This is a genomic window from Agromyces selenitireducens (assembly GCF_052748465.2).
In genome coordinates, this window is record NZ_CM188259.1 from 3898409 (window position 1) to 3954933 (window position 56525).

At 71.3% G+C, this 56525-nt stretch carries 55 protein-coding genes (2 of these 55 running past the window's edge); 18 read left to right on the top strand and 37 right to left on the bottom strand.

Annotation, left to right across the window (positions count from 1 at the left end):
* Positions 1-968, bottom strand: the 5' portion of a protein-coding gene (locus tag ACULK4_RS18285; protein ID WP_445963817.1) for an ATP-dependent DNA helicase. It extends 349 nt beyond the left edge of the window; 968 of the gene's 1317 nt are visible here — the first part of the coding sequence; the start codon lies at positions 966-968; its stop codon lies beyond the left edge, outside the window.
* Between the two features lie 178 nt (positions 969-1146).
* On the opposite strand from ACULK4_RS18285, the gene ACULK4_RS18290 reads away from it, so the two are divergent.
* A complete protein-coding gene (locus ACULK4_RS18290; RefSeq protein ID WP_445963818.1) occupies positions 1147-2199 on the top strand; it encodes a hypothetical protein in 1053 nt (350 codons plus the stop codon).
* 12 nt (positions 2200-2211) lie between these two features.
* On the opposite strand, the gene ACULK4_RS18295 is transcribed toward ACULK4_RS18290, so the two are convergent.
* From ACULK4_RS18295 to gad, 8 genes are all read right to left on the bottom strand, one after another.
* A complete protein-coding gene (locus tag ACULK4_RS18295; protein ID WP_445963819.1) occupies positions 2212-2757 on the bottom strand; it encodes a gluconokinase in 546 nt (181 codons plus the stop codon).
* 3 nt (positions 2758-2760) lie between these two features.
* The gene (locus ACULK4_RS18300; RefSeq protein ID WP_445964146.1) at positions 2761-4701 is read right to left on the bottom strand and encodes a bifunctional copper resistance protein CopD/cytochrome c oxidase assembly protein; all 1941 of its coding nucleotides are present in this window, start codon (positions 4699-4701) and stop codon (positions 2761-2763) included.
* Between the two features lie 305 nt (positions 4702-5006).
* Positions 5007-5294, bottom strand: coding sequence for an HU family DNA-binding protein (locus ACULK4_RS18305; protein WP_445963820.1), 288 nt, complete (start codon positions 5292-5294; stop codon positions 5007-5009).
* Between the two features lie 254 nt (positions 5295-5548).
* Positions 5549-5854 carry a 30S ribosomal protein S14 gene (rpsN, locus tag ACULK4_RS18310; RefSeq protein WP_445963821.1) on the bottom strand — a complete coding sequence of 102 codons (306 nt, stop codon included), beginning with the start codon at positions 5852-5854 and terminating at the stop codon, positions 5549-5551.
* 3 nt (positions 5855-5857) lie between these two features.
* Positions 5858-6025, bottom strand: a complete 168-nt coding sequence (gene rpmG / locus ACULK4_RS18315) for a 50S ribosomal protein L33 (RefSeq protein ID WP_022892462.1) — start codon at positions 6023-6025, stop codon at positions 5858-5860.
* Entirely contained in the window at positions 6025-6261 is a 237-nt protein-coding gene (gene rpmB / locus ACULK4_RS18320; protein WP_056727420.1) for a 50S ribosomal protein L28, read from the bottom strand. Before rpmB ends, rpmG begins: the two co-directional genes overlap by 1 nt.
* A gap of 215 nt (positions 6262-6476) precedes the next feature.
* A complete protein-coding gene (locus ACULK4_RS18325) occupies positions 6477-7124 on the bottom strand; it encodes a hypothetical protein (protein WP_445963822.1) in 648 nt (215 codons plus the stop codon).
* Between the two features lie 13 nt (positions 7125-7137).
* Positions 7138-8505, bottom strand: coding sequence for a glutamate decarboxylase (gene gad, locus ACULK4_RS18330; RefSeq protein WP_445963823.1), 1368 nt, complete (start codon positions 8503-8505; stop codon positions 7138-7140).
* Between the two features lie 295 nt (positions 8506-8800).
* Between gad and ACULK4_RS18335 the strand changes: the two genes are divergently transcribed.
* A complete protein-coding gene (locus ACULK4_RS18335) occupies positions 8801-9208 on the top strand; it encodes a DUF7144 family membrane protein (RefSeq protein ID WP_445963824.1) in 408 nt (135 codons plus the stop codon).
* Positions 9209-9328: 120 nt separating this feature from the next.
* Complete coding sequence (locus tag ACULK4_RS18340; RefSeq protein ID WP_445963825.1) at positions 9329-11563, top strand: winged helix-turn-helix domain-containing protein; 2235 nt, start codon at positions 9329-9331, stop codon at positions 11561-11563.
* A 24-nt stretch (positions 11564-11587) separates the two neighbouring features.
* Here ACULK4_RS18340 and ACULK4_RS18345 read toward each other — a convergent pair whose 3' ends face one another.
* Positions 11588-11908 carry a carboxymuconolactone decarboxylase family protein gene (locus ACULK4_RS18345; RefSeq protein WP_445963826.1) on the bottom strand — a complete coding sequence of 107 codons (321 nt, stop codon included), beginning with the start codon at positions 11906-11908 and terminating at the stop codon, positions 11588-11590.
* A 253-nt stretch (positions 11909-12161) separates the two neighbouring features.
* Between ACULK4_RS18345 and ACULK4_RS18350 the strand changes: the two genes are divergently transcribed.
* From ACULK4_RS18350 to ACULK4_RS18360, 3 genes are read left to right on the top strand one after another with little or no spacing between them, the layout of a single operon-like run.
* Positions 12162-14519: an arylsulfatase gene (locus ACULK4_RS18350; protein WP_445963827.1), complete on the top strand. Its 2358-nt coding sequence runs from the start codon at positions 12162-12164 to the stop codon at positions 14517-14519.
* Entirely contained in the window at positions 14516-15733 is a 1218-nt protein-coding gene (locus tag ACULK4_RS18355; RefSeq protein WP_445963828.1) for an AI-2E family transporter, read from the top strand. Before ACULK4_RS18350 ends, ACULK4_RS18355 begins: the two co-directional genes overlap by 4 nt.
* A 15-nt stretch (positions 15734-15748) precedes the next feature.
* Positions 15749-16417 (top strand): GAP family protein, encoded by a 669-nt coding sequence (locus ACULK4_RS18360; RefSeq protein ID WP_445963829.1) that lies wholly within the window; start codon positions 15749-15751, stop codon positions 16415-16417.
* A 98-nt stretch (positions 16418-16515) separates the two neighbouring features.
* Here ACULK4_RS18360 and ACULK4_RS18365 read toward each other — a convergent pair whose 3' ends face one another.
* From ACULK4_RS18365 to ACULK4_RS18375, 3 genes are all read right to left on the bottom strand, one after another.
* Positions 16516-17412 (bottom strand): glycine betaine ABC transporter substrate-binding protein, encoded by an 897-nt coding sequence (locus ACULK4_RS18365; protein WP_445963830.1) that lies wholly within the window; start codon positions 17410-17412, stop codon positions 16516-16518.
* 121 nt (positions 17413-17533) lie between these two features.
* Positions 17534-18472: an ABC transporter permease gene (locus ACULK4_RS18370; protein ID WP_445963831.1), complete on the bottom strand. Its 939-nt coding sequence runs from the start codon at positions 18470-18472 to the stop codon at positions 17534-17536.
* Positions 18469-20049 carry a quaternary amine ABC transporter ATP-binding protein gene (locus tag ACULK4_RS18375; RefSeq protein ID WP_445963832.1) on the bottom strand — a complete coding sequence of 527 codons (1581 nt, stop codon included), beginning with the start codon at positions 20047-20049 and terminating at the stop codon, positions 18469-18471. Before ACULK4_RS18375 ends, ACULK4_RS18370 begins: the two co-directional genes overlap by 4 nt.
* A 486-nt stretch (positions 20050-20535) precedes the next feature.
* On the opposite strand from ACULK4_RS18375, the gene ACULK4_RS18380 reads away from it, so the two are divergent.
* A complete protein-coding gene (locus ACULK4_RS18380; RefSeq protein ID WP_445963833.1) occupies positions 20536-21171 on the top strand; it encodes a DUF2202 domain-containing protein in 636 nt (211 codons plus the stop codon).
* 38 nt (positions 21172-21209) lie between these two features.
* On the opposite strand, the gene ACULK4_RS18385 is transcribed toward ACULK4_RS18380, so the two are convergent.
* Genes ACULK4_RS18385 through ACULK4_RS18405 form a run of 5 tightly spaced genes read right to left on the bottom strand, consistent with a single transcriptional unit; the run spans position 21210 to position 25244 of the window.
* The gene (locus tag ACULK4_RS18385; RefSeq protein ID WP_445963834.1) at positions 21210-21608 is read right to left on the bottom strand and encodes a Fur family transcriptional regulator; all 399 of its coding nucleotides are present in this window, start codon (positions 21606-21608) and stop codon (positions 21210-21212) included.
* A complete protein-coding gene (locus ACULK4_RS18390; RefSeq protein ID WP_445963835.1) occupies positions 21605-22447 on the bottom strand; it encodes a metal ABC transporter permease in 843 nt (280 codons plus the stop codon). The genes ACULK4_RS18385 and ACULK4_RS18390 overlap by 4 nt, the downstream gene beginning before the upstream one ends.
* Positions 22447-23367 (bottom strand): metal ABC transporter permease, encoded by a 921-nt coding sequence (locus tag ACULK4_RS18395; RefSeq protein ID WP_445963836.1) that lies wholly within the window; start codon positions 23365-23367, stop codon positions 22447-22449. Before ACULK4_RS18395 ends, ACULK4_RS18390 begins: the two co-directional genes overlap by 1 nt.
* A gap of 37 nt (positions 23368-23404) precedes the next feature.
* Positions 23405-24178, bottom strand: a complete 774-nt coding sequence (locus ACULK4_RS18400) for a metal ABC transporter ATP-binding protein (RefSeq protein WP_445963837.1) — start codon at positions 24176-24178, stop codon at positions 23405-23407.
* 4 nt (positions 24179-24182) lie between these two features.
* Entirely contained in the window at positions 24183-25244 is a 1062-nt protein-coding gene (locus ACULK4_RS18405; protein WP_445963838.1) for a metal ABC transporter substrate-binding protein, read from the bottom strand.
* 128 nt (positions 25245-25372) lie between these two features.
* Here ACULK4_RS18405 and ACULK4_RS18410 point away from each other — a divergent pair, with 128 nt between their 5' ends.
* Positions 25373-25870 (top strand): GNAT family N-acetyltransferase, encoded by a 498-nt coding sequence (locus ACULK4_RS18410; protein WP_445963839.1) that lies wholly within the window; start codon positions 25373-25375, stop codon positions 25868-25870.
* A 5-nt stretch (positions 25871-25875) separates the two neighbouring features.
* Here the strand turns inward: ACULK4_RS18410 and ACULK4_RS18415 are convergent, their stop codons facing one another.
* The 4 genes from ACULK4_RS18415 to ACULK4_RS18430 form a co-directional block, all read right to left on the bottom strand.
* Entirely contained in the window at positions 25876-27279 is a 1404-nt protein-coding gene (locus ACULK4_RS18415) for a dihydrolipoamide acetyltransferase family protein (protein ID WP_445963840.1), read from the bottom strand.
* A gap of 30 nt (positions 27280-27309) precedes the next feature.
* Positions 27310-28269, bottom strand: a complete 960-nt coding sequence (locus ACULK4_RS18420; RefSeq protein ID WP_445964147.1) for an alpha-ketoacid dehydrogenase subunit beta — start codon at positions 28267-28269, stop codon at positions 27310-27312.
* Positions 28270-28370: 101 nt separating this feature from the next.
* The gene (locus ACULK4_RS18425; protein WP_445963841.1) at positions 28371-29504 is read right to left on the bottom strand and encodes a thiamine pyrophosphate-dependent dehydrogenase E1 component subunit alpha; all 1134 of its coding nucleotides are present in this window, start codon (positions 29502-29504) and stop codon (positions 28371-28373) included.
* A gap of 16 nt (positions 29505-29520) precedes the next feature.
* A complete protein-coding gene (locus ACULK4_RS18430; RefSeq protein ID WP_445963842.1) occupies positions 29521-30630 on the bottom strand; it encodes a histidinol-phosphate transaminase in 1110 nt (369 codons plus the stop codon).
* Between the two features lie 52 nt (positions 30631-30682).
* On the opposite strand from ACULK4_RS18430, the gene ACULK4_RS18435 reads away from it, so the two are divergent.
* Positions 30683-31063: a phage holin family protein gene (locus tag ACULK4_RS18435; RefSeq protein ID WP_445963843.1), complete on the top strand. Its 381-nt coding sequence runs from the start codon at positions 30683-30685 to the stop codon at positions 31061-31063.
* Between the two features lies 1 nt (position 31064).
* On the opposite strand, the gene ACULK4_RS18440 is transcribed toward ACULK4_RS18435, so the two are convergent.
* The 3 genes from ACULK4_RS18440 to ACULK4_RS18450 form a co-directional block, all read right to left on the bottom strand.
* Positions 31065-32537, bottom strand: a complete 1473-nt coding sequence (locus ACULK4_RS18440) for a lipase family protein (protein WP_445963844.1) — start codon at positions 32535-32537, stop codon at positions 31065-31067.
* On the bottom strand, positions 32534-32833 hold the full coding sequence (locus ACULK4_RS18445; protein WP_445963845.1) for a hypothetical protein: 300 nt from the start codon (positions 32831-32833) through the stop codon (positions 32534-32536). The genes ACULK4_RS18440 and ACULK4_RS18445 overlap by 4 nt, the downstream gene beginning before the upstream one ends.
* Positions 32834-32924: 91 nt before the next feature.
* Entirely contained in the window at positions 32925-33839 is a 915-nt protein-coding gene (locus tag ACULK4_RS18450; protein ID WP_445963846.1) for an aminoglycoside phosphotransferase family protein, read from the bottom strand.
* A 69-nt stretch (positions 33840-33908) separates the two neighbouring features.
* Between ACULK4_RS18450 and ACULK4_RS18455 the strand changes: the two genes are divergently transcribed.
* Together ACULK4_RS18455 and purB are read left to right on the top strand one after the other, a co-directional pair.
* Complete coding sequence (locus ACULK4_RS18455) at positions 33909-34448, top strand: low molecular weight protein-tyrosine-phosphatase (protein ID WP_445963847.1); 540 nt, start codon at positions 33909-33911, stop codon at positions 34446-34448.
* The gene (gene purB, locus ACULK4_RS18460) at positions 34445-35830 is read left to right on the top strand and encodes an adenylosuccinate lyase (RefSeq protein WP_445963848.1); all 1386 of its coding nucleotides are present in this window, start codon (positions 34445-34447) and stop codon (positions 35828-35830) included. Before ACULK4_RS18455 ends, purB begins: the two co-directional genes overlap by 4 nt.
* A gap of 102 nt (positions 35831-35932) precedes the next feature.
* Here the strand turns inward: purB and ACULK4_RS18465 are convergent, their stop codons facing one another.
* From ACULK4_RS18465 to ACULK4_RS18485, 5 genes are all read right to left on the bottom strand, one after another.
* Positions 35933-36220, bottom strand: coding sequence for an ABC transporter ATP-binding protein (locus tag ACULK4_RS18465; RefSeq protein ID WP_445963849.1), 288 nt, complete (start codon positions 36218-36220; stop codon positions 35933-35935).
* Positions 36217-36822 carry a DUF308 domain-containing protein gene (locus ACULK4_RS18470; protein ID WP_445963850.1) on the bottom strand — a complete coding sequence of 202 codons (606 nt, stop codon included), beginning with the start codon at positions 36820-36822 and terminating at the stop codon, positions 36217-36219. The genes ACULK4_RS18465 and ACULK4_RS18470 overlap by 4 nt, the downstream gene beginning before the upstream one ends.
* Positions 36823-36896: 74 nt before the next feature.
* On the bottom strand, positions 36897-38309 hold the full coding sequence (gene pntB / locus ACULK4_RS18475; RefSeq protein WP_445963851.1) for a Re/Si-specific NAD(P)(+) transhydrogenase subunit beta: 1413 nt from the start codon (positions 38307-38309) through the stop codon (positions 36897-36899).
* A 37-nt stretch (positions 38310-38346) separates the two neighbouring features.
* Positions 38347-39909 carry a Re/Si-specific NAD(P)(+) transhydrogenase subunit alpha gene (locus ACULK4_RS18480; RefSeq protein WP_445963852.1) on the bottom strand — a complete coding sequence of 521 codons (1563 nt, stop codon included), beginning with the start codon at positions 39907-39909 and terminating at the stop codon, positions 38347-38349.
* Between the two features lie 208 nt (positions 39910-40117).
* Complete coding sequence (locus ACULK4_RS18485) at positions 40118-41290, bottom strand: aminotransferase class I/II-fold pyridoxal phosphate-dependent enzyme (protein ID WP_445963853.1); 1173 nt, start codon at positions 41288-41290, stop codon at positions 40118-40120.
* Between the two features lie 209 nt (positions 41291-41499).
* Between ACULK4_RS18485 and ACULK4_RS18490 the strand changes: the two genes are divergently transcribed.
* Both ACULK4_RS18490 and ACULK4_RS18495 read left to right on the top strand, forming a co-directional pair.
* A complete protein-coding gene (locus ACULK4_RS18490) occupies positions 41500-42396 on the top strand; it encodes a vWA domain-containing protein (protein ID WP_445963854.1) in 897 nt (298 codons plus the stop codon).
* Between the two features lie 11 nt (positions 42397-42407).
* Entirely contained in the window at positions 42408-43148 is a 741-nt protein-coding gene (locus ACULK4_RS18495) for a hypothetical protein (RefSeq protein WP_445963855.1), read from the top strand.
* 465 nt (positions 43149-43613) lie between these two features.
* On the opposite strand, the gene dnaB is transcribed toward ACULK4_RS18495, so the two are convergent.
* From dnaB to ACULK4_RS18530, 7 genes are all read right to left on the bottom strand, one after another.
* A complete protein-coding gene (gene dnaB / locus ACULK4_RS18500; protein WP_445963856.1) occupies positions 43614-44987 on the bottom strand; it encodes a replicative DNA helicase in 1374 nt (457 codons plus the stop codon).
* Between the two features lie 558 nt (positions 44988-45545).
* Positions 45546-45998: a 50S ribosomal protein L9 gene (gene rplI, locus ACULK4_RS18505; RefSeq protein WP_445963857.1), complete on the bottom strand. Its 453-nt coding sequence runs from the start codon at positions 45996-45998 to the stop codon at positions 45546-45548.
* Positions 45999-46009: 11 nt separating this feature from the next.
* A complete protein-coding gene (rpsR, locus tag ACULK4_RS18510; RefSeq protein WP_394553709.1) occupies positions 46010-46270 on the bottom strand; it encodes a 30S ribosomal protein S18 in 261 nt (86 codons plus the stop codon).
* Between the two features lie 65 nt (positions 46271-46335).
* Positions 46336-46857 carry a single-stranded DNA-binding protein gene (locus ACULK4_RS18515; protein WP_445963858.1) on the bottom strand — a complete coding sequence of 174 codons (522 nt, stop codon included), beginning with the start codon at positions 46855-46857 and terminating at the stop codon, positions 46336-46338.
* 5 nt (positions 46858-46862) lie between these two features.
* A complete protein-coding gene (rpsF, locus tag ACULK4_RS18520; RefSeq protein ID WP_445963859.1) occupies positions 46863-47246 on the bottom strand; it encodes a 30S ribosomal protein S6 in 384 nt (127 codons plus the stop codon).
* A gap of 303 nt (positions 47247-47549) precedes the next feature.
* The gene (locus ACULK4_RS18525) at positions 47550-48494 is read right to left on the bottom strand and encodes a hypothetical protein (RefSeq protein WP_445963860.1); all 945 of its coding nucleotides are present in this window, start codon (positions 48492-48494) and stop codon (positions 47550-47552) included.
* A gap of 519 nt (positions 48495-49013) precedes the next feature.
* Positions 49014-50447, bottom strand: a complete 1434-nt coding sequence (locus ACULK4_RS18530; RefSeq protein ID WP_445963861.1) for a CCA tRNA nucleotidyltransferase — start codon at positions 50445-50447, stop codon at positions 49014-49016.
* A 130-nt stretch (positions 50448-50577) separates the two neighbouring features.
* On the opposite strand from ACULK4_RS18530, the gene ACULK4_RS18535 reads away from it, so the two are divergent.
* From ACULK4_RS18535 to ACULK4_RS18555, 5 genes are all read left to right on the top strand, one after another.
* Positions 50578-52827, top strand: a complete 2250-nt coding sequence (locus ACULK4_RS18535; protein ID WP_445963862.1) for a DUF6049 family protein — start codon at positions 50578-50580, stop codon at positions 52825-52827.
* The gene (gene murJ / locus ACULK4_RS18540) at positions 52828-54450 is read left to right on the top strand and encodes a murein biosynthesis integral membrane protein MurJ (protein WP_445963863.1); all 1623 of its coding nucleotides are present in this window, start codon (positions 52828-52830) and stop codon (positions 54448-54450) included.
* Between the two features lie 128 nt (positions 54451-54578).
* Positions 54579-55586, top strand: a complete 1008-nt coding sequence (trxB, locus tag ACULK4_RS18545) for a thioredoxin-disulfide reductase (protein ID WP_445963864.1) — start codon at positions 54579-54581, stop codon at positions 55584-55586.
* Between the two features lie 69 nt (positions 55587-55655).
* Positions 55656-55979, top strand: coding sequence for a thioredoxin (gene trxA, locus ACULK4_RS18550; protein ID WP_445963865.1), 324 nt, complete (start codon positions 55656-55658; stop codon positions 55977-55979).
* 186 nt (positions 55980-56165) lie between these two features.
* On the top strand, positions 56166-56525 hold the beginning of the coding sequence (locus tag ACULK4_RS18555) for an aminotransferase-like domain-containing protein (protein WP_445963866.1). The gene runs 963 nt beyond the window's last position; 360 of the gene's 1323 nt are visible here — the first part of the coding sequence; it begins with the start codon at positions 56166-56168; its stop codon lies off the right edge, out of view.

Below are 56525 nucleotides of genomic sequence, written 5' to 3' on the forward strand. Positions count from 1 at the left end.
TCGTGCTCCTCGCCGTCGACCTCGACGCGCACCTCGCGGTCGAGCGAGGTGACCGTGCCGATCGTGCCGTTCACCCATCGCGGCGCCTCGCCCCAGCCGCCGGTGTCGTTGCGCAGGAACATCACCTGCGCGCCCACCTTCAGTTCGAGCCGCTCGTCGGCCGGGTAGCCGCGCCCGCCGAACTCGCCGTTCACGTCGGCCTCGTTCGCGATCGAGTGCCCGGGAAGGCGGTGCAGGGCCGTGCGGTTGATGCGGTTCACGGTCTCGTTCGTCGTCGCGAGCGTGATCGCGCCGTGCTCGGGCAGCGGACGCCGCGCGCCCGTGTCGTTCAGCACCTCCGCGATCTCGGCGGTCACCATGCCGTGCCGGACCGCGTTCAGCATGTGCTTGAACGCATCGTCGTGCTGCCGGTGGATCTCGCCGAGCTCGTAGATCCGCAGGTCGGCCTCCTGCCAGACCTTCGCGTCGAAGAACCACATCGACCGGTAGGTGTCGGCGAAGTAGCGGCGCTCATCGCCCGAGCCCGGCACGGGCGCGAGCTGGTAGGGGTCGCCGAACAGCACGACCTGCACGCCGCCGAACGGCTCGTGCGTTCGCTGGCGAGCCTGGCGCAGCGAGCGGTCCATCGCGTCCATCAGGTCGGCGTTCACCATGGAGACCTCGTCGACCACGAGCGTGTCCATCGCGTTGAGGATCTTCCGCACCGCGTCGTTCTGGTCGATCTCGTGGTCGGCGACGACCCCGATCGGCAGCCGGAACAGCGAGTGGATGGTCTGCCCGCCCACGTTCAGCGCCGCGACGCCCGTCGGCGCGCAGATGACGATCTGCTTCGACGTGTTCCAGTTCAGGTGGTTCAGGAGCGTCGACTTGCCCGTGCCCGCCCGCCCGGTCACGAACACGTGCTCGCGCGTGTGCTCGATCGCCCGGAACACCGCCTCCTGCTCGGCGGTCAGGGTCACTTCATGCACGGGTCGGTCCTTCGAGGGGTGAGCGGATGCCGCGCCGCGCACGCCGCCGCGCGCGGGTCGGCGTCTTCACTGTAGACCGGCCCGTCGGGGCGGTGGCCCGTCGCCGCGGCATCCGTTCACCGCCGTGTCTCGCTGTGGACAACCCGGGTCCCGGGGAGCCCCTGTTTAGACTTGGCGGGTGGGGAGCTCGGGCAGACGCGATGGGCGCCTGTCGCCGGCGGCCATCGCCGGGTGGGCGGGCCTCGCGATGCTGCTCGGCGGCGCCCTGCTCGCGGCGCTCGGCGGCCTCAACCAGAGCCTGTACGGCGCATCGGCGTTCGTGGAGCGATACCTCGACGCCATCGCGAACGACGACATCGTGAGCGCCGAGGCGACGCCGGGCGTGCGGCTCGATCCCGCCGACCTCGCGGGCGCGGGCCTCCCCGAGGAGACCTCGACGGCGATGCTGCGCTCCGGCGTGCTCAAGTCGGGCCCCGAGGACGTGCGCGTGCTGGCCGACGAGCCGACCGGCGACGAGGGCGCCCGCACCGTGACCGTGAGCTATCGCCTCGAGTCGTCGATCGTCGAGAGCACGTTCGAGGTCAAGCCCATCGAGCCGCTCTACGGCGTGCTGAACCGGTGGGAGTTCGCGACGAGCCCCCTCACCGTCGTCCAGGTCACCGCGGCGCACAACCCGCTGTTCACCGTCGGCTCGCTGACGCTCGACACGCGCGTGAACAAGACCGGCGACGAGCTGCTCGCCTTCACGCAGCAGGCGCCGTACCTCGCGATCGCGCCGGCGGTGTACGAGTTCGGGTACGAGTCGACCCTGCTCGAGGCCATCCCGAGCGAACTCGTCACCACGCCGGGCACCCCCGCCGAGGTGACCGTCGACGCGCTCCCGACCGAGGAGTTCATCGAGCGCGTGCAGGCCAAGGTCGACGAGTTCCTCATCGATCAGTGCGCGAGCCAGCCGGTGCTGAAGCCCGCCGGCTGCCCCTTCGGGGTCGACGTCGACGACCGCGTCGTCACCGAGCCCGCATGGACCATCGTCGAGTCGCCGCCCGTGACGCTCGTGCCCGGCGAGACGCTCTTCGAGATGCCGCCGACGCCCGGCGTCGCGCGGGTCACGTTCGAGGCACAGTCGCTGTTCGACGGCAGCTACTACCTCTTCGAGCAGGACGAGGGGTTCACGCTCGCACTCGATGCTCGGGTGCGACCCGACGGGTCCATCGCGATCCAGCTGAAGTAGCCGGGCCGCGGTTCAGTCCCAGGGCGGGTCGAGCCGATCGAGGGCGGATGCCGCGGTCGCCGCGATCTCGTCGACCCCGTCGACCACGTCGACGCGCACCGCGCGCTCGTCGGCATCCGGAGCCTCGTACGCGGCGAGCTGCGAGGCGAGCAGCGTCGCGGGCATGAAGTGGTCGACGCGCCCGCCGATGCGCTGTGCGAGCAGCGCCTCGTCGCCCTCGAGCGCGACGAACACGGTGTCGGGCGCCGCCGCGCGGAGCCGGTCGCGATAGGCGCGACGCAGCGAGGAGCACGCGACGACGACCCCGGGCGGGCCGGCGTCGGCGAGCGCCGCGCCGACGAGGTCGAGCCACGGCATCCGGTCGGCATCGGCCAGGGCGATCCCGGCCCGCATCTTCTCGACGTTCGCGGGCGGGTGCAGGTCGTCGGCGTCGACGAAGTCGAGCCCGAGCCGGTCGGCGAGCGCGACGCCGACGCTGGTCTTCCCGGCGCCCGAGACGCCCATCACGACGATGCGGCGCACCGCGGCCACGGTCTCAGCGGGCTCGGCCTGCGGCATCCGTCACTCGCCCCTGCCGTCGCGCGCGGCGAGCGCCGCGAGCTGAGCGTTGTACGACTCGAGCTCGGCCTCGCCCGTGCGGTCGGCGTGCCGGTCGCGCCGCTTGGTCTCCTTTGCGTCGCTGCGCGCCCATTGGATGGCGACGGTGATCGCGAGCGCGACCGTCGGTATCTCGCCGATCGACCAGGCGATCCCGCCTCCGAGCTGCTGGTCGGCGAGCGCGTCGGTGCCCCAGCCCATGGCGCCGTACCAGTCGGCCAGCAGGAGGCCCGTGCCCATCATGATCGACAGGCCGAAGAACGCGTGGAAGGCCATGGTGCCGAGCAGCAGCACGAGCCGGAACGGGTACGGCAGCCGGTACGGCACCGGGTCGATGCCGATGAGCGACTGCACGAAGAGGTACCCGGTGATCAGGAAGTGCGTGACCATCCAGGTGTGGCCGATGTGGTCCTCCATCGTCCACCGGAACAGCGGCGAATAGTAGAAGACGTAGAGCGACCCTGCGAACAGGACCGCGGCGACGATCGGGTTGGCGATGATGCTCGCGAACTTCGAGTGCACCGCGAGGAGGATCCATTCGCGACCGCCGCGGCTGCCGTCCTTGCGAGAGCGGATGGCGCGGGCGGCGAGCGTCACGGGCGCGCCGGGCACGAGCAGCACCGGCACCCCCATCGTGAGGATCATGTGCGCGAGCATGTGCGCCGAGAACAGGTACTCCTCGTAGGCGCTGACGCCGCCGCTCGTGACCCACGCGAGCAGCAGCAGGCCCGAGATCCACAGCACGGTGCGGTACACGGGCCACGCGTCGGCGCGGCGGCGCAGGCGGATCACGCCGGCGACGTAGAAGAAGATGCCGAACCCGCACGCGAGCAGCCACAGCAGGTCGGGACTCCACTCGGTGAGGTAGCGCAGCACGTCGGGCGGCGGAGGGAGCGGCTCGCCCGTCAACAGCTCGGCGGGGGTGCGCGCGAGGCCGCCCGAGACGTCCTCGGCGACCGGGGTGGCCGTGCGCGCGAGTGCGGCGGCGACGCCCGAGGCGATGCCCATGAACGCGAGCTCCACCACGACGAGCAGCCAGAACGCGCGGGTGGCGGATGCCGCGGGGCGGGCGACCTGCGCCGACCCCGGTCGCAGCATCCGCCCGATCATGACCCGGCGCTGGGCCGCGCCGAACAGGCCGAGCGCCACGAGCGCCGCGACCTTCGCGAGCACGAGGAGTCCGTACCCCGTCGCGAGCTGCGACCACGACCCGATGCGGAGCGCGGCGCTCGCGTAGCCGGAGATCGCGACGACGATGAAGCTCACGAGCGCGACCGTCGAGTACCGGGCCAGGACGATCGCGAGCCGGTCGCCCGACAGCCGCGACCTGAGCAGCACGAGCGTGAGGAGCCCGCCGAGCCATGCGGCAGCGAAGACGAGGTGCAGGCCGAGCGCGGTGACGGCCTCGGAATGGCCCGCCGTGCCGGCTGCGTGCCCCTGCTGCGCCATCGGCACGAGCGCGACGACCGCGAGCACGCCGACGAACACGAGCGCGGTGTGGTTGCGCACCGCGAAGCACAGGACCGTGACGGCCGCGGCGACGAGCGTCGTCGTGAGCCACGCCTGGCCGAGTTCGATCGACGTCGCGAACTGGCCGAGCTGGGAGCCGAACCGGTCGCTGAGTTCGAACGGCGCTCCGGTGACCAGCAGGAAGGTGAGCACCCCGGTCGCGGCGCTCGCGACGGTGAGCACGGCAGCGGATGCCGCGGCCACGTCGAGCGCCAGGTCGAACTCACGCTGCTTCGGGCTGAGCGCCCACAGCGCCATGACGAGCGCCCCGATCATGCCGGCCGCGCCGAGGTTCACGAACAGCTTCGCGACGGGCACGCCCCACCGCGCGACCGGTCCCGGGTCCTGGATCGGGTACGGCGCTGCTCCCCCGCCGAATGCCAGCGCGGCGATCATCGCAGCGAGCGCGACGGCGACGAGGGCGGCGGGGCCGAGCACGCGGACGGAACGGGTCACCGTAGAAGCCTAGGCGAGCAGGCTGGAAACGGGCTCGCCGCGGTGGCCGTCCGCGGTTCGGCTTCCGCGCGTCCCCCGCCGTGGATCACAGGAGTCCCGGCGATGTGCAGGAGGATCGGCGGGATCACGTCCTGCGGATCGCCGGAAGTCCTGCAACCGGAGGGACCGCGGCACGCCGAAGGGGCGCACCGGATCGACCGGGCGCCCCTCCTGGAGTCTCGGGATGCGTCGTGCGACGCCGCGGGTTACTTCGCGGCGGCCTTGAGCTTCGAGCCCGCGGACACCTTGACCGAGTTGCCGGCGGCGATCTGGATGGTCTCGCCGGTCTGCGGGTTGCGGCCCGTGCGGGCGGCGCGGTGGGTGCGCTCGACGGCGAGCCAGCCCGGGATGGAGACCTTGGTGCCCGAGCCGACCGAGTCGGCCAGCGTCTCGAAGAACCCGTTCAGCACGGAGTCGACGGTGCTCTGGCTCTGGTTCGTCGCCGCAGCGATCTTGGCAACGAGCTCGGACTTGTTGAGCGACTTGTCAGCCATTGAATGTCCTCCTCGGACCTTCGCTGTTGTCACAGCTGTCGTATGGATACGCGGAGTCGACCTCGCGATCGCCCCCGTGGCCGTTCAGGCCGCCTCGAATGTAGCAGAGTCCCGCGGAAACCCGCGGATTTCCGGGGTTTCGACGGCGGTTCGCGTGGGGGTTGACGGATGCCGCGGCATCCGTTCGCCCCCGAAGACGACGAGAGGGGCGCCCCGGGTGATCCGGGACGCCCCTCTCGGGAACCGTTGGGTGCTTACCAGCTCGACTTGGTGATGCCGGGCAGCTCGCCGCGGTGCGCCATGTCACGGAAGCGGACGCGCGAGACGCCGAACTTCGTGAGGACGCCGCGGGGGCGGCCGTCGATGGCGTCGCGCGAGCGCACGCGCACCGGCGAGGCGTTGCGCGGAAGCTTCTGCAGGCCGACGCGGGCGGCCTCGCGGGCCTCCTCGGTCGCGTTCGGGTCGACGAGGGTCTTCTTCAGCTCGGCGCGCTTCGCGGCGTAGCGGTCGACGACCACCTTGCGCTGCTCGTTGCGCGCGATCTTGCTCTTCTTCGCCATGTCTTAGCGCTCCTCTCGGAAGTCGACGTGCTTGCGCACCACGGGGTCGTACTTCTTGAGCACGAGACGGTCGGGGTTGTTGCGGCGGTTCTTGCGGGTCACGTAGGTGTACCCGGTGCCTGCCGTCGAACGGAGCTTGATGATGGGGCGGATGTCCTGTGCCTTCGCCATCAGAGCTTCACCCCCCGAGCCTGGATGTCCTTGATGACGGCCTCGATGCCGCGGGCGTCGATCACCTTGATGCCCTTGGCGGACACGTTCAGGGTGACGTTACGACGAAGCGAGGGCACGTAGTAGGTCTTCTTCTGCACGTTCGGGTCGAAGCGGCGCTTCGTCCGGCGGTGCGAGTGCGAGATGTTGTGTCCGAAGCCGGGAACGGCTCCGGTCACCTGGCACACTGCTGCCATTGGTCTTTCCTCCAATACCGAGGGGCCGGACGGCCCCTCCCAAGGTCTCTTGTCTGCAGGCGCATCCCCTCCGCGCGAGCGGGAGATACAGGGGATTCGTCCACGGTCCGGGCGGTGGAAGCGCCCAGCCAAACGTCGAGTTTACCAGACGGGCCGGTCGCGGCCGAATTCCGACGGATGCCGCGGCGCGCGCGCCCCGCGCGGCATCCGCTCGCTCAGCCCTTGGGGATCGTCCGGCGCGACAGCAGCGCCGCGACGAGGAAGCAGACGCCGCCGAGGAGCGTGCCGAAGTTCGCCCAGAGCAGGTTCACGTACGTGCCGGTGTCCGGCAGCACGTACGCCCCGATCGCCGAGAGGCCGAAGAAGACCGAGCCGACCATGTTCAGCCAGGTGCCGTGCCAGGTGCGCGCATCCGTGTCCCAGAGCTCGCCCCGCTCGTTAGTGGCCGCCATGGCCAGCGCGCTCGAGACCAGGAACGCGATCGAGCCGAACGCGTCCGGGCGCCATCCCACGCCCATCCGGGTGGGGTCCGCGATCGCGCCGAGCATCGCCCAGAACGTGCTCCAGTTGAAGAAGAGGGTGCCGACGAACTGGACGGCGGCGGCCCACCAGTCGTTGCGGTCCGCGCGCGTGGCGCCCCGCCTCGGCAGGTGCCTCCCGCTGAGGCTCAACTGGATGAACGCGGCGAGGGTGAAGAAGATCGAGCCGACGAAGAACGTGATCCCGACCCCGACGGGGCCCGCCCACTCCGCGTAGTTCGGGACGGCGCCGACGATGAAGCAGAAGGAGCCGACGATGAAGCCCCACGCCTCGCGGCGCAGGCGGCGCACCGTCGGCACCTCCCGACGGGCGGTCTCGACCACGTCGCCTCCGTGCTCAGTGATGGAAGGTCTGGACGAGGCCCTCGTGCGGCATCGCGCCGTCGAGGCCGTCGAGGAACTCGGTCTCCTCGCGGATGTCGCGGAGCAGGTCCTCGGCGAGGTCGTGGCTCAGCCCGTTCCGGCACACGATGCGCATCACGGTCTGGTCGGACTGGTCGCCGGACAGCGGATAGGCGGGCACGAGCCATCCCTTGATGCGAAGCCGCTCGGACAGGTGGTAGAGCGTCCACTTGTCGGTGTGGCCGGGCTTCAACCGCCAGGCGAAGACCGGGATGTCGCGGCCATCGGTGAGGAGCTCGTACGCGTCGAGCGCGCCGATCTCCGCGGAGAGGAACACCGCGACGTCCTGCGACGCCTGCTGGATCGCACGGTACCCCTCCCGTCCCAGCCGCAGGAACCGGTAATACTGCAGCAGCACCTGGGCGCCGGGCCGGGAGAAGTTGATCGCGAACGTCGGCATCGACCCGCCGAGGTAGCTCACGCGGAACACGAGATCCTCGGGCAGCGCGGCGGTGTTCCGCCACACCACCCAGCCGACGCCCGGGTAGACGAGGCCGTACTTGTGGCCGGAAGTGTTGATCGACTGCACCCGCTCGACCCGGAAGTCCCACTCGAGGTCGGGCTGCAGGAACGGCGCGATCATGGCGCCGGACGCGCCGTCGACGTGGATCGGGACGTCGAGGCCCGTCGCCGCCTGGATCTCGTCGAGCTTCGCCGCGACCTTCGTCACGGGCTCGTACGAGCCCGTGTAGGTGACGCCCATGATCACGACGACGCCGATCGTGTTCTCGTCGACCACGTCCTCGAGCCCGGTGCCGTCCATCAGGGGATGCTCGTCGCTCGTCGGGATGAAGCGCATCTCGATGTCGAAGAAGTTGCAGAACTTCTCCCAGCAGACCTGCACCGCGCTCGACATGATCAGGTTCGGCGTCTCGGTCGACTTCCCTGCCGCGCGTCGCGCGTGCTGCCAGCGTCGCTTCAGGGCGAGCCCGCCGAGCATGCACGCCTCGGACGAGCCGATGGTCGACGTCCCGATGGCGTCATCGGGGTCGGGGGCGTTCCACAGGTCGGCGAGGATCCGCCAGCAGTACTCCTCGATCGCCGCGGTCGCCGGGTACTCGTCTTTGTCGATCATGTTCTTGTCGAACGCGTCGTGGTACAGCCGATCGCCGTGCTCGTCCATCCACGTCGTCACGAACGTGGCGAGATTGAGGCGGGCGTTCCCGTCGAGCATCGATTCGTCGTGGATGATGCGGTACGCGGTCTCCGGGAGCATCGCGCCCTCCGGGATCCTCGTGTACCTCGCGGTCGTCGCCTCGCCCGCTCGCGTGAACGTCGGCTCGAGTTGCTCCTCCTGGCGCATGGTTCCCCCTCCATCCGTTCGGCTCGGTCCGCGTGCCGCGGGCCTCGGGCGATGGGCGCCTGCGATGCTCCGGAGCCGTCCGATCGAGGCGCCGCCCATCGCAGAGCGTACGCCGGGGCACACGGTCGACGCGTCACCCGTTCTGGGTGAGGTCGGTTCGAGCGTCCTCAGTTCCCCCATCGCGTTTCACGCGTCCTGCGTGATGCCGGGCGGAGTCCTCCGCCGATAGCTTCGCCACCGTTCCGTCGGAGCGCACGGCAGGATGCCGCAGCGACGTCACCCAGGGAGGTTCGAGATGAGTGAGACCGAGACGACCGGATGGGTCGGGTGGGGCTGGTTCGCGGGCATCGTGCTGCTGACGGCCGGCCTCTTCGACGTCATCTACGGACTGACGGCCGTGATCGGGCCGGACACGGCCTACTTCTCCACGGGAGCCGGCAGCCTGTTCCTGTTCGACGTCGCGGGCTGGGGCTGGTGGCACCTATTCAGCGGCGCCGCGCTCATCATCGTCGCGCTCGCGTTGCTCGCCGGAGCAACGTGGGCACGGGTCGTGGCGGTGATCCTCGTGATCCTGAACGCGGTGGGCCAGCTGTTCCTGCTGCCGGTCCAGCCCTGGTGGTCGCTCACCATCATCGTGCTCGACATCCTCGTCATCTACGCGCTCACCGTGCACGGGCGCGAGCTTCGAGCTGCGCGGGGGTAGCGGCGGTGCCCCGCTTCCGTCGGCTCCCACGGAAGCGGGGGCCCGAGTCCCGCCGAGGCTCGGTCCCGGCGTCGGCGAATGTCCTTGAGGGCCTGCACGGCTCGACCATAGGATGCCCCCGTGGTCGGGGACACACGCAATCAGGCTTCGCCTGCGCTCGGACTCGATCGGGTGCTGCTCGACACGAAGCTCAGCACCCCGCCACCGAGGCGGGGATCGGCGAGCAGGCACGGCCCGATCGAGCGGGCGCGCGCGAGTGACGCGAGAATCGTCGGTGTCAGCGCTCCAGCCGGGTACGGCAAGACGACCATGCTCGCCGAGTGGGCATCGACGGAAGCCCGCCCGGTCGCGTGGGTGACACTCGACCGGTTCGACGACGACCCTGCCGCGCTCCTCACGCTGATCGCGGCGGCATACGCCAAGATCTTCCCCGAGGCCGCCGGAATCGTGGAGAAGATGGGTGGAATGAGCGTGGCACCGCTCGGCCGGTCGGCGCCGCTCCTCGCGTCGACCATCTCCGGCGCGCCGGTTCCGTTCGTGATCCTCATCGACGACCTCCACGAGGTCGAGTCCGCGGGCTGCCAGGACGTGCTCGAGGTCGCCCTCGCCGGCGTTCCGGACGGATCCCAGGTGGTGCTCGCGAGCCGGCACGAGCAGGCGCACCTCGCTCGCCGGAGGGCGGAGGGGCGGACGTACGAGATCGGCGTCGCAGAGCTGCGGGCGGATGTCGCGCAGGCGCGCGTGATCTTCGAGACGGTCGGGGTCGAGAAGTCCGACGGCGAGCTCGACGTCCTGGTCCAGCGGAGCGAGGGGTGGCCGGTCGGGCTGTTCCTGGCCGCGCTGCTCACGCGGGACGGGGCGCCCGGGACCTCGATCGCGGGTGACGACCGGTTCGTGGCCGACTACCTCTACCGGGAATGCCTCCGGCACCTCCCCGACGATGCCCAGCGATTCCTCCGTCGCACGTCGATCCTCGAGCAGATGTCGGGTGCGGTCTGCGACGCAGTGCTCGACCGGTCCGATTCGAGTGCGATGCTGCGCGCGCTCGAAGCGAGCGGCCTGTTCCTCGTGCCGCTGGACCGCCGCCGGGGGTGGTATCGGTACCACGGTCTGTTCCGGGAGTTCCTCCTCGCGGAACTCGAACGTGCGGAGGCCGGGGCGACCGCGACCCTGCACCGGCGCGCGGCCGACTGGTACGAGGAGAACGGCCTGCCCGCCCGCGCGATCGAGCACTTCCTGGCAGCGGGAGATCGGGCGCGCTCCGTCCACCTCGTGGCCGAGCTCGCGTTGCCGACCTACCAGGCCGGCCAGGTCTCCGTCGTGAACCGCTGGGTGACGGAGCTGGGCGACGACGCCGTCTCGACGTATCCCCCGCTGGCGGTGCTGGCGGCCTGGGAGGCCGTGCTGACCGGGCGGTCGGCAGATGCCGAGCGGTGGGCCGACGTCGTCGACCGCGCGTCCCACTCGGCGGTGCCGGCGGACGATCAACCCGCGTTCGAGTCGGCTCGCGCCATGCTCCGCGCCGCCATGCTGGCGGCCGGCCTCGAGCGCGCGGTCGAGGACGCCGAGCTCGCCGTGGCGAGCGAGCCCGCCTGGAGTCCGTGGCGGGACCAGGCGCTCCATCTCGCGGGTACGACCCGCCTCCTCGCAGGCCGGCCGGATGACGCCCACCGGGCCTTCGCTGAATCGATCGACCAGGCGGCGGCGATGGGCAACGCCGACTCGATCGTCCTCAGCGCGCCCGAACTGGCGGTCTTCGCCATCGACGCCGGCCAGTGGGAGGAGGCGGACCGCCACTCGGCTCTCGCCCTCGACACGATCGACGCCCACCACATGGAGGGCTATCCGACCGCGGCACTGGCGCTCGCCGTCGGCGCCCGCGTCGCGCTGCGCCGCGGCGACGTGGAAGCCGCCGAGCGGCTCCTCGCCCGAGGGATGCGCGCGAGGGTGGGATGCACGTACGTCCTCCCGTACCTCGCGGTGAAGGTGCGTCTTCAGCTCGCGTCGGCGTATGCCGAGCGGGGTCACCGCACGACGGCCATGCATCTCCTGCGCGAGATCGACGAAGTGCTGGAGATCCGGCCCGGGATGGGCACCCTCGTCGACAAGGTGGCCGAGTTCCGCCGCCGAGCGCATGGGGATCCTGTCGAGGACGGCACGCCGCTGACCCCGGCGGAGCTCAGGCTCCTGCCGTACCTGCAGACGCACCTGACGTTGAGCGAGATCGGTCGACGACTGTTCATCTCGCGGAACACCGTGAGTTCGGAGGTGGGCTCGATCTATCGCAAGCTCCGAGTCACCACTCGGGGCGAGGCCGTCGAACGAGCCGTCGCCCTCCGGCTGCTCGGAGCCTGACCGTCCGGTTCGCGAGCGACGTCGTCAGTATTCGTCGCCGGCCCCGAGGCCGACGTCGCAGCCGAGCGCGAGCGCGAGCTTCGGCGCCGCGTCGACGACGCGGGCGAGTCCGACCACGGAAGTGACACCGGCCAGCACGTCGACGATCTCGGTCGGTGTCGCCCCGGCCCCGATCGCAGCGTCCGCCTCGGCGCCGAACGACGGCTCAGCGCCGCCGATCGCCACGAGTGCGGCGATGCGTGCGAGGGCGAGCGTCTTCCGGTCGAGCGAACCGAGGGCCACGCTGCCTCCGTCGAGTCGCTCGTCATTGATCGCGTACCGGCGCAGCCGTTCGGAATAGTCCACGGCACCCCCTCTCCTCGAGGTCGGGCACGCATGTGCCCGACCACAGTCCATGCCGTGGATCCTCCGGCCGCATCACGCGATTCGCATGAAGCACCCGCGACCTCGCCGGTTCACGCGATTCGCGTGATGCGGGCACGTCGCCGGCGGTCGTATCGTGCGGAGGCGACGGGGCGCGGCGGGTGGATCGCGATCGCCGTCGGGTGAACAGCGCTGCCGGGCGTGGGTCCGATGCGGCGCAGAGGGGGATGACACGATGACCGACGCCGCACGCAGCCCGCTGATCGGCCCACCGCTGCCTCCGGCCCGCACGCTGCCGTTCCCGCCGCCGCCGTCGGGCAGCCTGGCGGGACGCACGATGCAGGAGTCCACGTACAGCCCCGGGCCGCCGGAGCGTCATCTGCCGGCGGATGCGCCGAACGTCCTCATCATCCTGATCGATGACGCCGGGCCGGCGTTGCCGACCACCCTCGGCGGTGCGGTGCGCACGCCGACACTCGACCGAGTGCGGGCCAATGGCGTCGGGTACAACCGGTTCCATACGACCGCGATGTGCTCGCCGACGCGGGCGTCGCTGCTCACCGGACGGAACCACCACCGCGTGGGGAACGGACAGATCGCCGAGCTGGCCAACGACTGGGACGGGTACTCGGGGCACATCCCCAAGAGCAGCGCGACCATGGCGGAAGTGCTGCGGCAGTACGGGTACGCCACGGGCGCGTGGGGCAAGTGGCACAACACGCCCGCCGAGGAGACCACCGTCGCCGGGCCCTACGATCGCTGGCCGACCGGGTACGGCTTCGAGTACTTCTACGGGTTCCTCGCCGGCGAGGCGTCCCAGTACGAGCCCAATCTCGTGCGCAACACCACGTCGGTCCTGCCGCCGAAGACGCCCGAGGAGGGATACCACCTCAGCGAGGACATCGCCGACGACGCGATGACATGGCTGCGGAACCACAAGGCGCTGAAGCCCGACCAGCCCTTCTTCATGTACTGGGCGACAGGCGCGCTGCACGGCCCGCACCACATCATGAAGGAGTGGGCGGACAAGTACGCCGGAGCGTTCGACGACGGCTGGGACGCCTACCGGGAGCGCGCGCATGAGGGGGCGAAGGCCGCAGGCTGGATCCCCGCCGACGCCGAGCTGACCCCGCGCCCGGAGAGCCTGGCGGCCTGGGATGACATCCCGGAGCACCAGAAGCCGTTCCAGCGGCGCCTGATGGAGGTCGCCGCGGGCTTCGGAGAGCACGCCGACGTGCAGGCCGGGCGCCTCATCGACGAGGTCGAGCGGCTCGGCTACGCAGACGACACGATCATCATCTACATCTGGGGCGACAACGGCTCGTCGGGCGAGGGCCAGAACGGCACCATCAGCGAACTGCTCGCCCAGAACATGATCCCGTCGACCGTCGACCAGCACATCGCGGCACTCGAGGAACTCGGCGGGCTCGACGCGCTCGGCACGCCCGCGACCGACAACCAGTACCACGCCGCCTGGGCCTGGGCGGGGTCCTCGCCCTACCAGGGCATGAAGCTCCTGGCATCGCATCTCGGCGGGACGCGCAACCCGATGTTCGTGCAGTGGCCGGGGCGGATCGAGCCGGATCAGACGCCGCGCACGCAGTTCCACCATGTCATCGATGTCGCGCCGACGATCTACGAGATCCTCGGCATCTCGCACCCCGACAGCGTCAACGGCATCCCCCAGGATCCGATCGACGGCGTCAGCCTGGCGTACTCGATCGACGATCCGGAGGCTCCGGGGCGCCGCCGCACCCAGTACTTCGAGATCATGGGCAGCCGCGCCATCTACGCCGACGGATGGATGGCGTCGGCGCTCGGACCCCGCCTGCCCTGGGTTCCGGGCGCGCCGCCCGGCATCCGCACCTGGACCCCCGACGAGGATCGATGGGAGCTCTACGACCTCGAACACGACTGGAGTCAGTCGAACGACCTCGCGTCGGAGCATCCCGACAAGCTCGCGCAACTGAAGGAGCTGTTCGCGATCGAGGCCGCGAAGAACGACGCGCTGCCGATCGGCGGGGGCCTGTGGGTGGCCGTGATGCACCCCGAGGACCGCATCAGCACGCCCTACACCGAATGGGAGCTGAGCGGCGACACCGTGCGCGTGCCGGAGTTCTGCGCCCCGGCACTCGGGAACCGACCGAACACGGTCACCATGCAGGTCCACCTGCCGGATCGGGCCGACGGCGTGCTGTACAAGCTGGGCGGCGCGGGTGGAGGGCTCACCTGCTTCCTCGCCGACGGCGTGCTCACGTACGAGTACAACCTCTTCCTGATCCAGCGCACGACGATCGCCTCGGCGACGCCGATCGCCGCGGGCGACATCACGATCGAGGTCGAGACGACCTATGTCGAACCACGACCGGGGGGACCCTTGCAGGTCGTGCTCCGTGTCGACGGGAACGAGGTCGCATCCGGCACCGTGCCGGTCAGCGCGCCGCTGCTCTTCTCGGCGAACGACTGCCTCGACATCGGGCGCGCCTACGGCGGCGCCGTGTCGCGGCACTACGCCGACCGGATGCCGTTCGCCTTCGAGGGCCGCATCGACCGGGTCCACGTCGCCTACGCGGAGCCTCGGACGGAGCGGTGAACCATCGACGGAGGTGGGGAGCTCGCCGCGCCGGGCGCGACCTCGCGGCGGACGGCGGCATCGTGGGCGAATCGAGGTCGGCCGAGGTGGCGGCTCCCGCAGTTCCCGTGCACCGGAACGCCTTCATCCTGATCGGGTTCGGCGGAGCGGTGCTCGCGGCCTTCGGGCTCGCGGCGATCTCCTCGATCTTCGCGCCGGTCTTCTTCGCGCTCGTCCTCACGATCTGCGTCCACCCCCTCCGAGACGCGTTGGAGCGACGCGGCGTGCCGAGGGGGCTCGCGACCGGATCGGTCATCCTCGCGGTGCTCGTGCTGCTGCTCGCCTTCGGCTATGCCGTACTGGTCGCATTCGGCCAGTTCGGCGCGCTGATTCCGCAGTTCGAGCCGCAGATCGAGGAGTGGATCGGCGACGTCGCGTCGTGGCTCGGTTCGATCGGGATCACCGCCGACCAGATCGCCGCCCTGGGTTCGGACTTCGATCCCTCGGTGCTCGTCGGGTTCGTGGGCGGACTCGTGGGCGGGCTCACCGGGTGGATCACGCTGCTCGTGATCATCCTGACCATGCTGCTGCTGATGGCGATGGACGCGGCGTTCCTTCCCACCTTGCTGCGACAACTCCGCCCCCAGCGTCCGCTCGTCGCCACCGCACTGTCCGGCTATGCATCGGGCGTACGCCGGTACATGGTCGTCACCACGCTGCTCGGTCTCGTCCAGGGCGTGCTGAACTGGCTGGCGCTCGTGCTGCTCGGGGTGCCCGGGGCGTTCATCTGGGGTCTGCTGTCGTTCCTCTGCAGCTTCATCCCCAACATCGGCTACTTCATCGCGATCGTCCCGCCGATCATCTTCGGCGGCCTGGTCGGCGGCTGGCCGACGGTGATCGCGGTCATCGTGATCTACGGCATCGTCAACGCCGGCGTGCAGTCCGTGGTCCAGCCGAGAGTCGTCGGCAACGCCGTCGCCCTCAGCCAGAGCATCACCTTCTTCTCCGTGCTGTTCTGGGCCGTGGTCATCGGGCCGGTCGGAGCCATCCTCGCGATTCCGCTCACCCTCCTGGTCCGTGTGATCCTCGTGGACACCAACCCGTCGATGACGTGGATCCGGCCGCTCCTCGGCGACCTCGACACGGCGAAGCAATCCATGTCCGCGGCCGACGCCGAGGTGAAGGCGGCCCGCGCCGCGCGGCGATCCGAGCGATCACGACCGCACTCCGGCTGACCGGCGGGACCGGCGATGCTGCAGGTCATCGGACAGCTCCTCCCCATCGCGGTGGCGCTCGCCCTCAGCTCGGTGCCCATCACGGCCACGCTGCTGATCCTGCTCTCACCCGGACCAAGGCGATCGGCGCTGCCGTTCCTCATCGGATGGGTCATCGGGATCGCGCTCGTCGTCTCGATCTGCTCCCTCGCCGCCCGGGCGGTGCCGGCATCCCGGTCGTCCCAGCGACCGGATCCGGCGATCGGAATCGCCGAGATCCTGGTCGGCGTCGCGTTGGTCGTCGTCGCCGTCGCGACGCTGCGACGCCGACGCCGGAACGCTCCGACCGCCATGCCCCCGTGGCTGCACTCCGTGGGGACGATCGGACCGTGGTCGGCATTCGGACTCGCGTTGATCCTGAACGTCCGGCCGAAGGGCCTCCTCCTCGCGATCGCCGCGGGCCTCGCGATCCATGCCGAGGGGCTCTCGCTCGGCGAGTCGGCGGTCGCCGTCGGCATCTACACGATCATCGCCGCGTCGACCGTCGCGGTCCCCATCATCGCGACCCTGGCCGCGCCGGCCCGAGCGGAGCCGCGCCTCCGCGACGCGCAGGACTGGCTCATGCGGAACGGACCCGTGGTCACGAGCGTCATCCTGGTCGTGATCGCCGCCGCGATCATCGGCACCGGCATCGCACGACTCTGAGCCGGAGGACCCCGCGAACGACGAAGCGGATGCCGCGGGCACGACGTGCGCCCGCGGCATCCGCTCGACTCATCGCGCCGTCACGGCGCGGCCGGACCTCAGGAGGTCAACGCGTCGACGTACTCCTGGTTGTCGGCGATCCACTGCTCCACGATGGGGCCGTAGTCGTCGGTGTCGTTCTCGTTGAACATGACGTTCTCGAGCGAGTACAGCAGGTCGCTGTCCATCTCGAAGTCGCGCAGCCAGCCGGCGAGCGTCGGGTGCGTCTCCTCGAAGCTCTTGCCGCCGAACGAGTGGATGCCCTCGGCGTCGCCGAGCGTGCCCTGCGGGTCCTCGAGGTCCTTCAGCGGGAACGCGTCGTAGGCCCAGTGCGGGCGCCACAGCGTGACGGCGATGTTCTCGCCCGCGTCGGTCGCCGCGGTCAGCTCGGAGAGCATCGCGGGGGTCGACGAGGTGAGGTAGTCCATGCCGTCGAGGCCGTAGGTCGGGATGACCTCGTCGGTCGTCACCCGGTTCAGGCCCGAGCCGGGCTCGATGCCGACGAGGCGGTTGTCGAACGCGTCGGCGTTCTCGGCGAGCTCCTCGAGCGTGTCGACGGGGGCGTCCTCGTTTACGGCGATGGTGAGCTTGGCGTCCTCGTTCCAGGCGCCGAGGTCCACCATGTCGTCGCCGTACTGCTCGATGTAGTCGGCGTGCGTGATCGGCAGCCAGGTGTCGAGCGTCACGTCGTAGTCGTCGTCGCTGAGGCCCTGGTAGACGGGCGCGGGGTCGGCGTACTCGAGCTCGACGTCGTAACCCTCCTCCTCGAGGATGGCCTTCCAGAGCTCGCTCGCGGCGATGCCCTCGTCCCAGCCGTTGAACACGGCGATGGTGACATCCTTCCGGTCGCCGTTCTCGAGGGTGTCGGCCTCGTCCGCGCCGGCAGAGCAGCCGGTGAGGGCGAGCGCGGCGACGGCTCCGAGGGCGAGCGTGGAGCGCAGGGTGTTCTTCTGCATGGGTGGTGTTTCCTTTCCTCCCGCGTTGCTGTGTCGCGGGTGATCGGGTGTCCGCATGGGTGCATGCGGGATTCGCGGGCGCGGGGGTGCCGGCGCCCGTGGTCTCGGGTTGCTGGTCGGGTCAGGCGGTGGCGCGGGCCGGCTCGGGCGCGGCGTCGTTCGCGGCCGGCTCGGCCGCGGCATCCGTCGCCTTCGTCGTCGACGACCGGCGCAGGAGCGAGCCCGCACGCGGCCGCGCACGCCCGCCGAGCCCGCTGGTGATGCGGTCGAGCACGATCGCGAGGATCACGACCGACAGGCCCGCCTCGAAGCCGAGGCCGACGTCGATGCGCGTGAGCGACTGCACCACGTCGCCGCCGAGTCCGCCCGCGCCGACCATGCCGGCGATGACGACCATCGACAGCGAGAGCATGATGACCTGGTTGACGCCGGCCATGATCGACGGCATCGCGAGCGGCAGCTGGATCTGGCGGAGGATGCGCCACGGCGACGAGCCGAACGCGTGCCCGGCCTCGACGACCTCGCGGTCGACGCCGCGGATGCCGAGCTCGGTGAGCCGGACGCCGGGCGCCATCGCGAACACGATGGTCGCGACGATGCCGGGCACCACGCCCACTCGGAACAGGATCAGCGCGGGGATGAGGTACACGAACGCGGGCATCGTCTGCATGAAGTCGAGCACCGGGCGGATGACGCGGGAGGCGACGTCGCTGCGCGCGGCCAGGATGCCGAGCGGGATCGAGATCGCGACCGCGATGGCGCTCGAGACGAGCACCAGCGCGAGCGTGTCCATCGCGTTCTCCCACTGGTCGACCCCCACGATCACGAGGAGGCCGAGCACGGTGCCGAGGGCCAGCTTCCAGCCCTTGGCGAACCACGCGAGCGCGGCGATCGCGACGATGACCGCCCAGAACGGCGGCGCGGAGAGCACGAGGTCGACGAGGTCGTAGAACCCGGCGAACACGGCGCGGATCACGGCGAAGAAGCCGGCGAGCGCGTCGGTCAGCACGTCGATGACGGCCTCGGCGATCTCGCCGAGCGGCAGGCGGAACTCGTTCATGCGCGGCTCCCTTCGATCGCGGCGGCGGGTTCGGGGGCGGATGCGGCGGGCTCGACGGCCTCGTCGGCCGGCGCGGCAGGCTCGACGGCCGCTGCGGCGCCCGGCGGCACGAGCAGCGGCTCGGACTCGGGCTCGGGCACGGCGATCGCCGCCTCGAGGCCGGGCGCCGGGTCGAGTTCGATCGGCTCGGTGCGCTGCAGCGTCGCGGTGATGACCGCGATCGGGACCGTCGCGGGGGGCACCGCGGCGAACTCGTCGGTCGTCGGGGGCACGTTGCCGAGCGCAGCGAGCAGCGTCACGCGCGGCACCACGCCGACCAGGCGCTCGCGGTCGTCGACGACCGCGAGCGGCACCTCCTGCTCGACCGAGCTGCCGAGCAGGTCGGCGAGCTGCTCGTCGAGCCCGACCGTGGTGATGTCCCGCACCGCCTCGTCGAGCCGCTTCTCGCCGCGCTGCACGAGGCGCAGCACGTCGCGGTCCTGGGCGACGCCGAGGAGTCGCCGGCCCGGCGCGACCACGAAGACGGTCGAGGTCTGCAGGTCGCGCATGACGCGCAGTGCGGCACGCGGTCCCGCAGACGACGACACGACGGCGCGCGGCGCCTCCATCACGTTGCCGGCGGTGAGCACGCGGGCGCGATCGACATCCTGCACGAACTGGGCCACGTAGTCGTCGGCGGGGTCGGTGAGGATCTCCTCGGCGGTGCCGAGCTGCACGATGCGGCCGTCGCGCATGACCGCGATGCGGTCGCCGAGGAACATGGCCTCGTTGAGGTCGTGCGTGATGAAGACGATGGTCTTGCCGAGTTCCTGCTGCAGCTCGACGAGCTGCTCCTGCATCTCGCGGCGGATCAGGGGGTCGAGCGCCGAGAAGGCCTCGTCCATGAGCAGGATGTCGGTGTCCGCGGCGAGCGCGCGGGCGAGGCCCACGCGCTGCTGCATGCCCCCGGAGAGCTCGGACGGGAGCTTGTCGCCCCAGCCGCCGAGGCCCACGCGCTCGAGGACGCGCGCGGCGCGCTCACGGCGCTCCGCGGCATCCACGCCCTGGATCTCGAGGCCGTAGGCGGCGTTGTCGAGGACCGTGCGATGCGGCAGCAGCGCGAAGTGCTGGAACACCATCGAGACGTGGTCGCGTCGCACGGCGCGGAGGCGCTTCGGCGAGACGCCGGTCATGGACTCGCCCATCACCTTCACCGAGCCGGCCGTGGGCTCGAGCAGGCCGTTGAGCATGCGGATGAGCGTCGACTTGCCGGAGCCCGACAGTCCCATCACGACGAAGATCTCGCCGCGGCGCACATCGAAGTCGGCGTCGACGACCGCCGCGGTGCCGAGGTCGGCGACCTCGGCACGGGTCGCGCCGTCACGGAGCCGCGACAGGGCCTCGGCGGGTCGGCGGCCGAAGAACCGGGTGAGGTTCCGCACCTCGAGGGCGGGCGGGCCGTCGGGTCGGGGCGCCTCGTTCGATGCGGGGTCGGGGGCGACGGATGCCGCGGTGGTCGCGTCCGGTTCGGCGGGGGTCACGCGGGGTTCGGCGGGGGTCACGCGGGGTTCGGCAGGGGTCACGCGGGGTTCGGGCATGAAGCAGGACTCCGTCGCACGCTCACGCCGACGCGGCCGCAGTGCGGCGGCCTGTGCAGGAGCGTGCTCATGGTCACGGCCGGGTTCCGTGCGATCCGGGAGGCGGGGCTTCGAGCTCCGGCGGCGAACTGGGGGTGCCGGAGCGAGCGCCGCGATCCAGCGCATCCGGTCATCGGGATCGGATGCCACACGCGGAACCGTACGACCCCGACAGTGGCGTGAGCCGGTGCGTCGGGGGCGCGGACTGGGGCGTCATGGTCCGTCCTGGACCGTCGACCACGGTATCCACGTGGCACGGGGGATGTCGAATCGAAACCCCTCCCCCCGGCCCTGACCGGGGGTTTTGACCAACCCCGACTGGGCGGCTGCCCCGAGTCGCCCATGGGGTTCCTATGATCCATGCATACCCCCGGGGTATTGCCCTACCGTGGTGGCAGACGGCCCGGATGGCGGATCCACCGGGCCACGGAGCACTTCGGGGGACCCATGGACACGCGCATCGCACTCGCCGCCGGCATCGTCGGAGGCCTCGTCGCCGTCGCCGGCATCGGCGGCGTCATCGCCGCATCGACCGGCGACGACCCGGACGACGTCGCATCGAGCGTGACGGCCACGTCGGCGTCGCGTGACGACGCGGAAGCGGCCGCGGGCGAGGCGGGCGAGGCGCCCGAGGCAGCCGACGCGGACGCCGCACCCGACGCGTACGACACCACGACCGCCCTGCTCTTCCTGATCGAGGAGGAGAAGCTCGCGCACGACGTGTACGTGACACTCGCCGACCAGTGGGGCACGAAGGTGTTCTCCAACATCGCCGCGAGCGAGCTGACGCACCAGGACCTGGTCGCGCCGCTGCTCGAGGAGCGCGACATCGAGGACCCGCGCGCGTCCGAGGTCGGCGTCTTCACCGACCCCGCGCTGCAGGCCCTCTACGACGAGCTGGTCGCCCGCGGAACCCGGAGCCTCGACGACGCGATCGACGTCGGGATCACGATCGAGGAGAAGGACATCGCCGACCTCGGTGCGGCCATCGCGGCCGAGGACGAGGCCGACGTCGTCGGCGTGCTCGAGCGACTGCTCGCGGGCTCGGAGAACCACCTGCGGTCATTCGAGCGCTTGGCGTGACGCTCATCGCGCGGCGCCCGGCCGGGTGCCGCGCGCCGTCACGCGTCCGCGTCGAGCGCGCGCGAGCACTCCGCGCAGAGGCCGAAGACGTCGACGACGTGCGCGGCGCGCGTGAAGCCGTGCTCGCCGGCGATGCGCTTGGCCCAGGCCTCCACCTCGTCGGCGGCGATCTCGACCGTGAGCCCGCAGTTGCGGCAGATCAGGTGGTGGTGATGGCCGGTGCTGCACGCGCGGTAGATCGCCTCGCCGTCGGGCGACTGCAGGCTGTCGGCATCGCCGCTCGCGGTGAGGTCGCCGAGCGCGCGATAGACGGTCGCGAGCCCGATGGGCGAGCCGCTCGCGTGCAGCGCCGAGTGCAGCGCCTGCGCGCTGATGAACCCATCGGTGGCGTCGAGTGCCTCGCGCACCGCTTCGCGCTGCCAGGTGTTGCGTTTCATGCGATCCGTGCGTCCTCCGCGGTCTCCACGGGGATGGGAGCCCGCCTCGAGGGTAGCCGCCGCAGCTTGGAGCCGCCCAGCGCGATGAGCAGGAACGCCGTGGCGGCGAGCACGATCGACGGTCCGGCGGCGACGGCCGCGTACCGCGACACGAGCACGCCGATCACCCCCGATGCGGCGCCGATGACCGGGGCGACGACGAGGACCCCGCGAAAGGTCGGCATCACGATCCGGGCGGCCGCGGCGGGCGCGGCGAGCAGCGCGATGGCCAGGATCGCGCCGACGGCGGGAAGCGAGCTGACGACGGATGCCGCGGTGAGCCCGAGCACGAGCAGCTCGACCGGCCATTCGCGGAAACCCGCGGCGCGGTAGCCCGCCTGATCGAACGTCGAGAACACGATGCGCGTGCCGAACGCGACGACGACGACGACGGATGCCGCGAGCACGACGGCCGCGAGCACGATGTCGGCGTCGCTCACCGTCAGGATCGATCCGACGAGCAGCGACTCGGGCTGCACGGGCAGCCCGGGGATCACCGACTGCAGGAGCGCACCGAGCGCGAAGCCTCCCGTGAGGACGATGCCCGCGGCGACCTGCGCACCCTGGTGGCGCACCCGGGCGATCGCGGTCATGATCCCCACGATGACGACGGATGCCACGGCCGCCCCGAGCGGCACGCTCACGCCGAGCGCCGCCGCGAGCACCGCACCGGGGTAGGTGGCGTGCGTGAGCGCCTGCGCGAAGAAGGTGCGGCGCCGGAGCACGACGAGCGACCCGACGAATCCGGCGCCGGCGCCGATGACGACCGCGGCGAGCAGGGCGCGTTCGAAGTACCCCATCAGCCCTCCCCCGCGTTGCGCGCGACGCCTTCCGCCGCCGGAGGCGTGCCCTGCGCGGCCCGCCGCGGCGCCGCCGCCCGGTCGACCGCGAGTCGCACCGCAAGGATGATCGCGTACACGAGCACGAAGACGCCGACGACGGTACTGCCTGCGGGGAGGTCGACGCCCGCGCCGACCGAGATCGCGAAGCCGGCTGACAGGCCGAGCCAGGCGCTGACCGCGCCGACCGCCGCTGCCGCGGGGAACAGCCACCAGAGCCGTCGGGTCACGAGGCGCGCCGCGGCGCCCGGCACGATGAGCAGGGCCAGTACGAGGAGCGCCCCCACCGTGCTCGATCCTGCGACGACCACCAGTGCGATCGCCGAGTTCAGGACCAGGTCGAGCACGAGTCCGCGGTCGCCGGCCGCCCGGCTGGCACCCGGATCGAACGCGCGGAACAGCTGCTGCTTGAGCGTCACGCCCACCATCGTCGCGGCGGCGAGCGACACGAGCACGAGCGGCAGCACGTCGACCGGGGCGATGGTCAGCACCCGGCCGAACAGCAGCTCCTCGAGCGCGGACGCGTAGTCGGTCCCGCGCGAGACCACGAGCACGCCGACGCTGAAGGTCGCGGTGAGCACGACCGCGACGGCCGCATCGGACGCGATGCCGGCCCGCATGAGGAAGGTGAGGGCGACTGCGCCCGCGAGCGCCGCGATCGCCGCCCCCGGGACGAGTCCCGCGGTGCCGGCCACGGCGAGGCCGATCGCGAGACCCGGGAACACGGCGTGCGTGAGCCCGTCGCTGATGAACTCGAGCCCGCGCAGGTTGACGAGGACGCCCACGACGCCCGCGACGACGGCCAGCACGAGCAGCACGAGGAGGGCGCGGCCCATGAAGGGCAGTGCGTAGGCGCCGATGAGCGCGTCGGTGATGCTCATCGCGGCCCACTCCCCCGCGACCATTCCCGAAGCGGCATCAATGCCCCTCGTGGCCGGGCACGACGAGCGTGTGCTCGTCGATCTCGACCTCGACGCCCTCGAAGCACTGCTGCACGTTCTCGAGCGTGAGCACCTCGTCGACGCGCCCGCAGCCGACCTGCTCGCCGTTGACCAGGAGCGCCGTGTCGCACACGGTGCGCGCGAGCTCGAGGTCGTGCGTCGAGACGATCACCGCGACGCCCTGGGCCTTGAGGGTGTGCAGCGTCTCGATGAGCGCCTCGCGGTTGGGCTGGTCGAGGCCGTTGAACGGCTCGTCGAGCAGCAGGAGCCGCGGTTCCGACGCGAGGGCGCGGGCGAGGAGTCCGCGCTGGCGCTGCCCGCCGGACAGCTCGCCGAACCGGCGGTGCTCGAGGTCGGCGAGGCCGACGGTCTCGAGCGCGTGCCGCACGGCCTCGCGGTCGTGGCGTCCGGGCCAGCGGAACAGGCCGAGGCGCCGGTAGCGCCCCTGCATCACGACCTGGGCGAGACTGATCGGGAAGTCGGGGTCGATGTCGGCGGACTGGGGCAGGAAGCCGATCATGCCGTCTGCGGCATCCGTTCGCCCGCCGAAGCGCATCTCGCCCTCGACGAGCGGCACGAGACCGAGGATGCCGCGCAGCAGCGTGGACTTGCCGGCCCCGTTCGGACCGATCACCGCCACGGCCTCCCCCGGCCGCACGCGGAAGCGCAGGCCCGAGACGCCTGCGCCGCCGGGGTGCCGGAAGGCGGCCCCGCGCATCGTGAGCACGGGTTCGGGAGCGCCATCGGTCATGCGGTCATCCTCCCAGCACGGCGGGCAGCGCGGAAGGCTCGACGCCCCACGACTCGAGGATCAGCCGGGCGTTGTGGATCTGGCTGCCGAGGTAGGTCTCGCCCTCGCTTCCGGGCTGTCCCAGCGAATCGCCGTAGAGCGCGTCCTCGCCCGAGTACACCGTCACGTCCGCCTCGGCCGCGATCGTCTCGGCCGCCTTGGGCGAGATGGACGCCTCGGAGAACACGGCCTCGACGCCCGTCTCGCGGATCCGCTCGACGAGCGCGTCGATCTCGGCCGCGCTGGGCTCGGCATTGTCGTCGAAGCTCGGGATGACGCTGCCGACGAATGTCACGTCGTACGCGTCGAGGAAGTACGTGAACGCGTCGTGGTTGGTCACGAGGAGGCGCTGCTCGGCGGGCACCTGCTCGACGTTCTCGTGGATCCACTCGTCGAGCGCCTCGAGCTGGGTCAGGTACTCCTCCTCGGCCGCGCGGATCTCCCCGGCGTCGACGTCGTCGAGCTCGGCGAGGCCGTCGGCGATGTTCTCGACCATCTCGGCCGCGAGGTGCGGGTCGGTCCAGATGTGCGGGTTGCCTCCGCCATGGGCGTGCTCGTCCTCGGCGTGCTCGTCGTCGGCGTGCTCGTCCTCGGCGTGCTCGTCGTCGTGCACGTCCTCGGCGTGCTGGTCGTCGTGCACGTCCTCCGTCGACTCGAGCTCGATGCCCGTGCTCGCGTCGATGAGCGCACCGTCGAATCCGGACGCGGCGATGGCGTCGTCGAGCCAGCTCTCGAGGCCGGCGCCGTTCACGACCAGCGCGTCGGCCTCGCCGAGCGCGAGCAGCTGCGCCGCCGACGGGTCGAACGAGTGGGCGCTCTGCCCGGGCTCGAGCAGCGCCGTCACCTCTACGGCCTCTCCCCCGACCTCGCGCGTGAAGTCGGCCACCTGGGTCGTCGTGGCGACGACGGCCGGCGTGCCGTCGGCGGCGGTGTCGCCACCGGTCGCGCAGCCCGCGAGCACGGTGACGGATGCCGCGGCGAGGGCGGGCACGAGCAGGTGGATGCGACGGTTCGAAGCGGCGGGCATGCCACTACGGTATCCGCTATTGATAATGATTGTCAAAACCAGTAGCGGCCCTCGCGCGGTTTCCCGCCGTGACGCCGAGTTGTGGACGGCACTTCCGAACGACGGTGGTCCATGCCAGAGTGTCAGCCGTGGAAATCGCCACGACCCGAATCACCCTGCACCCGTTCACCGTCTCCGACGCCGAGCGCCTGCTCGCCGGCGACGTCGACCCCCTCGACGGCTGGGAGGGCGGCTACTCGTTCACCGACGAGCCCGAGCTCCTCGCCGAGTACGTCCGAGCCGTGCGGCGCAACGGCGACCCCGCGCCCTTCGGTCCGTACCTCGTCCGTCGCGCCGACGGGGGAGCGGAGGACGGCGCGGCGATCGGGGGCGTGAACCTCTTCGGCCCTCCCGACGAGCACGGCGCGGTCGAGTTCGGGTTCGGCCTGGTTCCCGCCGTTCGCGGCGACGGCCTCTCGCGCGACGTCGTCGCCGAGGCCCTCGCCCTCATCCGCTCCACTGGTGCGACGATCGCGCGCGCCGAATGCGAGATCGCCAACCTCCCCGCACGCCGCGTACTCGAGCAGGCAGGCCTCGCCGAGGTGTCGCGCACCGACGACGCGGTCGTGTACGAGATGCGCCTCTAGCCGACTCAGTCCAGCAGGAGCGCGGGCTCCTCGATGATCGACGCGACATCGGCGAGGAAGCGGCTCGCGACGTCGCCGTCGACGACGCGGTGGTCGAACGACCCGCCGATCGTCGTGACGAAGCGGGGGCGTACTTCGCCGTCGACGACCCAGGGCTTCTGCTTGATCGTGCCGAGCGCGACGATCGCGACCTCGCCCGTGTTGAGGATCGGCGTGCCGGTGTCCATGCCGAAGACGCCGATGTTCGTGATCGTGATCGTGCCGCCCTGCATCTCGGCCGGCTGCGTCTTGCCCTCGCGGGCCGTGAGGGTCAGCTGCTCGAGCGCCGCGGCGAGCTCGACCATCGACATGGCCTGCGCCTCCTTCACGTTCGGAACGATGAGCCCCCGCGGAGTGGCGGCGGCGACGCCGAGGTTCACGTAGTGCTTGACGATGATCTCGTCGTCGGTCCACTGCGCGTTCACCGTCGGGTTCCGTCGCGCCGCCCAGATCATCGCCTTCGCCATGATCAGGAGGGGCGAGACCCGCACGCCCGCGAAGTCGGGTGAGGCCTTGAGGCGCTTCACGAACTCCATCGTGCGCGTGGCGTCCACATCGACGAACACCGATACATGCGGCGCCGAGTATGCGCTCTGCACCATCGTCTGGGCGATGGCCTTGCGCACGCCCTTCACGGGAATGCGCGTCTCGCGGTCGGTCGGCGCCTCGGGCGTCTGGATGTTGCGGAACACGCTCGCCTGCTGGGCATCGCGGATCACGTCGTCGCGCGTGATGTCGCCGATTGGGCCGGTCGGCGCGACCCGCGACAGGTCGACGCCCAGGTCCTTGGCCAGCTTGCGGATCGGCGGCTTGGCGATGACGGGCATGCCCGCGTCGTAGCGCTCCGAGGGGCGGGCGGGCTCGGTCAGCACGGGGGGCTCGGTCGCGATCGTCACCGACGACGCGCGGGCCGGAGCGGGCGCCGGCGGCGCAGGCGGCGCGAGGTGCTCGTGCGCGCCTCCGGGTGACGGATGCCGCCGGCGACGGCTCTGCGTCGGGCCGCTGCTGCCGTGCCCGACGAGCACCGCGCCGCCCGCCTCGTCGGCGGGAGCGGGAGCAGCCGCCTCGACCGCGGGAGCCTGCTCGGGTGCCGCCGGAGCCTCTGGCGGCGAAGACATGCCCTCAGCGGCATCCGTTCGGATCACGAGGATCGGGGTGCCCACGTCGACCGTGCGCCCCTCCTCGACGAGGAGTTCGGCGACCGTTCCCTCGAACGCGCTCGGCAGCTCGACGAGCGACTTCGCGGTCTCGATCTCGACGAAGACCTGGTCGAGGGCGATGCGGTCACCGGGCGCCACGCGCCACTGGACGATCTCGGCCTCGGTGAGGCCCTCGCCCACGTCGGGAAGCGGGAACCGGATCTCGCTCATGGTGCTCCTCGGGTGTTGCGTCGGTGACGGTCAGTAGGCCATCGAGCGGTCGACGGCCTCGAGCACGCGATCGGCGCTCGGAAGGTACTCGGTCTCGAGCGCCGCAGGCGGGAACGGGGTATCGAAGCTCGACACCCGCAGCACGGGCGCCTCGAGCGAGTAGAAGGCGCGCTCGGCCACCGTCGCCGCGATCTCGGATCCGACGCTCACGAAGCCGTACGCCTCCTGCGCGACGACGAGGCGACCGGTGCGCTGCACCGAGTCGATGATCGGGCCGTAGTCGATGGGGGAGAGGGAGCGGACGTCGATCACCTCGAGGCTGCGACCCTCCTCCGCCGCGATGTCGGCGGCCTGCAGCAGCGTCGAGACCATGGCGCCGTGGCCCACGACGGTCACGTCGTCGCCCCGACGGATGAGCCGGCTCGCGTGCAGCGGGAGTCCGGCGTGGTCGTGGTCGACGGGGCCCTTGCCCCAGTACCGGCTCTTGGGCTCGAAGAAGAGCACCGGGTCGTTCGAGGCGATCGCCTCCTGGATCATCCAGTACGCGTCGTGCGGCGACGACGGCGCCACCACCCGCAGGCCGGGCGTGTGGGCGAAGTACGCCTCAGGGCTCTCCTGGTGGTGCTCGATCGAGCCGATGTGGCCGCCGTACGGCACGCGGATCACGACCGGCATCGGCATGCCGCCGTCGTGCCGCAGGTTGAGCCGGCTCAGCTGCGTGGTGATCTGGTCGAACGCCGGGAAGATGAACCCGTCGAACTGGATCTCGACGACGGGGCGGTACCCGCGCATGGCCAGCCCGATCGCCGTGCCGACGATGCCCGACTCGGCGAGCGGGGTGTCGAGCACCCGCTGCTCGCCGAACTCGTCGAGCAGGCCCTCGGTCACGCGGAACACGCCGCCGAGACGGCCGATGTCCTCGCCCATGAGGAGGACCTTCGGGTCGTTGCGCATCGCCTCGCGCAGGCCCGCGGTGATCGCCTTGGCCATCGACAGCGTGTGCACGCCGCGCACCTCGGGTGCTGCGGCATCCGTCGCGGCACCTGCTGCGGGCGCCTCGGTCGTGGGCGGGGTGGGGACGGTCTCGACGCTCACCGGACATCTCCCTCGAACGAGTTCTCGTACGCCTCGAGCCACGCGGCCTGCGCCTCGACGACCGGGTGCGGCTCGCTGTACACGTGCTCGAAGATCGCCGACCGCGGGGGAGCGGCGGCGTCGAGCGCCCGGCGGCGCAGGTCCGCGGCGACATCCGCGGCCTCCTCGTCGACCTCGTCGAAGAAGGCGGAGGCCGCGCCGCGGGCCTCGAGCCACGTGCGGTACCGCGGGATGGGATCCCGTGCCTCCCAGTACTCGACCTCGGTGTCCGTTCGGTACTTCGTCGGGTCGTCGGCCGTCGTGTGCGCGCCCATGCGGTAGGTGACGGCCTCGATGAGGCTCGGGCCGACGCCCGCGCGCGCGTCCTCCATCGCCTGCCGCGTGACGGCGTAGCTCACGAGCACGTCGTTGCCGTCGATGCGGATGCCGGGCATGCCGAAGCCGCCGCCGCGCAGCGACAGCGGGCTGCGCGACTGCCGCGAGACCGGCACCGAGATCGCCCACTGGTTGTTCTGCACGAAGAAGACCTGCGGGGTGTTGTAGCTCGACGCGAAGACGAGCGCCTCGTTCGCGTCGCCCTGCGACGTCGACCCGTCGCCGTAGTACACCAGCACCGCGGCATCCGTCTCGGGGTCGCCCGTCGCCGTGGCGCCATCGAACTGCAGGCCCATCGCGTACCCGGTCGCGTGCAGGGTCTGCGACGCGAGCACGAGCGTGTAGAGGTGGAAGTTGCCGTTCTCGGCGGGGTTCCACCCGCCGAGGGTGACACCGCGCAGCAGCCTGACGATGTCGACGGGGTCGAGGCCCCGGATGATGCCGGCGATGTGCTCGCGGTAGGACGGGAAGATGTGGTCCTGCGGCCGGGAGGCGCGCGCCGAGCCGACCTGAGCGGCCTCCTGCCCGTGGCTCGGCACCCACAGCGCGAGCTGGCCCTGCCGCTGCATGTTGGCGCCCGTGACGTCGATGCGCCGAGAGATCGCCATGTCGCGGTAGAACTGCTCGAGCGCGGCATCCGGCAGCGCCTCGATGATCGGGAGGTACTGCTCGGCCTCGGCCGTCGGCCGCAGCTCACCCTCGTGGGTGAGGAGCTGGAGTGTCGGGGCGGTGAACTCGCGTGAGGGGGCTGCCACCGTTCCACGGTACCCGTTAGGTGGAGGCCCATTCTTGTGAAGGACCGACAAGCTCCCCGAGAACCGTTAGGAGCACGTCCACAGACTCCTCCTCGCCCACCGAGACGCGGATGCCGTCTCCCGGGAAGGCTCGCGCGACCACTCCGGCCTCGAAGAGGCGCTCGGCGACCTCGCCCGTACGGTCGCGCGTGGGCAGCCAGACGAAGTTGCCCTGCGCCTCGGGGATGGGCCAGCCCTGGGCGATGAGCGCGGCGCGCAGCGCGTCACGGCGGCGGGCGAGCACGTCGACGCGACGGAGGAGCTCGGCCTCGGCCTCGGGCGTCATCGCGGCGATCGCGCCGGCCGTCGCGACCCCGGTCACGCCGAGGGGGATGGCGGTCGCACGGGCGGCGTCGAGGATGGGCACCGGACCGATCGCGTACCCGACGCGCACGCCTGCCAGGCCGTACGCCTTCGAGAAGGTCCGGAGCAGGACGAGGTTCGGGTATCGGCCGATGAGCGCGCTGCCGTCGACGGCGGCCTCGTCGCGTACGAACTCGGCGTACGCCTCGTCGAGCAGCACCAGCCGGTCGGCGGGCACGCGCGCCATGAACCGCTCGAACTCGTCGCGCGTGACCGCCACGCCCGTGGGGTTGTTGGGGGAGCAGACGATGACCACCCGCGTGCGGTCGGTGATCGCCGCCGCCATCGCGTCGAGGTCGTGGCCGTGGTCCGGCCGGTTGGGCACCTGCACGCTCGTGGCACCGGCGACGGTCACGAGGCCGGGGTAGGCCTCGAACGAGCGCCACGAGTACACCACCTCGTCGCCGGGCGCGGCCGCGGCGAGCACGAACTGCGCCAGCAGCGACACGGAGCCGGCCCCGACGAGCACCTCGTCGGAACTGACGCCGAAGCGCTCGGCGAGTCGCTCGCGGAGCGTGAGCGCCGTGGCGTCGGGATAGCGGTTCACCTCGGCGGCGGCGGCCGCGATGGCCTGCTCGACCGCGGGGACGGGGCCCCACGGGTTCTCGTTGCTCGAGAGCTTGAAGCCGTTCGCGGGGGCCGGACGGCCCTGCCGGTACGGCGGAAGCGCGGCGATCTCGGGTCGCAGGCGCACGTGCGTGGTCGTGGGCTCCGGTGCGGTCACGGATTCCACCGTACCCCTTCGGTCGGACCGCGTCCGCTGACATAGTTGAACCATGCGCTTCATCGTGAAGGTCCTCGTCTCGGCGTTCGCACTCTGGCTCACCACGCTGATCGTCTCCGGCGTGAGCGTGGTGCCGTACGAGCAATCCGACATCGGCACCGTGCTGACGTACCTGCTCATCGCGCTCATCTTCGGCGTCGTGAACGCCACCATCGGCACGCTGATCCGTATCGTCGCGTTCCCGCTGTACGTGCTGACGCTCGGGCTCATCTCGTTCATCGTGAACGCGCTGCTGCTGCTCATCGTCGACTGGCTGAGCGACCTCATGGGATTCGGCCTCCAGGTCGACGGATTCTGGTGGGGCGTGCTCGCTGCGCTCGTGCTGGGCCTGATCAGCTGGCTGATCGGCCTGGTCGTGCGGCCGAAGGACTGAGCTACGACGGCGCGCGTCCGGCGTGCCAGTAGGTCGTCCGCGCGGGACCGCCGCCGGTGATCTCGCCGACGAGTCGCGTGAACTCCTCGACTCGCGGGTGGTCCGAGCCGTCGACGAGCTCGGCCGTATCGCGGTACGCGGTCAGCGCGTGCGCGGGCAACGGCTCGTCGAGGGACGGCGACGCGTCGATGCTCCGCTCCACGACCAGCCGACCGTCCGCGACGACCCCGCTGCCGCCGAGTGCGGGCACGAGGTCCTCGGAGTGCACGACGGAGAGCACCGGCGTCGCGGCGGTGGGCACTTGCGCCACCGGCCCGCCGAAGCTCACCGCTCCGACCACGTCGAGGTCGGGATCGGCGGCGAGGTTCGCGGCGATGATGCCGCCCGCGGAGTGCCCCACGACGAGCACCGGGTCACCGGATGCCACGCCCGCGGCCTCCATCGCCGCGCGAACCGACCGCTCCGCCGCACCGGAGTCGAGCGGCATGCCGACGAGTCCGGCGCGCTCGGACGCGTCGGTCACGACGTGCACGTTCGACGTGGTGTCGTACGGCTCGCCGCGCGGCACGGGGCCGAAGTCGACCGTACCGCTCGAGTAGACGATCCACCGCGGCCCGTCGGGGCCGTCGTAGCGCTCGATGCGGACCTGCGGTCCGCCAGGCGGCGGCGCCGGGATGCGGTCGGCCAGGTCGCCGGTCCCACGCGGCGCCGCGGTGCCGGGCGCGGGCGGGCCGAGGGGCGACACCGCCGAGACCGGTGTCGCGACGCCGGTGACCCGCACGTCGGTCTCGCGCAGCGCCCGCGAGCCGGTCACCACGCCGAGCACCGTGGCGGCGCCGAGCAGGAGCGCCGAGTTCTCGGGCGCCTCCAGCCCGGCCCCGAGTCCGAAGAGCCCGCCCGACCGGAACAGCCCGGCGACGAACTCGTCGACGTGGTCGCCGGTCGCACGCACCAGTGCGACGAACGCCGGGTCGGAGAGGATGGGGAGCCCGTGCGCCTCGACCAGCGCGAGGAGCCCGGCCGCCGTGGCCTCGGTGCCCATGATCGCGCTGCCGACTGCGAGGCCCGGCGCGAGGATCGCCGCGGCCGACGCGCCGGCGAGCAGCAGCCCGGGCGCGACGATGCCGAGCATTCCCGCGGTGACGCGCTCGCCCGCTTCGGCGAGGAGCGTCGACAGCCACTCGGCGCGGCCGTATCGCCCCGCGCCCATGCGCAGGGACCACGCCAACTCGGCCGTGCGCACGCCGCCCGCGGTGAAACCCGACTGTGCGGTGTCGAGGTCGATGACCAGGCCGCCGAGCGTCTCCGACCCCTCGGCGGCAGCGATCTCGCCGAGCCGGTGCCGGATGCCGCCCACCCGTGCCGACCATCCGTCGAGGATGTGCGACACCGCCGCGAGCCGCGCGGCTTCGACGACGAGCGCCTCGGTCTCGACCGACGTCGCGCCGCCGCCTCGGATCACGAGGTCGCTCACGGCACCGCCCAGCTGGTGCGCTCCCGCTCGAGTGCCGCCGCGAGGGCGCGTTCGGTCGTGGCGAGCAGGTGCGCCGCCCCGGCGAGCGCGAGGCGCACGTCGCGGACGCGCTCGGCGTAGTGCTCGGCTGCGCCGGCGTGCCACCCCTCGAGCCGGTCGAGGAGCAGGCCCGGTTGCATCAGCTCGACCTCGGCGCGCAGGGTCCGCACGGCGTACAGCTCGCGCTCGAGTGCGTCGGCTCGCCGCGAGCGGCGTGCCGCATCGAGGACGGCGGGGGTCGCGTCGGAGGAGTACACGCTTCGACTCTGCGCCGCATCCGACGGGGCGGACCGCAGTTCCTGCGGCACCGTGCACAACCTCCGCGACCCGCGCCCGGTGCAGGACCGGTCAGTCCAGGAGGACCTGCTCGAGCGCGTGCGCCCCGACGCGACCGATCGGCCCATCGGCGCCCACGGTGTCGACGATCGCGGAGCCCATCACGAGGGCCCAGCCGCGGGCGCGAGCCCAGTCGGCGGCATCCGTCGACCGCAACCGCTCGACCCGGTCACGGAACGCGGCCCGGCCGGCCGCGTCGAACACGAGCCATGCCGCGGCGAGGTCGGTGGCGGGGTCGCCCGAGGTGAGGTCGCCGAAGTCGAGCACCGCGAGCAGCCGGTGCGGCGGCCCGGGGGAGAGGAGCAGGTTGCCCGGGTGCGGGTCGCCGTGCACCCAGCGGGGCGCGCCCGACCACGCGGGCGCCGCGATCGCGGCGGCCCAGACCGAGTTCAGCGCCGCGGCATCCGTCGCCACGGCACGCTCGATCCGCCCGGACGCGAGCCGCTCGCCCACGACGCCGGCCCGCTCGGCGAGCGGCACGCCGCGATACGGGTTCGCCGGCGCGTCGGCCGGTGCAGGCGCACCGATCGCGACGATCACGTCCGCCAGGGCCTCGGCGATCCCGCGCCGCTGCTCCGGGGCGACGGATGCCGCGGCGACCCCGTCGAACCACGGCGTGATGCTCCACGCGTAGGGGTAGCCCTCGCCCGGCGCGCCGGTCGCGACGGGCACCGGTGCGCGCACCCCGTCCGGGAGGGCGCCCGCGACGACCCGCAGCCATCGCTGTTCGCCCCGCACGAGCCGGTCGGCGAGCGCGCGCCGCGGCATCCGCACCGCCCACTCGCCGCCGAGGCGGAAGATCGCGTTGTCCCATCCGTTCGCGACGAGCTCGACGGCACCCCTGAACGACGGATGCTGCGCCTCGACGAGCCGGACGACCAGTGCCGCGTCGACCTCGACGTCGGGGGCGGGCGCGTCCGCGGCCATCGTGCGCTCCCCTCGATCCGTCCGATCCGCCACTGTGCGAACGATGCGTGCTCGTCCACAATAAGAGGCATGACGCCAGCGGATCCCGCCGCGGAGCCCGCCGCGGAGCCCGCGCAGCGCTTCCGTGTCTCGTTCGTGTGCACCGGCAACATCTGCCGCTCGCCGATGGCGGAGGTCGTGCTGCGTTCCCTCGCCGTGCGCGCCGGGCTCGAGGATCGCATCGCGATCGAGTCGGCCGGCACGGGCGACTGGCACGTGGGAGAGCGTGCCGATCACCGGACGGTCGCCGCGCTCGAGCGCGCCGGATACGACGGCAGCCGCCATCGCGCCCGCCAGTTCGATCCCGCCGACTTCTCACGCCTCGACCTCGTCGTCGCGTTCGACCGCGGCCAGTCCCGCGTGCTGCGCAACCAGGCCCGCAACCTGCCCGACGAGCACAAGGTGCGGCTGCTGCTCGAATTCGACCCGGAGCTCGCGCCGCTGCAGGACGTCCCCGACCCGTACTACAGCGACGATGCGACCTTCGATCGGGTTCTTGGGATGATAGAGCGGTCGACGTCGGCGCTGTTCCGGCAACTCGCCCCCGCTCTCAGACAAGGAAACCGATGACCTCGCTGCCTCCCCAGCCGCTCAGCCCCCTCGACGGCCGGTACCGCGCCGCTGTCGGCGAGCTCGGGGAGCACCTCTCCGAGGCCGGCCTCAACCGGGCTCGCGTGCACGTCGAGATCGAGTGGCTCATCGCGCAGACCGAACGCGGCTTCTTCGGCACGAGCCCGCTGGCGGATGCCGAGAAGGAGTCGCTGCGCGCCGTCGTGACGGGCTTCGGCCAGGCCGACATCGACGAGCTCGCCCGATTCGAGGCGACCACCCGGCACGACGTGAAGGCCGTGGAGTACTACGTGCGCGGCCGGCTCGACGAGCTCGGGCTGTCGCACCTGGCCGAGCTGACCCACTTCGCGTGCACGAGCGAGGACATCAACAACCTCTCGTACGCCCTGACCGTGCGCGACGCCGTCGCACAGGTCTGGCTGCCGAAGTACCGGGCCGTCATCGCCAAGCTCATCGGCCTCGCACACGAGCACCGCGACGCGGCCATGCTGTCGCGCACGCACGGCCAGCCGGCGACCCCGACCACGATGGGCAAGGAACTGGCCGTCTTCGCGCACCGCCTCCAGCGCATCCTGCGCCAGGTCGAAGCGACCGAGTACCTCGGCAAGTTCTCGGGCGCGACCGGCACGTTCTCGGCGCATCTCGCCGCGGCCCCGGATGTCGCGTGGCCCGACGTCTCGCGCGAGTTCGTCGAGTCGCTCGGACTGACCTGGAACCCGCTCACCACGCAGATCGAGTCGCACGACTGGCAGGCCGAGCTCTACGCCCGCATGTCGCACGCGAACCGCGTGCTGCACAACCTCGCCACCGACATCTGGACCTACATCTCGCTCGGCTACTTCCGCCAGATCCCGGCGGCAGGCGCAACGGGCTCCTCGACCATGCCGCACAAGGTCAATCCCATCCGGTTCGAGAACGCCGAGGCGAACCTCGAGCTCTCGTCGGCGGTGCTCGACTCACTCGCGGCGACCCTCGTCACGAGCCGCCTGCAGCGCGACCTCACCGACTCGAGCGCACAGCGCAACATCGGCGTCGGCTTCGGCCACTCGGTGCTCGCGCTCGACAACATCCTCCGCGGCCTCGGCGAGATCGACCTCGACCGCGACCTGCTCCTCGCCGACCTCGACGGCAACTGGGAGGTGCTCGGCGAGGCGATCCAGACCGTCATCCGTGCCGAGGTCGCCGCGGGCGACTCGACGATCGCCGACCCGTACGCGCTGCTCAAGGAGCTCACGCGCGGCAAGCGCGTCGGCGCCGCCGACCTCGCGTCATTCGTCGAGGGGCTCGAGATCTCGGATGCCGCGAAGCAGCGCCTGCTCGCGCTGACCCCGGCCACCTACGTCGGCCTCGCCGACGAACTCGTCGACCGCCTCGAGGCGTAGCGAGCGCCGCCCGCGTCCCGTCCCTCCCCGCGAATCCCGGGTGTCCGCGGTTCGACCCGCACGAACCCGGAACTCGCCGCATCGAAGCGAGGCTTCGGCAGGTCAGTGCCCGGAGTCGTCCGACGGATCGCGTCGCGCCGGATCGCCGCCCGTGCCGTCGCCGTGGTCCTCCGGGTTCGGCTTGACCGCCATAGCCAGCAGCGCGAGCACCATCAGCACGATGATGAACACTCCGCCCGCGCTGATGAGGGTCAGGTTCCAGTCCCGCGTGCCGAAGAACACGATCACGGCGGTGAAGACCGCAGCGATCGCGGCGCCGCCGACGTACTCGGCGGGCTTCAGCATCTCCCGGCGGCTGGGCCGGTAGTCGTCGCCTGGGCGATTGGTCACGAGCGCTCCGTTCCGGATGCCGCGCCGCCGGCGTCGACCGGCTCGGCCGCGGCCCACTTCTGCGAGAACCCGCCGATCAGCAGCAATACGCCCAGCACGACCAGGTACGCGCCGAGCAGGCCGACCGCGGTGACGGGATCGAGGGGGAGGAGGACGAACACGAGCGCGAGGAGGGCCGTGAGCGCTCCCGCGGCGATCCAGTCCCGCGCCGCCGGAGTGCGGCCGCGGAGGCGGAGCCCCGCGAGGAGTTCGACGATGCCGGTGACGGCGGCCCACACCGCGACGGTGAAGGTGAACGCGCCGACACCGTTCGGTGCGGTGTCGCGGAGTCCGAGCGCGACGAGCCCCGCCGCCGCGGTGATGGTGCCGTTGGCGACGGCGGCCCACCTGGCGGTGCGGGCGGCGATCAGCCGGATCGACAGTGCGCCCACGACGACGCCGGCGACGAGGGCCCAGCCGCCGAACACGGTGAGACCGAGTGCGGGGGAGTGGTCCTGCGAGAAGGTGATCACCGCGGCGGGCACGAGCGCGAGGGTGCCGCGGACGACCGGCACGAGCCAGCTTCCGGCGCGTTCCGGTGCGGTATCGCGGGCATCGGCCACGGCGACCTCTTTCGACGGGGAACCGTTCAATCCTATGCCGCCGCTTCCGTGGAGATCGCTGGGGATGCCACGGATCAGAGCGCCTTGAGGATGTCCTCCACCCGGTCCTTCGCGTCACCGAACAGCATCTGCGCGTTGTCGCGGTAGAACAGCGGGTTGGGCACGCCCGCGTAGCCGGACGCCATCGAGCGCTTGAACACGATCACGTTCTCGGCCTCCCATACCCGCAGCACCGGCATGCCCGCGATCGGGCTGCCCGGGTCCTCGGCGGCGGCCGGGTTCACGGTGTCGTTCGCGCCGATCACGAGCACGACCGAGGTGCTGGCGAGGTCGTCGTTGATCTCGTCCATCTCCTCGACGATGTCGTACGGCACCTTCGCCTCGGCGAGCAGCACGTTCATGTGCCCCGGCAGTCGACCGGCGACCGGGTGGATTCCGAAGCGGACGTCGATGCCGCGCTCGCGCAGCTTGTGCGTCAGGTCGGCAACGGGGTACTGCGCCTGCGCGACGGCCATGCCGTATCCCGGCGTGATGACCACGCTGTCGGCGCCCTTGAGCAGCTCTGCGGCATCCGCTGCCTGGATCTCGCGGTACTCGCCGAGGTCGGTGTCGCCCTTGGCGGGCGCCTCGATGCCGAAGCCGCCCGCGATGACCGAGATGAACGACCGGTTCATCGCCTTGCACATGATGTACGACAGGTACGCACCGGAGGAGCCGACGAGCGCGCCCGTCACGATGAGCAGGTCGTTGTTGAGGAGGAAGCCCGCCGCGGCGGCCGCCCAGCCCGAGTAGCTGTTCAGCATCGAGATGACCACGGGCATGTCGCCGCCGCCGATGGACGCGACGAGGTGCCAGCCCAGCGCGAACGCGAGCGCCGTCACGAGCACGAGCAGCCACAGCTCGGAGTCCATGACGTACCAGACCGTCAGCGCGACGAACACGACGAGCGCGCCCAGGTTGAGCGCGTTCTTGCCGGGCAGCACGAGCGGCGCCGACTTCATGCGCGCCGACAGCTTCAGGAACGCCACGATCGAGCCGGTGAAGGTCACGCCGCCGATGAAGATGCCGATGAACACCTCGGCGTGATGGATGTCGGCCAGCGCCCCCTCGAGCTCGGGCGGGTCGAGGTGGCCGTTCCAGCCGACGATCACTGCCGCGAGGCCGACGAAGCTGTGCAGCAGCGCGATCAGCTCGGGCATGCCCGTCATCTCGACGATGCGTGCGCGCCACAGGCCGATCGAACCGCCGATCAGCACGGTCACGACCAGCAGGCCGATGCCGAGCATGGCACCGGGCTCGCCCCAGGCGCCCTGCACGGTCACCCAGATCGTGGCGACCAGGGCGATGGACATGCCGGCGATGCCGTAGCCGACACCGGCTCGGGCGGTCTCATGCCGGCTCAGCCCGGCCAGGGACAGGATGAACAGCAGGGCCGCGACGATGTACGCGGCGCCCGCGATCGACTCGGGGGTCAGGGTCTCAAGCACAGGGGGGCTCCTCGATGACGTCGTCGTCGGTCCGCGGTCAGCTGCTCGCCCGGTCGCCCTTGGCGAACATGGAGAGCATTCGCCGGGTCACCGCGAACCCGCCGAAGACGTTGATGCTGGCGATCAGGATCGCGATCGACGCGAGCACCTGCACCGCCGGCACCTCGCTCGTGACCTGCACGATCGCGCCGACGATGATGATGCCCGAGATCGCGTTGGTCACGCTCATGAGCGGCGTGTGCAGCGCGTGGGCGACCTTGCTGATCACGTAGAAGCCGGCCACCACGGCGAGCACGAAGACCGTGATGTGCTGCGGCAGCGGCTGCGGCGCGAACGCGTTCAGCACGAACAGGCCGGCGATGCCGAGGCCGATGAGGGCCGCACGGCCGGCGGGGGTGAGCTGCCGCTTGGGCTTCGGTGCGGGGGCGGATGCCGCGGCATCCGTCGCGCCCTTCGCCGCCGCGGGCGCCGCCGAGACCTGCACGGGCGGCGGCGGCCAGGTGGTCTCGCCGTCGCGCACCACCGTGACGCCGCGCTGGACGACGTCGTCGAAGTCGATGACGAGCTGTCCGTCCTTGCCGGGCGTGAGCAGCTTCATCAGGTTCACGAGGTTCGTCGCGTACAGCTGCGACGCCTGCGTGGGCAGGCGCGACGCGAGGTCGGTGTAGCCGAGGATGACCACGCCGTTCGGCGTGACGACACGCTCGCCCGCGACCGAGCCCTCGACGTTGCCCCCCATGCCCGCCGCCATGTCGACGATCACGCTGCCCGGCTTCATGCTCGCGACATCCGCCGCCGTGATGAGCTTCGGAGCCGGGCGGCCGGGGATCAGCGCCGTGGTGATGACGATGTCGACGTCGGCGGCCTGCTCGGAGTAGATCTCGGCCGCGCGCCGGTCGTACGCCTCGCTCGTCGCCTTCGCGTACCCGTCGGCCGACTCCATGACCTCGTCGACCTCGACCTTGAGGTACTCGCCGCCGATCGACTTCACCTGGTCGGCGACCTCGGGGCGCGGGTCGGTCGCGCGCACGATCGCGCCGAGGCTCGATGCCGCGCCGATCGCCGCGAGCCCGGCCACCCCCGCACCGGCCACGAGGACCTTCGCCGGGGGCACCTTGCCCGCCGCGGTCACCTGGCCCGTGAAGAACCGGCCGAACTCGTGCGCGGCCTCGACGACGGCGCGGTAGCCGGCGATGTTCGCCATCGAGCTCAGCACGTCCATCGACTGCGCGCGCGAGATGCGCGGCACCGCGTCGAGTGCCAGCGCGGTCACGCCGCGTGCCGACAGCGCCTCGAGCAGGTCGGGCCGGAGGGCCGGGCTCAACAGGCTGACGAGGGTCGTGCCGGGGCGCAGCAGCGCGATCTCGGCATCCGTCGGCGCATTCACCTTGAGCACGATGCTGCTCGTGATCGCGTCACTGCCCGGGACGATCGACGCGCCCGCAGCCACGTACGCGTCATCCGGGAACGACGACCGCTCGCCGGCGCCCGCCTCGACGACCACCTCGTAGCCCAGGCCGATCAACTGCTTCACGGTCGCCGGCGTGGCGGCGACCCGGGTCTCCGAGCCCTGCTCGGTGACGACGCCGATGCGCGTCATTCGCTCTCCTCCTCGTCGCGGCGACCGCCGTCGCCACGGGAAGGGGCATGGCGGCACTGCTGCACGGATCACCATACGTGCCGGGGCGGGCGTCGCTCCACGTTTCGGGCGTGACCGCGCCGAAAGTCCGACGGTTCTTTCGCAGATCGCAAACTGGGGGTGGATGGCGCGGGGCGAAGGCAGCGGATCGAGGCGCCGTACCTGACACCTACTCCGCGTCGGCGGCCTCCACGAGCGTCGGTAGCGCCCGTTCGATCATGTCCATGGTCGCGGTCAGCGAGATGCGGAAGTGCGCGGGCTGGTCGAACAGGGTGCCCGGCATGAGGTACACGCCGCGCTCGGCGAGCGCAGCGCAGAACGCCGCGCCGTCGCGGCCCGGCGCACGGCCCCAGAGGTAGAAGGTGCCCTCGGGGCGGGTCAGCGTGTAGCCGGCATCGTTCAGCGCCCCGAACATGCGGTCTCGCTTCCGGGTGAGCTCGGCGAGGTCGATCGACACGGACTCGAGCGCCGGCGCCGAGTACTGCATCAGCGCGTCGGGGAACCCCCACCCGATCGCGAGCTGCAGCGGCATGCACGACTGGCGGAGCGCCGTGCGCTCGGCGGGTTCGAGCAGGGGAGAGATGGCGAGGTAGCCGAGGCGCTGGCCCGGGGCGAGCAGCACCTTGCCGAAGCTGTAGTCGATCAGGGTCCACGGGTAGGAGCCGGCCGGACTCGCGAACCCGATCCCATCGAAGCGGATGCGACGGTAGGGCTCGTCGGAGAGCAGCCAGATCCGCCGGCCGTGGCGGTGGGATGCCTCGTCGAGGACCTCCGCGAGGGCGTCCCACGTCTCCTTCGGGTACACCCGTCCGGTCGGGTTCGCCGGCGAGTTCACGATGACCACGCGCGTGCGAGGCGTGATGGCCCGGGCGATCTCGTCGACGTCGAGGCTGAAGTCGACCGGCGCGAGCGGCGCTCCCACCGGGAAGAGGTCCGCCGCGTGCAGCATGGGGGCGTAGCAGAACCACCCGGGAACGGGGATGACGACCTCGTCGCCGGCATCCGTCAGCATCGCCAGCGCGAGCGAGATGGCGCCGAATGCGCCCTGGGTCATCGCGATGTCGTCGGGTTCGAAGTCGATGCCCAGCTCGCCCCGCAGCCCTGCCGCCACCGCCTCCTGCGCCGACCGCTCGCTCGTCTTGTACGCGAACCAGTCCACCGACCTCGGCTCGAGCTGCGCGCGCATGGCGCTCGTCAGCCCGGTCAGCGCCGGCTCATGCGGGTTGCCGAAGGTGAAGTCGAGGGCGTCGGGGTCGCGCCCGACGCCCTGGATGCTCGCGAAGAACGACGTCACCGTGGCGACCGAGTTCCTCGCCTGGATCGCTCGTGTGGACAGGACCATGTCGACCGCCTCCCGGCTGGGCTTCGTCGCGGGTCGCTGCCAGCATCCCAAGGTGCGCGGCCGACGTCAATCATGCGAGATCGACGTCATCGAGCACTCGATGACGTTCAGGGAGCGCCCGGATGACATCCCGGTCGCCCGGGAGGAGCATCGCACCACGGGGATTCGTCGGGGGAGGAATCGCCATGCCACTCGCTCATCCTGCACTGATGCCGGTCGCGGCACTCCTGCTCGTCCCTGCTCTGACGGGCGCGGCACCCGGCGCCGACCAGGCAGATCCCGTCGTACTCCTCGTGGACGTCTCCGACTCCATGAACGAGCTCCTTCCCGAGGGGACGACCGGTCTCGAGCAGGCTCAGCAGGCCCTCCGCACCCTGATCGACAGGATCGGCGACGATCGTCAGGTCGGTCTGCGATCGTTCTCCGGCGAATGCGGTCCCGACGGCACCGTCGGCGTGGTTCCGCTCGGCACCGGGAACCGGGACGTGCTGCGCGAGGCGGTCGACGGCCTCGTTGCAGGCGGCCGAACGCCCACCGACGCCGGCCTGGTCGGTGCGGTGCAGGACCTGCCCGACGGACGCGGCACGGTCGTGCTGGTCAGCGACGGATTGGCGACCTGCGCCCCGCCATGCGAGGTCGTCACGCAGTTCGCCGCGCAGGGTGCGTCCGTCGTCGTGAACACGATCGGCTTCCGTCTCTCCGGAGACGAGCAGGACCAACTGCGCTGCATCGCCGACGAGACCGGCGGCACGTTCACGTTCGCCGACGACCAGGCGTCGCTCGAGGAGGCACCGGAGGAATCCGCCGCGGCGACGGAGGACGCGCCGGGCTTCCCCGCGGCTGCAGGGACCGTCGCCGCAGTGCTCGCGGTCGTCGCGGCCGCGATGACGGCGTGGATCGCCCGCCCGTCGACCAGGTGGCGGCAGCATCGGCTCGTCAGCGCCTCGGTGCGCGTCGCGGCGAGCGGGCCGCTGGAGCCGCACTCGTCCCCACCGGCGGATGACGCGCACGAGCCGCCGCCGACGTCGGTGCGACTTGAGCCGCATGTGGGCGAGTGGACCCACGAACCACGGGAGGAGGCCGACTCATGGAGCCGACGCGATTGACCGTCCGAGACGTGACGACGCCACCGGATCGAGACTCGCTCGCGGAGGCGGTCGCCGACGTGGCCGCGAAGCGCGACGTCGGCGGGGCGGTGGCGAAGCTCGCCACCCGATTGACGGCCGTCGGCTCGAGATTCGTGTGCGGCGAGGTCGGCACGGTCGCCGACGGCCTGCTCGACTCCGATGTGACGGACATCGTCGCCCACGGCTGGGAGCGCCACCGGGAGATCGTCGAGGCCAAGGAGTGGACGCGAGTCAATCCCGGCGGGGAGAAGCTCGTCCCGCTCGCGACCCACACCGTGACCTCGACGTGCGCGCCGCATGTCGACGTGTTCGTCGAGGGGACCCTGGTGACGAGGATCGACCTCGGCGTGCGACTGGTGACGAGGTTCGAGGGCGCGGTCGTCGCCATCCGACGTGGCGAGGTGGCCGAGGTGCGTTCGGGCCGGGTCGAGGTGAAGGGCACCGTGAGCTGCGAGAGCGTCACGATCGCGGAGCGGTCGCGTACCTTCGACCTCCCGGGCGTGCTCGGATTCCGGGCGTCCGCGCCGATGCCGGCACCCGCGTCCGCACACGGCGCGACGCCCTCCTCGGCGATCCCGCGCTACCCGATCGGCAGCGTCGTCAACGGCCATCGCTTCACCGGTACGACGTGGGAGCCCGTCACCGGGTACCGGCCGGGCGATATCGTGAACGGCTACCGTCTGGATCCGTCGGGTCGCACCTGGGAGCCGGTCCCGGCCGCGAACGCCTGATCCACCTGACGCGCTGCCGAGGGCTCCACGGAACCCATCGCCCGACGGGTGAGGCGCCGACCCCGGGCGATGGAACAGACTGGCTCGGGGTCGAAGCGACGATCCGGATCCTCGTCCTCATCGTCGTCGTCCACCTCGCGGGCGTCGCCTGCGTCCGTCTGCCGCGGGTCGCCTTCGGCGTCGGCTCCGCGGCCATGCTGCGGCTCGCCCTCACGGCGTGGCTGCTCTGGATGGGGACGGTGTCGGGCCGGGGCTTCGGACGCCTGGGGGAAGCCGCCGAACGCCACCGAGTCGGGCGTCCAGTCGCTGATCCTCGTCGCGGCCGCGTCGTTGCCGTTCGAGGTCGCACTCATGCTGCCGTTCTGCTCTGGGGCCCGCTGCTGGCGCTGGTCACGTCGGGCGACGCCCGTCACCGGGCGCTCGGCGACGCCTCGTGAACGCCATCACGACGGCGGACCGGCCCGCCTAGACCTGCACCATGTCGGCGAACCGCGAGAAGTGCCCGTGGAACGCCACGGTCACGGTGCGGGTCGGGCCGTTGCGGTGCTTGGCGACGATGAGGTCGGCCTCGCCCGCGCGCGGGCTGTCGCGCTCGTAGGCGGATTCGCGGTGCAGCAGGATCACCATGTCGGCGTCCTGCTCGATCGAACCCGACTCGCGCAGGTCCGAGAGGGCCGGCATCTTGTCGGCGCGCTGCTCGGGGCCACGGTTCAGCTGCGACAGCGCCAGCACCGGCACCTGGAGCTCCTTCGCGAGGAGCTTCAGCGCACGCGAGAACTCCGAGACCTCCTGCTGGCGGCTCTCGACGCGCTTGCCGCTCGTCATGAGCTGCAGGTAGTCGATGACCACCATCTTGAGGCCCACGCGCTGCTTGAGCCGGCGGCACTTCGCGCGGATCTCGACGAGCGTCATGTTGGGGGAGTCGTCGATGTAGAGCGGTGCGTCGTTGATTCGGCCGCGCGTCGAGGCGATCGTGGTCCAGTCGCGCGTGTCGACGGTGCCCTTGCGCATGTTCTGCAGCGGCACGGATGCCTCGGCCGAGAGCAGTCGCATGGCGATCTCGGACCGCCCCATCTCGAGCGAGAAGAAGATCGTGGGGAGGTCGTGCGTGATCGCCGCGGAGCGGGCGAAGTCGAGCGCGAGCGTCGACTTTCCCATGGCGGGGCGTGCGGCGACGATGATCATCTGGCCCGGGTGGAAGCCGTTGGTGAGGTCGTCGAGGTCGGCGAAGCCGGTCGGCACGCCGGTCATCTTGCCGTCGGTGTGCTTCGCGGCCTCGATCTCGTCGATCGCCGTGCCGATCGCGTCGGTCAGGGGGACGTAGTCCTCGCTCTCGACCGAGCCCGTGACCGAGTAGATCTCGGCCTGGGCGTTGTTCACGAGCTCGACGACCTCGCCCTCGCCCGCGTAGCCCATCTGCACGATGCGTGTGCCCGCCTCGACCAGGCGGCGCAGGAGGGCCCGCTCGGCGACGATCTCGGCGTAGTAGCCCGCGTTCGCCGCGGTCGGCACGAGGCTCGTGAGGGTGTGGAGGTACTCGACGCCGCCGGCGCGATGCAGCTCGCCGGTCTTCGTGAGTTCGTCGGTGACCGCGATGACGTCGGTCGGCTCGCCGTGCGAGTAGAGCGAGAGGATCGCGTTGAAGACGACCTCGTGCTTCGGCACGTAGAAGTCGATGCCTCGAAGGGTCTCGATGACGTCGGCGGCGGCGTCCTTCGAGAGCATCATTCCACCGAGCGTGCTCTGCTCCGCGAGCAGGTCGTGGGGAGGCGTGCGCTCGCCCCGGCGGGCGTCGGGGTCGTCGAGGGGATCAGCGAGGCCCAGATGCGCGATCGACAACTGTGGACCTCCGATTCGCTCGCTCCGCGGGCGCCTGCTCATCGCCCTCGTTCAAGGACTATCAGCACCCGCCCACAAGCCCCGGGCGACTCCCCGTGCGTGGGCCGGTCGGCCGACGCTGACTCACCATAGGGAAGGCGTCGGCGAGGCACAAGACGGCCTGTGGATAACTCTGTGGAGAGACTGGGCGAAACGCCGCCCAACATGTGCACTCGGCCTGTGGACAACTGTGGAATACATGTGAATCACACCATGTGAATTCGCGTTCTATCGGGGATTTTCCGATTCCACACCTGTGGGGGAAAACTTTCTTGCGATTCCACGTCCGCGCACCATACGCCTGTGCACAACGATGGGGATAGACCCCGAAATGCGGACTTGTGCTCACCTCTGCGACGGGTGTAGGAATCGCCCGACGGCATCAGGCCTCGAGGACGCCGCCAGGGAGGCCGACGGCAGTCCGGCACGGGCCGCCGAACGCGGCGGCGAACCCGCCCTCGCACGACGACGCGGCGGGGGCATTCGCCCACCGCCGCGTCGTGCGTGAGAGTTCCGCGACTACTTCGCTGCGACCACCTGGAGGGTGATCGTCGCGGTCACGTCGTCGCGCAGCTTGACCGTCGCCTCGTGGTCGCCGACCGACTTGATCGGCGTGGGGATCTCGATCTTGCGCTTGTCGACCTGGCCGAGGCCGGCGTCGGCGACCGCAGTCGCGACATCCGCCGTCTTCACCGAGCCGAACAGGCGGCCGCCGAGGCCGGCCTTGACGGCAAGCCTGACCTTCGCGGACTCGAGCTTGGCCTTGAGGGCCTGCGCGTCCTCGAGCGAGTGCAGCTCGCGCGCGGCGCGAGCGGCCTTGATCTGGTCGACCTGCTTCTGGCCGCCGCGGGTCCACGGCGTCGCGAGGCCCTGGGGGACGAGGTAGTTGCGGGCGTACCCGTTCTTGACCTCGACCACGTCACCTGCGGTGCCGAGACCCGAGACCTCGTGCGTGAGGATGATCTTTGCCATTGTCGTGCTCCTTAGCGGCCGGAGCCCGAGTAGGGCAGGAGCGCCATCTCGCGCGCGTTCTTCACTGCGCGGGCGATGAGGCGCTGCTCCTGCACGGAGACACCGGTGATGCGACGGGCGCGGATCTTGCCGCGCTCCGAGATGAACTTCCGAAGGGTCGCGACATCCTTGTAGTCGATGATGCCGACCTTGACGGACTTCGCGGGGGCGGCGTTCTTCGCGCCCTTGCCGCCGCGAGGCTTGCGGCGGTCGCCGCTGCTCTTTCCAGCCATTGATCTTTCCTGTCGAATCTGTGGGCCGAGGAGGCGGCTCAGCCGCCGTCTCGAGACCCGGAGTGTTAGAAGGGCGTCTCGTCGCCGTAGTTGGTGCCCGGGGTGTTCCAGACGTCGCCGCCGCCCGAGGACTGCTGCGCGGGTGCGCTGGGCGCCCACGCGTCATCCGACTGGCCGCCGCCGCCCCCGAAGGAGCCGCCGCCGCCGCTGACGCCGCGGTTGGACTGCGCGCGCGTCACGGACGCGGTGGCGTAGCGCAGGCTCGGGCCGATCTCGTCGATCTCGAGCTCGATGCTGGTGCGCTTCTCGCCTTCCTTCGTCTCGTAGGAACGCTGCTTGAGACGCCCGGAAGCGATGACCCGGGTTCCCTTGGTGAGCGATCCCGCGACGTGCTCGGCGAACTCGCGCCAGCAGCTCGCCCGCAGGAAGAGGGCCTCGCCGTCCTTCCACTCGTTCGCCTGACGGTCGAACGTGCGGGGGGTCGACGCGATCGTGAAGTTCGCGACCGCGAGACCCGACTGCGTGTAGCGCAGCTCGGGGTCGGCGGTGAGGTTGCCCACTACGGTAATGATGGTCTCGCCGGCCATGGGGACTAGGCGTCCTTCTTGACGGGGGCCTTCGCGGCGGCGGCGGCCTTCTTCGCGGCCTTCGCCTCCTCGGCCTTCTTCACGGCGGCGACCTGGGCGATCGCCTCCTCTGCACGAAGGACCTTGGTGCGCATGACGGCCTCGCTGAGGTTCAGCTGGCGGTCGAGCTCGTTGGTGGTCTTCGACTCGGCGGTGAAGTCGACGACGGCGTAGATGCCCTCGGACTTCTTGTCGATCTCGTAGGCCAGACGACGCTTGCCCCAGATGTCGACCTTGTCGACGGTGCCACCGTCGTTGCGGATCACATTGAGGAACTTGTCGAGGCTCGGAGCAACGGTGCGCTCGTCGATCGACGGATCGAGGATGACCATCAGCTCGTACTGGTGCATGACAGACCCACCTCCTTCGGACTCAGCGGTCACAGACGGTCTGTGACAGGAGGGTGTACATGCGTCGCTCCGCGGAGGCCGAGACTTCGGCGCACGGGCAACCTTCATATGGTAACGGATGCCGCCTCCGGGCGCACATCGGCCCCGCCCCGCTGCGCCATCCGCCCCGCCCGGCCCTGCCCTGCCCGCCCTGCCCGACCACGCCGTCTCGCCGTTTCCGCCGAGTGTTACCGGTACCGCCGAGTGATACCGGGGCATCGGCATCACTCGACGGGAGGAGCATCACTCGACGAAGCTCTCGGCTCATCGCACCTTCGGCAGGCCGTCGGCGAGGAGGCGGCGCTCGAGTCGCGCGGGGTCGAGCGCGTCTGCCCATTCCCATCTCGATCCGTACGGCCGGTGCCGCCGGACCCGGTCCTCACGCTGCTTCTCGGCCCAGACGACCTGCTCGATCGTCCGTTCCCCGGTGTACTGCTCCCGCACGTACTTGCCGAATCCGTCGAACTCGCCGAAGCGCCGATACTCCGGCCAATCGAAGTCGACGATGTCGACCCCGCCGTCCGGTCGGGCGAACGGCACCTGGAGCTCGGGCGCCGGAAAGCCCAGTCGGTGCAGCTGCCACCGACTCACCGATTCGCCCGCCGAGCCGGAACGAGGGTCGGCGAACGTCGCGCAGACCAAGGCCTGCCGTACTCCGCGCGCTCGGCGCCGCGCCTCGAACGCCTCGACCAGCTCGTCCTTCCGAAGGCCCTGCACCGGCGTTCCGAGCCCCGAGACGAAGCCCGGCCTGATCCCGGCGTCGACCGCCGCCACGCCCGCGTGCGGCGACCGGCTCGCGGCGAGATCGAACAGGGTGCGCTCGAGACTGGTCGCCGTGAAGCCGTCGATCTCGACGATGTCGCGGTCATCAAGCCCATGGTTGTGCCAGACGACGTCGCCGCGGCTGCGGCGTCCCACCTTCCCGGCGGCCATGAGGTGGACCCCGCCCAGACGGCCCACGACCGGGATTCCCCAGAGCACCGCCGCCGACTCGTGCGAGAAGACGGGGTCGGATGTCGCGGTCGCCACAGCCTGCATCCGCACGAAGTGTCGCGCCTCCCGCTCGGTGTCGGGCCAGCTGGCATCCGCTACGTACAGTCCCCGGCGCACCCTGACCAGTCCGGCGGCGCGTTCGGGCATGGGGATCCCGCGCGTTCGGAGTCCGGCCGCCGAGAGGAGCTCGACAGGGCGGGGCGTGTACTCGTCCATGCCCCGACCGTGCCACCCGGGACGCCGCCGCATCCCTCGGCCGGCGGATCACCCGGCATCCCGCCGTCGCAGCCGCCTGTGCAGGACCGATCCAATGATGCGCACCCCATCGAGTGATACAGGTCCCGTCGGGTGACACCGGTGCAGCAGTATCACTCGTCGGGAGGTGTATCACCGGCGATGGAGCCCGGCGGGCGGGCGGGGCGAGGCTCCGGTCGAGTGATGCAGTACCCGTCGAGTGATATCGGTGCAGCGGTATCACTGGACGCGAGTTGTATCACGGGCGATGGAGCTCGGCGGGACGAGGCGGCGGGGAGCACGGAGGCCGCGAGGCGGAGGCAGCCCGGGCGGAGCGAGGCGGGGGCGGCGGCGGCCGCGGCGGGCGGGGGCGGAGGCGGCCCGGGCGGAGCGAGGCGGGGGCGGCGGCGGCCGCGGCGGGCGGGGGCGGCGCGGGCGGGGAGCGCGGAGGGCGCACCGAAGCGCGCGGGGGCGCGCGGGAGGGGGCGCGCGGGAGGGGCGTCAGGCCTCGCCGCGCGCGGCCCACCAGGCGAGCAGGCGCTCGCGCGCGGCATCCGGCCCGATCGGCCCCTCGTCGAGCCGCACGTCGAGCAGGTACTTGTACGCCTCGCCGACCACCGGGCCGGGCCGGATGCCGAGCGCCGCCATGATCTCCTGCCCGTCGAGCTCCGGACGGACCGCGGCGAGCTCCTCCTCCTCGGCGAGCTTCGCGATGCGCGCTTCGAGGTCGTCGTACGCGAAGCCGAGCCGGTCGGCCTTGCGGCGGTTGCGGGTCGTGACATCCGCTCGGGTGAGGATGTGCAGCCGCTCGAGCTGGTCGCCGGCGTCGCGCACGTAGCGTCGCACGGCCGAGTCGGACCACGCGCCGTCCGTGTATCCGAAGAACCGCAGGTGCAGCTCGATGAGCCGCGCGACCGCATTGATGGTGTCGTTGTCGAAGCGCAGCGCGCGCAGTCGCTTCTTCGCGAGCTTCGAGCCCACCATGTCGTGGTGGTGGAACGACACGGCGCCGCCGGGCTCGAGCCGGCGCGTCGCGGGCTTGCCGATGTCGTGCAGCAGCGCCGCGAGGCGCACCACGAGGTCGGGCGACGAGAGGTTGCCGCGCGAGACCTCGTAGTCGATGGCCTGGTCGAGCACGGTCAGCGAGTGCTCGTAGACGTCCTTGTGGTGGTGGTGCTCGTCGATCTCGAGCTTCAGCGCGGGGATCTCGGGCAGCACCCGCTCCGCGATCCCGGTATCGACGAGCAGGCGGATGCCGCGGCGCGGGGCGCCGGTGCACAGCAGCTTCGACAGCTCGTCGCGCACGCGCTCGGCGGAGATGCGGTCGATCTCCGGGGCGAGCGCGGACATCGCCGCGAGCGTTGCCGCCTCGACCTCGAACCCGAGCTGCGACGCGAACCGCGCGCCGCGCATCATCCGCAGCGGGTCGTCGCCGAACGACACCTCGGGTTCGGACGGCGTCCGGAGCATCCCGCCGACGAGGTCCTCGACGCCGCCCGACGGGTCGACGAGTGCGAGCTGCGGCAGGCGCAGCGCGAGGGCGTTGACCGTGAAGTCGCGTCGCACCAGGTCGTCGTCGAGCGACGTGCCGAACACGACCTCGGGCTTGCGCGACGTGCCGTCGTACGCGTCGGCGCGGTACGTCGTGATCTCGACCGTGTGCCCGTGGATCTTCGCGCCGATCGTGCCGAACTCACGGCCGATGTCCCAGTGCGCCTCGGCGATCGGCTTCACGACCTCGAGGATCTCGTCGGGCGTGGCATCCGTCGTGAAGTCGAGGTCGTTGGTGCCGCGACCGAGGAACGCGTCGCGGACCGGGCCCCCCACGAGGGCGAGCTCGTACCCGGCGTCGGCGAACGCCTCGGCGAGCGTCGCGACGGTCGGCGACGCCGCGAGACCACTGAGGCGGTCGAGGGCCTGCGCCACGCTCTGCATTGCTCCATGTTAGGCAGGGCGGCGCTGCGCGTGCGCCGCACGGGCGGTGCGGGCCTGCGCCGTGCGAGGGCGACGGATGCCGCAGCCGCACCCTGCGGCGTCCGGGATCGCACGCCGTAGAATCGCTCGCATGCCGGCCGAGTCGACCACTCCTCGACGCCTCCGCCGACTCCTCGCCCTCACCGCCTCCGCCGCCGCAACCGCGCTCGTCGCGCTCGGCGGCGGGGCGATCCCGCTCGCCGTCTCCGACCTCGCGTCGCCCGTCGCGGCGGCAGCAGCCGAGGAGACGAGCGAGGGCGTTCGCGTGAACGTCGCCCCCGCCGGCGCGACCTCGGTCTCCGCGGGCGCTGCGATCGACGTCGTGGTCGAGATCGTGAACCGCACCGACGAGCCGATCGACGCGGGCACCGTCGCCCTCGACGTCGCCACGGCGCCGCTCTCCGACCGCGACGACGTCGACGGCTGGACGAACGGCGATCCCGCGGAACGGCCCGACTCTCGCAGGGTCGCCGAACGCGCCACCGCCTCGCTCGCGGCGGGCGCCGCCACGACGCTGACCTTCACCATCCCCGCCGACGCGACCGGCGAGTCGTGGCCCGTCATCGGCGTCGGCGCCTCGCTCTCCGTCGACGGCGCCGCGGTCGCGGGCTCGACCGCGGTCCTCGCCAACTCGCGCGTGACCTCGCCGGACCGGGTCGGCCTTGCGCTCGCCTACCCGCTCACCACGCCGCCCGTCGAGTCGGGGTTGATCCCGGCCGAGCGCCTCGAGGCGTGGACCGCCCCGACCGGCGCGCTCACCCGCCAGCTCGAGGCCGTCGACGGGGCCGCAGTCGCGATCGGACTCGACCCGCGGATCCCGGCGTCGATCCGCGTCCTCGGCTCGTCGGCGCCCGAATCCGCGGTCGACTGGCTGGCCGAGCTCGAACGGATGCCGAACGAGGTGTTCCCGCTCGCCTACGCCGACGCCGATCTGGCCGCGCAGTCGCAGGCCGGGGTCGACGCGCCGCTCGAGCCGCTCGGCTTCGCCGACGCGATCGATCCGGTGGACTTCTCGGAGGGCGACGGCGAGGGCACCGCGACGGCGTCTCCGGGCGAGATCCCCGACGCGGAGGCGCTCCTCGACTGGTCGTTCACGCGCACCGACATCGCGTGGCCCGCCGACGACACCGTCGCATCCGGCGACCTCGACGTGTTCGCGGCGGGCGGGCTCACGACGGCCGTCCTCGCGCCGGGCAACGTCGACGTGGTCGACGACCCGGTCAACGCCGCCGCGACGATCGAGGGGCGGGCGGCCGTGGTCGCCGACCACCGGGTGACGCCGGCCCTGCGCGCGGCGGCCGATGCGGCATCCGACACCGGATGGCGCGCCGCCACGTCGCGCGTCGTGGCCGAGCTCGCCCTCGCCGCCGGCGCTGACGGCGGCACTGCGGGCGCGGCCACGCTGCTGGGCACCTTCGCCCGCTCCGGGGGCGACCGCGCCGAGCGCGTCGCCGAGACCCTCGCCGCGCTGGCGAGCACGCCGTGGTCGCAGCCGGCGACCCTCGTCGAAGCGGTCGGCGCGCCGCCGGTCGCCCGCACCCTCGCCTCGCTCCCCGAATCGCAGCAGCGGCTCGACAACGTCGGTCGCATGCTCGCCGCCGAGCAGTCGGTCGAGGAGTTCTCCGACGTGCTCGCCGACCCCGAGCTGCTCACCGCGCCGACGCGGCGCGACCTGCTCGCGCTGCTGTCGACGGGCTGGATCCCACAACCCGAGGAGTGGACCGCCGCGGTCGGCCGCTGGCTGGTCGACCGCCGCGCGATCACCGACGCGGTGTCGATCGTGCCGAGCAGCACCGTGCTCGTCGTCGCGAGCGAGACCGGCATCCCGATCACGATCCTGAACGCCCTGCCGTACCCGGTCGAGGTGACGGTGACCGTCGCACCGTCCAACGGCCGCCTGATCGTCGAGGACGCGGTCGACGTCACCGTCGAGGCCGAGACGCGCAGCACGGTCAGCGTGCCCGTCGCCGCGGGCGTCGGCAGCGGTGAGGTCGCGCTCGAGGTGTCGCTCGCCTCGCCGGACGGCACGCCCGTGGGCGACCCGGTCACGGTCCCGGCCAACGTGCAGGCCGACTGGGAGGGCGTCGGCGCGGCGGTGCTCGCGGCCATCGCGGTCGCCGTCTTCGCGATCGGCGTGCTGCGAAGCGTGCGCCGGCGCCGACGCGATCGCGCGGCGGCCGCAGGGTCGACGGATGCCGCGGACGCCCCCGCTGCCTCGGCGTCGACGGCCGAACCTTCCGCGGAGCCTGCTGTGGAACCCGCCGCAGGGCCTGCCCGCAAGCCCGCCGCCGAGCCCGCCCCCGAGCGCCCCGGCGCCCCCGAACCCCCGAGGAACGACTGAATGGCTGAGGACCGGATCGCCCGAGCGAGTCTCTTCCTGGCGTCCGGCACGATCGTGTCGCGCCTGCTCGGATTCCTGAAGGCGATCGTGCTTGCTGGCGTCATCGGCGTCGCGTACTCGCAGAGCGCCGACGCGTTCGCCATCGCCAACGGCCTGCCGAGCATCCTGTTCGCGATCGTCGCGGGCGGCGTGCTCAGCGCGGTGCTCGTGCCGCAGATCGTCCGTGCGAGCGTCCACGAGGACGGGGGCGCCGCCTACGTCAACAAGCTCCTCACCCTCGCGCTCGTCCTGATCGGCGCGGCCACGATCATCGCCACGGCCGCCGCACCGCTGCTCGTGCTGCTGTGGGGCGGCAGCAACCCCGACATCGTGCCGCTCGCGACGGCGTTCGCGTTCTTCAGCCTCCCGCAGATCTTCTTCTACGGCCTCTACGCGCTCCTCGGCGAGGTGCTCAACGCCAGGCGCAACTTCGGGCCGTACACGTGGGTGCCTGCGCTGAACAACATCGTCGCGATCGCCGGGTTCCTGCTGTTCGGGTTCCTGTTCGGGTTCGACCCGACCGGCGAGCGCACCCCCGACGACTGGACCGGCGCGATGGTCGCGACGCTCGCAGGGGCGGCGACGCTCGGCATCATCACCCAGGCCGTCTCGCTGTTCTGGTTCTGGCGACGTGTCGGCCTGCGGTACCGGCCCGACTTCCACTGGCGCGGGGTCGGGCTCCGCTCGGCCGGCCGCATGGCCGGGTGGACGTTCGGGATGCTGCTGCTGACCACCGCCGCCGGGATCGTGCAGACCCAGGTCGTGGCATCCGCTTCGGGCCAGGGCGCGGCGAACGCGGCGATGGACACCGCGTGGCTGATCTTCATGCTGCCGCACTCGGTGATCACCGTCTCGATCGCGACGGCGTACTTCACGCGCATGAGCGAGCACGGGCGCGACGGGCGGCTCGAGCTGCTCCGGGCCGACCTGTCGTCGGCCACACGCACCGTCGTCACCTTGCTCGCCTTCGCGTCGACCGCGCTCGTGGTGGTCGCCTACCCGTTCGCCCGGGTGTTCCAGTCGGGCGACTTCGCCCTCGTCGCGGCGGTCGCGAACGTGATCATCGCCTTCGCGATCGGCCTGGTGGGCTTCAGCGTGCTGTTCCTCGTGCAACGCACGTTCTACGCGCTGAACGACACGCGCACGCCGTTCCTCTTCACGCTGTTCCAGGTGGTCACGTTCACGGCCCTCGCGCTCGTCGCCCTGTTCACGTTGCCGAAGGACTGGCTGGCGGTCGGCGTCGCGTTCTCGACGACCGTCGCGGGCTCGCTGCAGCTGCTCGCCGCGCTGCTCCTGCTCCGCCGACGGCTGGGGTCGATCGGGATCCGCTCGACCTCGGTGTCGTTCGCGCGCGCCATGGCCGCGCTCATCCTGCCCTCAGCTGCCGGCATCGCGCTGGTCTGGTGGCTCGGGGGGTTCGAGGAGGGCGGCTTCGCCGTGTCCGACCGCATCAGCGCGCTGCTCTCGATGGCCCTCGTCGGCGCGGTGATGGCCGCGCTGTACCTCGGATGCCTCTGGCTGCTCCGTTCGCCGGAGCTGCGCGCGCTCGCGGGGCCCGTGCTCGCCCGTCTCCGCCGGCGCTGAGCCCGTCGCGTTCCACCCAGCGAACGCCCAGCGGCTCGCGGAATAGCCGCCGCCTAGACTGTGTTCACCTTGTCGTGGCGTCCTCTGGGTAGGATGCCGCGAACCATCGCAGGACGACAGGAGCGGGTGTGCGCGACATCATCATCATCGGATCGGGACCGGCCGGGTTCACCGCGGCCATCTACGCGGCCCGCGCCGAGTTGAAGCCCCTGCTCATCGCCAGTTCGGTCGAGATCGGCGGCGAGCTGATGAACACCACCGAGGTCGAGAACTTCCCCGGCTTCCCGGACGGCATCATGGGTCCCGACCTGATGGGCAAGATGCAGGCCCAGGCCGAGCGCTTCGGCACCGAGGTCGTCTACGACGACGTCGTCGAGCTCGACGTCGACGGCCCGGTCAAGCGCGTCAAGCTGGGCAACGGCGGCGAGCACGAGGCCAAGGCGATCGTCTTCGCCACCGGCTCGGCGTACCGCAAGCTCGGCCTCCCCGAGGAGGAGCGCCTCTCCGGCTACGGACTCTCGTGGTGCGCCACGTGCGACGGGTTCTTCTTCCGCGAGAAGACGATCGCCGTCGTCGGCGGCGGCGACTCGGCGATGGAGGAGGCGACCTTCCTCACGCGCTTCGCCGACAAGGTCTTCGTGATCCACCGCCGCGACGAGCTCAAGGCCTCGAAGATCATGCAGAAGCGCGCCTTCGACAACCCCAAGATCGAGTTCATCTGGAATTCGGAGGTCGCCGCGATCCTCGGCGACGCGCAGGTCTCGGGCGTCACGCTCCGCGACACCGTCACGGGCGACGAGCGCGCGCTCGACCTCGACGGCCTCTTCGTCGCGATCGGCAACGATCCCCGCACGCACCTCGTGCACGGCAAGCTCGACCTGACCCCCGAGGGCACGATCGCGGTCCAGGGCCGCTCGTCCCGCACCTCGGTCCCCGGCGTGTTCGCCGCCGGAGACGTGATCGACCCGACCTATCGACAGGCCGTGACCGCGGCCGGCTCGGGCACGGTCGCCGCCCTCGACGCCGAGCACTACCTCGTCGCGCTCGAGGACGTCGATGAGGAGCCCTCCGCGGCGGAGGCCGAGGCGATCGAGGTCGACGAGGCCGTCGCCGCCGACCTGGCCCGCGTCGACTGAGTATTCCGCTCGCGACATCCGTCGGATCCACTTCGCAGGCGACCCTCGCCTCACGCAAAGGAGAATGACATGACTGCACGTGCAGTGACCGAAGCCACCTTCGAGCAGGAGGTGCTCCAGAACGATCGAGCCGTGCTCGTCGACTTCTGGGCCGAATGGTGCGGTCCGTGTCGCGCGGTGAGCCCCATCCTCGACCAGATCGCGACCGAGCATTCCGAGAAGCTCGACATCGTGAAGCTCAACGTCGACGAGAACCCCGGCCTGGCCATGAAGTACCAGATCACCGCCATCCCCGCGATGAAGGTGTTCAAGGGCGGCGAGGTCGTGCACACCGTCATCGGCGCGAAGCCGAAGCCCGCGCTCGAGGCGGACCTCGCGCAGTTCATCGGCTGAGCACGCTGATCCTCCGAAGGCCCGTCCCGGTTCATCCGGGCGGGCCTTCGTCATGCCGGACGCCCGATCCCGACCAGAAGGATGCCGCGACCGGCATGGAGTGCGCCGCGTCATGCAGCGGCATCCGCTTCAGGGCTCTCGCCTGCGCTGGCTAGCATGGGAAGCCTGAGCAGAACGGAACCAGCAGTGACCCCTGACGGAGTGCCCCAGCGGACCGGCAACAACCTCGACCCCTGGTATGCGAACTACGCCGAGCGAGCCGCCGGCTTCGCCGCCTCCGAGGTGCGCGCCCTGTTCGCCGTGGCCTCGCGGCCGGAGGTCGTCTCGCTCGCCGGCGGGATGCCGTACGTGTCGGCGCTGCCGCAGGAGCTGATCACCTCGGCGTTCGAGCAGGTCATGCGCGATCAGGGACCAGTGGCGCTGCAGTACGGGTCCGGGCAGGGCATCCCCGCGCTGCGCGAGCACATCCTCGAGGTGATGTCACTGGAGGGGATTCGCGCCTCGGTCGACAACGTGGTCACGTCCACGGGGTCGCAGCAGGCACTG

What these genes read in the sequence shown, in the direction of transcription:
- ACULK4_RS18485 (WP_445963853.1), bottom strand. Translation starts at nt 41,290, where the DNA reads ATGGTCCTGTCCACACGAGCGATCCAGGCGAGGAACTCGGTCGCCACG.
- ACULK4_RS18435 (WP_445963843.1), top strand. Translation starts at nt 30,683, where the DNA reads ATGCGCTTCATCGTGAAGGTCCTCGTCTCGGCGTTCGCACTCTGGCTC.
- ACULK4_RS18335 (WP_445963824.1), top strand. Translation starts at nt 8,801, where the DNA reads ATGAGTGAGACCGAGACGACCGGATGGGTCGGGTGGGGCTGGTTCGCG.
- ACULK4_RS18420 (WP_445964147.1), bottom strand. Translation starts at nt 28,269, where the DNA reads ATGGCCAAGGCGATCACCGCGGGCCTGCGCGAGGCGATGCGCAACGAC.
- rpsR (WP_394553709.1), bottom strand. Translation starts at nt 46,270, where the DNA reads ATGGCTGGAAAGAGCAGCGGCGACCGCCGCAAGCCTCGCGGCGGCAAG.
- trxA (WP_445963865.1), top strand. Translation starts at nt 55,656, where the DNA reads ATGACTGCACGTGCAGTGACCGAAGCCACCTTCGAGCAGGAGGTGCTC.
- ACULK4_RS18305 (WP_445963820.1), bottom strand. Translation starts at nt 5,294, where the DNA reads ATGGCTGACAAGTCGCTCAACAAGTCCGAGCTCGTTGCCAAGATCGCT.
- ACULK4_RS18515 (WP_445963858.1), bottom strand. Translation starts at nt 46,857, where the DNA reads ATGGCCGGCGAGACCATCATTACCGTAGTGGGCAACCTCACCGCCGAC.
- ACULK4_RS18365 (WP_445963830.1), bottom strand. Translation starts at nt 17,412, where the DNA reads ATGCAGAAGAACACCCTGCGCTCCACGCTCGCCCTCGGAGCCGTCGCC.
- ACULK4_RS18490 (WP_445963854.1), top strand. Translation starts at nt 41,500, where the DNA reads ATGCCGGTCGCGGCACTCCTGCTCGTCCCTGCTCTGACGGGCGCGGCA.
- ACULK4_RS18400 (WP_445963837.1), bottom strand. Translation starts at nt 24,178, where the DNA reads ATGACCGATGGCGCTCCCGAACCCGTGCTCACGATGCGCGGGGCCGCC.
- murJ (WP_445963863.1), top strand. Translation starts at nt 52,828, where the DNA reads ATGGCTGAGGACCGGATCGCCCGAGCGAGTCTCTTCCTGGCGTCCGGC.
- ACULK4_RS18455 (WP_445963847.1), top strand. Translation starts at nt 33,909, where the DNA reads ATGACGCCAGCGGATCCCGCCGCGGAGCCCGCCGCGGAGCCCGCGCAG.
- ACULK4_RS18415 (WP_445963840.1), bottom strand. Translation starts at nt 27,279, where the DNA reads ATGAGCGAGATCCGGTTCCCGCTTCCCGACGTGGGCGAGGGCCTCACC.
- ACULK4_RS18375 (WP_445963832.1), bottom strand. Translation starts at nt 20,049, where the DNA reads ATGCCCGAACCCCGCGTGACCCCTGCCGAACCCCGCGTGACCCCCGCC.
- ACULK4_RS18385 (WP_445963834.1), bottom strand. Translation starts at nt 21,608, where the DNA reads ATGAAACGCAACACCTGGCAGCGCGAAGCGGTGCGCGAGGCACTCGAC.
- rpsF (WP_445963859.1), bottom strand. Translation starts at nt 47,246, where the DNA reads ATGCACCAGTACGAGCTGATGGTCATCCTCGATCCGTCGATCGACGAG.
- ACULK4_RS18360 (WP_445963829.1), top strand. Translation starts at nt 15,749, where the DNA reads ATGCTGCAGGTCATCGGACAGCTCCTCCCCATCGCGGTGGCGCTCGCC.
- ACULK4_RS18295 (WP_445963819.1), bottom strand. Translation starts at nt 2,757, where the DNA reads ATGCCGCAGGCCGAGCCCGCTGAGACCGTGGCCGCGGTGCGCCGCATC.
- rpsN (WP_445963821.1), bottom strand. Translation starts at nt 5,854, where the DNA reads ATGGCGAAGAAGAGCAAGATCGCGCGCAACGAGCAGCGCAAGGTGGTC.
- purB (WP_445963848.1), top strand. Translation starts at nt 34,445, where the DNA reads ATGACCTCGCTGCCTCCCCAGCCGCTCAGCCCCCTCGACGGCCGGTAC.
- rplI (WP_445963857.1), bottom strand. Translation starts at nt 45,998, where the DNA reads ATGGCAAAGATCATCCTCACGCACGAGGTCTCGGGTCTCGGCACCGCA.
- ACULK4_RS18395 (WP_445963836.1), bottom strand. Translation starts at nt 23,367, where the DNA reads ATGAGCATCACCGACGCGCTCATCGGCGCCTACGCACTGCCCTTCATG.
- ACULK4_RS18450 (WP_445963846.1), bottom strand. Translation starts at nt 33,839, where the DNA reads ATGGCCGCGGACGCGCCCGCCCCCGACGTCGAGGTCGACGCGGCACTG.
- rpmB (WP_056727420.1), bottom strand. Translation starts at nt 6,261, where the DNA reads ATGGCAGCAGTGTGCCAGGTGACCGGAGCCGTTCCCGGCTTCGGACAC.
- ACULK4_RS18405 (WP_445963838.1), bottom strand. Translation starts at nt 25,244, where the DNA reads ATGCCCGCCGCTTCGAACCGTCGCATCCACCTGCTCGTGCCCGCCCTC.
- ACULK4_RS18530 (WP_445963861.1), bottom strand. Translation starts at nt 50,447, where the DNA reads ATGCAGAGCGTGGCGCAGGCCCTCGACCGCCTCAGTGGTCTCGCGGCG.
- ACULK4_RS18390 (WP_445963835.1), bottom strand. Translation starts at nt 22,447, where the DNA reads ATGGGGTACTTCGAACGCGCCCTGCTCGCCGCGGTCGTCATCGGCGCC.
- gad (WP_445963823.1), bottom strand. Translation starts at nt 8,505, where the DNA reads ATGCGCCAGGAGGAGCAACTCGAGCCGACGTTCACGCGAGCGGGCGAG.
- ACULK4_RS18300 (WP_445964146.1), bottom strand. Translation starts at nt 4,701, where the DNA reads ATGATCGCCGCGCTGGCATTCGGCGGGGGAGCAGCGCCGTACCCGATC.
- ACULK4_RS18525 (WP_445963860.1), bottom strand. Translation starts at nt 48,494, where the DNA reads ATGGACGAGTACACGCCCCGCCCTGTCGAGCTCCTCTCGGCGGCCGGA.
- ACULK4_RS18535 (WP_445963862.1), top strand. Translation starts at nt 50,578, where the DNA reads ATGCCGGCCGAGTCGACCACTCCTCGACGCCTCCGCCGACTCCTCGCC.
- ACULK4_RS18370 (WP_445963831.1), bottom strand. Translation starts at nt 18,472, where the DNA reads ATGAACGAGTTCCGCCTGCCGCTCGGCGAGATCGCCGAGGCCGTCATC.
- ACULK4_RS18480 (WP_445963852.1), bottom strand. Translation starts at nt 39,909, where the DNA reads ATGACGCGCATCGGCGTCGTCACCGAGCAGGGCTCGGAGACCCGGGTC.
- ACULK4_RS18380 (WP_445963833.1), top strand. Translation starts at nt 20,536, where the DNA reads ATGGACACGCGCATCGCACTCGCCGCCGGCATCGTCGGAGGCCTCGTC.
- rpmG (WP_022892462.1), bottom strand. Translation starts at nt 6,025, where the DNA reads ATGGCGAAGGCACAGGACATCCGCCCCATCATCAAGCTCCGTTCGACG.
- ACULK4_RS18350 (WP_445963827.1), top strand. Translation starts at nt 12,162, where the DNA reads ATGACCGACGCCGCACGCAGCCCGCTGATCGGCCCACCGCTGCCTCCG.